Source organism: Candidatus Chlorobium masyuteum, from assembly GCF_011601315.1.
Classification (GTDB): domain Bacteria; phylum Bacteroidota; class Chlorobiia; order Chlorobiales; family Chlorobiaceae; genus Chlorobium; species Chlorobium masyuteum.
Genome location: NZ_JAAORA010000003.1, coordinates 230686 through 286800, shown reverse-complemented (window position 1 = coordinate 286800; position 56115 = coordinate 230686). Strand labels below are relative to the sequence as shown.

Genomic DNA, 56115 nt, shown 5'->3' with positions numbered 1-56115 from the left:
GCAAGGCCGGACTTGATCAGTCGGGCCCGGATCTCCTCAAGATGGCCGATTACATTCAGTTCGCCTTCCGCGCCCGAATCATGCGGCACAGCGTCTTCCGCACGCTCCGGAGCTTCTTCGTTTTCCGGTTCACCTTTATCGGTAGCACCGACCCCTTCTAGTGCATGGGGATAGGGATTCATGAACCCGGAATGTTCTTCGGTTCTGCTCTCTTCTTCTTTTTCCTGCGGTGCCGGTGCGTGTGTGGATTCTTTTTCCTCGCTCATAATTTCATTTATGCGTGAACATGTAGAGATGTTTCGTGCGGATGCATCAAAACATAGCAACAAAGATGCTTGCAGCCAAGAAAATGTTTATTGCCGTTGCTATGACGCTTTTTTTACTCAACTGCTGCTGTTATTGATGCACGGTCAGCCAGATAGAATTTCAGGGTTATCTCATCGTTATGTATCTTCCCTTCATAACAGTGATGCAGCGGTTACAGCCTCTCTTTTTTTGACAGGAATCATTTTATTAGTGGTGGAAGATTCTTTTAATTTCACGAAAGAAAAGTGTTTACGGCTTTTTTTGTAATACAGCAAACCTGTTCAATGTTTTCAGGAGCTTCCAATCGGGGGAGCTTGTCACGATAAATTTCCGGGGATCTGGTGAATATCAAGGATGTCACGGCATCGGTAAACGATGAAATAGAGATTTTTCAGCAGCGTTATAAAACGGTGCTCTATGCCCAGAATACGCTGGTTGACAAGGTAACCCGCTATGTTCTCAAACAGCAGGGCAAGCAGATTCGTCCGGCACTCGTTCTTCTTTCGGCACAGCTCTGCGGCGGGGTAAATGAGTCGAGCTATCGGGCGGCAATTATGGTCGAACTGCTTCATTCGGCCACCCTTATTCATGATGATGTGGTTGATGGTGCCGAAATGCGGCGCGGCCTGGCATCAATCAATGCCCTTTGGAAAAACAAGATATCCGTACTTATCGGTGATTATCTGCTCTCCCGGGGTCTCCTCTACTCTCTTGAGCACAAGGATTATGGTTTTCTGCATATGGTTTCGGAAGCTGTCCGCCGTATGAGTGAGGGGGAGATTCTTCAGATCCAGAAAACCCGCAGTCTGGATATTTCTGAAGAGGATTATCTTAGTGTGATTTCCGACAAGACGGCCTCTCTTATCTCATCAGCCTGTGCTATGGGAGCGATGAGTTCGACTACTGATGAGAGCGCTATTGCTTCGCTGAAAAGTTATGGAGAGTATCTCGGGCTTGCCTTTCAGATCCGGGATGATCTGCTCGACTATACGGGGGATTCCAAAAAAACCGGTAAAGAGATGGGTATCGATATCAAAGACAAGAAAATTACCCTTCCGCTTATTTATGCACTTTCCCACGCTTCCGAGTCAGAACAGAAGAGCATTCGCTCCATTCTGAAAAGTGCCGGTAAACGGGCATCAAGAAGCGGTGAAGTGGTTGCGTTTGTGAAAAATAAGGGCGGTCTTGTTTATGCGGCAGAAGTTGCTGAAGGGTTAGCCGCAAAAGCAGTTTCCTCCATCACCCATTTTCCTGAGAGCACGGCCAAACGCTCTCTGTTGCAGCTTGTGGATTTTGTTATGAAAAGAGATAATTAGTGCGTCCCCTGTGTCGATGAGCAGTCATGATTGAACATGAAGAGAAATAACCGTTTATAGCGAGATGAAGAAAAAAGTCGGGGTAGTCATTTTACTTGTTTTAGGGGTTATCGGGATATTCGACAAACTGATAATGCCCTTTTATGTTTCACAGGGGAGCGTTCGGGTTGTTCCTGATGTTACTGAAATGCCCTATGAGGATGCCGTGCGAAAACTTCGGCATGCAGGGTTTGAGGCAAAGAAAAGCTACTATGTCAAATATCTCAGCGGTATTGATTCCAATGTAGTGATCTCCCAGATGCCGGAAGCCGGCCTTGAAGTTAAGCCGGGACGCAATGTCTATCTGGTACTCAACCGGCGTGACAAGCCGACGTTTCCGATGCCTGATTTTCAGGGGCGTCCCGAATTCGATGCCCGGCAGGCAGCCGCCCGGATGGAGTTGACACTTGAAGGCGTTCAGATGAGTCCCGTAACCAATCCGGAAGATGATGGAAAAGTACTCAGTCAGTCAGTTCCCCCGCAGACTGTGGTGAGTTCCGGCTCTGCTCTCTCTCTTATCATCGGCAGATATCAGGAGTCCTCTGAAGGCCTGAGAAAGGTTGTTGTTCCCGATGTGCTTGGAATGTCTCTGTCGCAGGCAAGCCAGGTTATCACCGAAGCGGGTCTTAATTCAGGAAAGATCATTACCGAATATTCTGCCATTCTGGTACCCAATACCGTCATCAGCCAGAAGCCGGCTGTCGGTTCCTATGTTTCACCCGGTCAGCAGGTTGAGCTGACGGTGGTCACCGCAGAATAGGGGGGCACTCACGACAATTACGTGCGGTGCTAACCGTTGTGTATTCCGGGAGGGTCTGGATGCCGTTTGTTGTGTACAGCCGGAAGAGGAGTATTATTTGTAGTTGGCTTTTTTATACTCATCTCGAAGATCCTTGATGCCGGTTGTCCGGTCATTTCCGTCGCTGATGAAGCCGAAGTACTCAAGGATGATGCGGATCACCAGCCAGATACCGGCGAAGAGAAGGGAGAGGGAGTCGAAAATATTTTTTAGCATAGATGTTATGTGCTCGCAGTATAAAAAAGGCCACTCTTCAGGAATGGCCTTTTTGCTTCAATCATTCAAATTGGTTTTTCTCAGTCCGTAAGCGAATCTTCAGCTTCGAACCAGTCATCGTTATGGGAACCGTGCTGTTTTCCTTTTTGTTCCCATCGATAGTAAGCCGCGAGTCGTACCTGCTCCTCGCGTTGTTCCTGTGAAAGGCCCGCTACTGCTTTTCCGGGTTTTTTTGCAGTGGCAGAAGGCGCCTTTTTTGCTCCTGCGGGTTTTTTAACCGGAGCTTTCTCTGTTCCCTCTTTTTCTACGATTTTTTTTGCCATTGTTTTCGTCTCTTTTATTATATGGTTCACCGTGATCCCATCTTTATTGAATAAAGATAAAAAATATTCCTGTTACCGGGTGGTTTGCAAGAAAATTTTTATCTCCCCATCTCTTTTCTGTGCAAATATCCGGCACGCTTTGCTGTTTATCTGTTCATCAACTGTTTTTCGAGAGCGCTGAAGGAGATGACAAGCAGAATGGTCATGGCCTCGATGATCATGAAGATATCCTTCGGTACCCAGGCATTGACCGTCAGCCCGCCATATTCAAGAGAACTGAAAAAGAGTGCTGTGCAGATTATCCATACAGGGTTAGCTCCTGCAAGAAGTGCTACGGCAATGCCGGTAAATCCGATCCCTCCGGTCATTCCGCTTTCATAGTAATGTTTGTAGCCAAGAATGATATTCGCAGCGCCAAGCCCGGCTACAGCACCTCCTGTGGTCATTGCAATGAGTGTATGCATGCCGGCATTGATTCCTGCATGCCGGGCGGCTTCCGGCTGAAGACCGGCAGCACGCATCTCATAGCCGAACCTTGTTCTGAAAAGGATGATCTGAAAGAGCAGTGCAGCCGCAATGGAGAAGAGCAAAGAGAGGTTTGCCGGTGAGTTGGCAAACCAGCCGGTAAGGCTCTCAATTGATGGAATGCCGGCAGCAGCACGTATCGGTGCGGTATGAACCGTGGAGGGGAGTGCGAAATGCCAGGTCAGCAGGTATCCGGTTATGCCCTGGGCGATAAAATTAAGCATAATGGTTGCGATGACCTCATTGACACCGAACTGCACTTTGAGCACTCCGGCAAGGAGCCCCCAGCAGCCTCCGGCAGCCATTGCCGAAAGGATACAGAGTGCAATGGCAAGAGCGGGAGAGAGTGTTTCCGGGATGAGTGATCCGGTTATAGCCGCAGCAAATGCGCCCATCAGAAGCTGACCTTCAGCACCGATGTTGAACAGGCGTAACTTGAATGGAATCGCGACCGCCAGCCCTGAGAGGATGAGCGTTGTCAATCTGAACACTACCTGCCCGGTGCCGTATGAAGAGCCGATCGTGGAGCGCACCATTTTGCTGAAAATCATGACAGGATCCTGACCGCTCAACGAAATAAAGAGGGTGCTGAAGAGGAGAGCTGAAAGAATGGCGAGAGCGGGAGTGACAAGCTGTCCGGTCTTTTTTTTCATAATCGGAGGTGTATCAGGTGATATGAAGGCCGATCTCTTTGATGAACTCATGCTCATCTGCCCGTTTTAATGCGACTTCATCCCGGCTGAATTCGTGGCGGATCGATCCCTTGAAGAGGCACCCGACCCGAGTTGCAAGTGCAACGATCTCTTCCAGTTCGGATGAGAGCAAGAGGATTGCCACTCCTTGCAGGCGGGCATCTATGATCTTTTTATGGATCATTTCAATAGCTCCGATATCAACGCCGCGTGTAGGGTGGGCAAGTATCAGGAGCGATATTCCTGGTCGATTGAACTCTCTTGCCACAACGACCTTCTGCTGGTTGCCTCCCGAGAGTGCGCTGATGGGCTGGAGCTCCGGGGAGATGCACCGGATATCATACTCCTTTATCATCATCCGGTTGTGGCTTTTTATTGCTGCATCATCAAACCCCGCACCCTTGTGAAAAGAGCGCTCCTGATGGCGTCCGAAGATCAGGTTGGACGAGACAGGGTAGTCAAGAATGATCCCCTCTCCCAGGCGGTTTTCGGGAATATGGGAAACCCCCATGCGGGTTATTTCCCGAGGGGTTTTTCCAATCAGCGAGCATCCCCTGAGCGTTGCTTCGCCGGAGAGTGTGCTGCCTGCCGGAGCAAGACCCCGGAGTGCCTGCAACAGTTCACGCTGACCATTGCCTTCTACTCCGGCGATAGCGTAGATTTCACCGGCCGACAGGTCAAGCGAGAGATGATCAAGCATTTTTTCACCATTCGGGGTGATGAATCCGAGATTTCTCAGCGAGAGCAGGGTTTTACCAGGTTGTGAGGGAGGATTATCGACCTTGAGGAGCACGCTTCGACCCACCATCATTCTTGCCAGTTCCGGTTTTGTTGCCGAGGCAGCCTTGAGGGTGCCGATGAGCTCTCCTTTTCGCATTACGCTTACGGTGTCGGCGACGGCAAGGACTTCATCGAGCTTATGGGTAATGAGCAGTATGGTTTTCCCCTTGTCGCGCATTGAGCGGAGTGTCGTGAAAAACTGTTCTGTTTCCGATGGTGTGAGCACTGCTGTCGGTTCATCGAAGATCATGATGGAGGCATTGCGGAAGAGCAGTTTGAGAATTTCAACCCGCTGCTGTCGGCCGACACTGAGCTGCGCAACCTTTTCGTCAGGGTTTATGCCAAGCCCGAAAGCTTCAGCATCTTTCTCGATTCGCGCTCTGATTCTTTTCAGAGGAATGCGACTGAATAGCCGGCACTCTTCATTGCCGAGCATGATGTTTTCTGCAACCGTCAGTTCCGGTATCAGCATAAAGTGCTGGTGAACCATCCCGATGCCGGCATCAATTGCTTCGCGGGGAGAGGAGAATCTGACTGCTTTTCCCTTGATGGCAATCTCGCCCGATGTGGGACGCAGGATGCCGTAGATGATGTTGGTCAGGGTGCTCTTTCCTGCGCCGTTTTCACCGACGAGGGCGTGAATGGTGCCCTCCTCAACAGCCAGGGAGATGTTTTTGTTTGCGGCAAAGGTGCCGAACTTTTTTGTTACTCCGTTTAACCGGATTGCCACACCCATAGTCTCTGGTGATATTCAGTGGTTATACCCAGCTCAGAACGGTTTTGACGGACTCCTTGCTGTCAAGCGCCCTGCGGTAGGCCAGTTCAAACTGGGAGACCGGAAAAACATCGGTAAAAAACTTTTCGGCCTCGATTCTGCCCCCTTCAAGCACTGCTGCAGCTGACGATATCTGGTTGAATGTGGTTATGCCGGAAGAGATGATAACGGGTTCCTTATGACAGATAAGACGGTAATCGTAGGCCATGACCTCATAATTACCCATCAGGAGTATCTTTCCCTGCTGTTTCAGCAGACGCATCGCTTTTTCAATCAGGAGTACCCTGCCGGTGGTTTCAATAATGAGATCATAGCGGTTATTGAACTCGGTGGTGAAGTCACTGATATCGAGCGCGATATTTTCGGCATGGGAGAGCTGTCCTCTGATACTGAAGGTTTCAACGGCATCAAAATGGTGAAAACCGAGAAAATTCAGATACTCGGAAACCATAAGCCCTACGGATCCAAGCCCGAGCAGAAGTATTCTTGATGAGTGGGCGAGCTCTACTTTTTCAATGGCACTGATGACATAGCCGAGAACGCCGATGAGCAGATCGCGGTGAATGGGCTGGCGGCCGAGCGCAAAAACGTTGCTTCGGGAAGTGGGAATCATTTCCGCATGACAACCGGCGTAGGGCTCAATTCCTCTCCAGCGGTCACCCTTGAAGGCATAGACAAAATCACCGGGTTTAAGGTCGCTTACACCGGGTCCGGTATTAATCACCTGACCGATGGACTCGCTGCCGGGCATGATCGGGTAGGTGAAGACTCTGCTTGTAACCGGCTTATTGGTCAAAAGCAGCCGGTCATATCCCGGTGTTATGGTGCTTGCAATGGTTTTTATCAGAACATCACCGGGCTGATCGGCAAGGTACGGGGCGTTCTGGAGTTTCATTTTGTTGGCTTTCTGCAAGACAATGGCCTGAACTTCTCCCTGCATAGGTAATAACTGAAATGTTGTGTGGTAACTATGGTTTTCCGGGGCAGTCACAGATTCAAAAGGGAGCTGAGGATCCAGGAGATCAGGCTGATCACCACCGATCCGCCAATTGCCCACCAGAAGCTGTCAATGGTAAAGCCGCCGACAATTGAGGCGGAGAGCTGGAGCAGCAGGGCATTGATAACGAGCAGAAAAAGCCCCAGCGTGAGAATGATAAAGGGGATTGAGAAAAAGACCAGCACCGGCCTCAACAGAGCGTTGACAAGGCCGAGAACAAGGGCTACAAGAATCGCCGCCCCGAAGCTTTTGATGTGAATGCCTTCAAGCAGATGCGCGGTAGCGTAGACCGCCAGGGCATTGATCAGCCATTGTATCAGTATGCTCATCATGGTTTATCTCCCTGTTAATGTTCACCGGTCAGTCTGGAGTTCAATGTACAAAAGTAACAAGAGTTGACAATATAGATGCACGAAACAAGGCTGTTATGTAATCATTGTGATTTGCAGGAATAATGCTCACCCTGATGTCATCCCGATTCCCTCCGATGTCATCCCGAATTGAAAGGAGGGATCTCTCTCTTCTTGAAAATCAGATCCCTCTCTTCGTTCGGGATGACACACCCGGAAGAAAATGGTTTTAATTGCCGGGCTGGAGCCCGGCGTTCCCAGTGGTATCAGCGTTCCCGGGGTATCGGTGCTCCCCTCGAGGTTTCAGATGTCGAGTCTGTCGAGCGCCTCATGAAGTGTGGTGCATCCCGAGATGGTGATCGGCAGTTTCCGGAGTGATGGTTTCAGTTCACGGGTGTTTGCTTCGGGCAGCACGATACGTTTAAAGCCGAGGTGAGCGGCCTCCCTGATGCGCCGTTCACTGTCGCTGATTGCCCGAAGCTCGCCTGCAAGACCGATTTCACCGCAGCATACCGTTGCAGGATCAACCGGACGGTTCATGAGCCCGGAGGCAACAGCGGCAGCAATAGCGAGATCTGCCGCCGGTTCAGCGAGCTTGAGTCCTCCGGCAATTTTAACAAAGACATCCTGGCCCCATGTTTCGATGCTCAATCTTTTTTCAAGCACAGCGAGGATAATCGACATCCGCTTCAAATCAAACCCTGTGCTGATGCGCTGGGGCATGGAGTAGTTGCTTTTGGTCACAAGGGCCTGCACCTCAACAAGAAGGGCCCTTGATCCTTCAATAGCGGCAAGGACAGCATTTCCGGGCACATCGGCCCGACGTCCGGAAATAAAGAACTCGGAGGGGTTGCTGACCTCCTCAAGACCGCTCTCATCCATGCGGAAGACGCCGATTTCGTTTGTTGAGCCGAACCGGTTTTTTACCGACCGGACAATCCGGTAACGCTGGTACCCTTCACCTTCAAACTGAAGAACCGTATCAACCATATGCTCAAGCGCTTTCGGCCCGGCAAGCGCACCCTCCTTGGTGATATGGCCGATAATCATGAGGATGACATTCTGCTGTTTTGCTGCCCGGATCAGCATTGCAGCGCACTCCCTGATCTGGGTTATCGTTCCCGCAGAGCTCTGGTATTCACCTGAATAGATGGTCTGGATAGAGTCGATAATGACCAGAGCAGGTTTTTCCCGCTCAATGATCTCAAGAATCCGCTCAAGGTTCACTTCCGGGATGAGCCAGAGGTTATCCGCCCTGATGGAGAGCCTTTCGGCACGTTCACGAATCTGGTTCGGTGACTCTTCGCCGGAGATATAGAGCACTTTTGCCGGGGCAAGGCGCGGGGCGAGCTGCAGCATGAGGGTTGATTTTCCGATGCCCGGTTCACCCCCTACAAGAACAGCGGAGGCCTGCATGAGTCCTCCGCCGAGCACCCGGTCAAGTTCACCGATACCGGTCAGGGTACGACGGAACTCAGAAGCGTTGGCTTCATGGAGGTTTTGCAGCACCGGCAACCCGTTGGAGGAGCTCTCCCGACGGGTTTTCTCTGCCGGTTCAAGGCGGGTCTCCTGGAGGGTTCCCCAGCTCTGGCATTCAAAACATTTCCCCTGATATTTCAGCGAAACGGCGCCGCAGTTTGAGCAGACGTATCTGGTTGCTGTTCTGGCCATGGATTGTCAGAGGTCGTGGATACGCTGGAAGGAGTGGAGCGTATTTTTCAGCAGCATGGCTATGGTCATGGGACCGACTCCTCCGGGAACAGGGGTCATGGCGGAAGCAATGGCAGAAACGCCCTCAAAATCAACATCACCGACCAGACGGTAACCGCTTTTGGTCGCAGGGTCTTCGATGCGGTTGATACCGACGTCTATGACCACTGCGCCCGGTTTAACCATATCAGCTGTGATAAATCCTGCTTTGCCGATAGCTGCGATGAGAATATCAGCCTGAAGGGTGTAGTGGGGAATATTTTTTGTGGCGGAGTGGCAGATCGTGACGGTACAGTTTGTGGCATCAAGCTTCTGCAGCATGAGATTTGCCATAGGTTTTCCGACAATATTGCTCCGACCTACCACGACACAATGTTTGCCTCTGGTTTCGATATTGTAGCGCCCGAGCAGTTCAAGGATTCCATAGGGGGTACAGCTTACAAAACATTTGTCGAGCTCTCCCATGACAAGGCGGCCGAGGTTTTCAGGGTGAAAACCGTCAACATCCTTCTTCGGGTCAATGGCGATCGTAACGGCAAATTCGTCAATCTGTTTCGGCAGAGGCTGCTGAACCAGAATGCCGTGTACCGCCGGATCATGATTCAACTCCTGAATCTTTTCAAGCAGTTCAGCCTGGGTTGTGTCGGAGGGCATTTCAATCACGGTCGAAAACATGCCGATCTCTTTGCATGTTTTGGCTTTATTGCGTACATAAACCTGCGAGGCAGGATCATGGCCGACAATAATGACGGTCAAGCCGGGTACCTTGCCGGTAGCTTTTCTGTAGGTTTCAACTCCGGCTTTCAGTTCCTCTTTCAGGTCGAGAGAGACCTTTTTTCCATCAATAATGAGCATGGTCGTTTGGCTTTGTTGTGTCTGTTCTTTTGTCGGTGAACGCGTTGTTCCGCCTGTGAAAGCATATAGCTATGAAAAATTCAGCGAAGCCGCAAGCAGGAAAAGCAGAGAGTGGCGGGGGATGCGTGCAAAAAGAGGAGGAATTTGCAGTTAAATTACATCCATGTGTATATAATACAATCAATTATAGATAGTTATGTCTCTGGTTTCAATCGGTGATGTTCTTGTTGACAGGGAGCTCTTGCAGGCTTTTTTTTCCTGCGATCTTCATGAGTGTAAAGGAAAATGTTGTGTTGAGGGGGAGCTCGGAGCTCCATTAACTGATGCGGAGGCAGAGGCACTTCTCCACGCACCGGAAGAGCTGTTGAGGATGATTCCGGAAAAAAACCTGAAGTATCTGAGGCGGCATGGTTCGGTTGAGATCTATCAGGGCCGGCCCTACAGCAGAACCATTCAGAACCGGGAGTGCGTCTTCAGCTCCGTTCGTGACGGTATAACATTTTGCGCCATTGAAATCGCATTTCGCGATGGTCTGTGTGATTTTGATAAACCACTCTCCTGCCGATTGTTTCCGATAAGGGTGAGAAAAAAGTTCGGTTTGGATTATCTTGTCTATGAACAGCATGCAATGTGCCGCTCTGCCCGCAAGGCAGGCGGAGAGCTTCGGATTCAACTTATTGATTATGTGTATAAAGCTCTTGAGATACGCTACGGATCTGACTGGGTCAGGAGTTTGAAACTATTCGTCGATACATCTTCCTTAAGGTAATGCCGGAAATCAGGCTTCAACAAAAACAAACCACCCTTCTTTCTGCCCAGCAGATTTTAAGCAGTCAGCTTCTCCAGCTGCCGTTGTTGAACCTTGAAGAGCGGATTTTTGAAGAGTTGCAGGAGAACCCTCTTCTTGAACTTGTTGAAGAACGAAAGGATATTGCCGGTGACCTGCCTGACGTGCCAGACACCCATGATGATGAGGAGATGTTTGACTCCGAGGAGCGGTTCAGAAAAAGTTCACTTAAAGAGCGAAATGATCCTCCGCTGCCGGGTGAAGCCGCCGAAGGCAGGCTGAATTTTACCCATGAGAGTGCGCCAAAGGACCGTTTTTTTCAGGCGGTTCAGCATGACAGTTTTTATGAACAGCTTCTCCGCCAGCTTGCTCTCCATGAAGATGTCGGGCCCAGAGAGGGTAAAATTGCGCTTGAGATTCTCGGCAATCTTGATGGTGATGGCTATTTTACCGATGGTTTTGAGGTTATTATTGAGAGCCTCCAGCTTGAAGGGATAGAGGTTCGTAAAAGCGAACTGGAATTGATGCTTCGCAAAATCCAGTTTCTTGATCCACCCGGTATTGCCGCCAGGGATCTTCGCGAAAGACTTCTTGTTCAGATTGAATTCTTCAGAACCCGGTATGAACCGGCTACCTATGAGATGGCCCGCAGGATCCTCTCCGGCCATTATGATGATTTTCTTCATCGCCGTTATGCAAAACTGCTGAAAAAACTCGATGAGCCCGCTGAACGCGTAGAGTCGGCAATCTCCGCTATTGCCGCTCTTGATCCTCATCCGGGAGTTTTTCATGATGAGGGCGGCCATTATATTACGCCCGATTTTCTGGTGACTTATGAAAATGGAGAGCTGACCGCGGTGCTCAATGACCGGAGTGCGCTCTCTGTCAGGATCACCGACCGCTATCAGGATTTGCTCAAGAACAGGCAGAGCCTGAAAGAGGATAAAAAGTTTATCCGCCAGAATCTCAATCGAGCCAAAGAGTTTACCAGTGCCATTGAGACCCGGCGTCAGACCCTGCTGAAGGTTATTGAAGCGCTCATGCACCGGCAGTATGCTTTTTTTATCTCCGGGCCGGAGCAGCTTGTGCCTCTGGGTATGAAAATAATTGCAGCGGATACCGGGCTTGATATATCGACTATCAGCAGGGCCGTTAACGGCAAGTATGTACAGACCTCGTTTGGCGTTTTTGAGCTGAAGTACTTTTTCAGCGCAGGTCTCTCAACCGATGAGGGAGACGATCTGTCGAACAAGATCATCCGGCAATACATTGCTGAAATGGTCGAGAGTGAAGATCACAATAATCCGATGAGTGATGACGCTATGACGGAGTTGTTGATGAAAAGAGGGGTGCATATTGCGAGAAGAACGGTTGCAAAATACCGTGAACAAATGCAAATTCCAGTGGCCAGATTAAGGAAAAAAATATTTTAATTGATGAAAAACAACGAGAAGCCCATCATCCGTTCAACAACGGTGATCGGCGTATTGAGAGATGGCAAGGCGGCGCTTGGAAGTGATGGTCAGATGACGCTTGGCAACACCGTCATCAAGCACTCGACACGCAAAATCAGGAGGTTGTATCAGGGGAAGCTGATAGCAGGGTTTGCCGGTGCAACGGCTGATGCGGTAACCCTTCTTGACCGGTTTGAGGAGAAGCTTGAGGCCTATAACGGAAAGCTTGATCGTGCTGCCGTGGAGCTTGCCAAAGAGTGGAGAACCGACAAGTATCTCCGCCGTCTTGAGGCTATGCTTGCTATTGTCAGCAGTGACAAGGCGCTTATCATTTCAGGAACGGGTGATGTCATAGAGCCAGAGGACGGCATTGTCGCTATCGGAAGCGGGAGCATGTATGCGCTCTCTGCCGCGCGTGCGCTCATGAAGCACTCATCGCTTTCGGCCAGGGATATCGTTCAGGAAAGTTTGAAGATCGCATCCGATATCTGTATCTATACCAACGATCACATTATTGTGGAAGAGGTATGATTGTCCGGTTGTTTCTCCTGTGTTCCGGATCCCTTGTTGTGTGAAATTCCGGGTGGTAATTACAATTTTTTCTGCATTGAAATGACTATGAACAGTAAGGTGAATGTTTTTGCTCTGCCTGAAGGAAACGGGGGGAGAAAAAGTTCTATTGCGGAGCATAATCTGACCCCGAACCAGATTGTTGCGCTTCTTGACAAATATATTATCGGCCAGAAGGATGCAAAGAAATCGGTGGCCATAGCGCTCCGTAACAGGCTTCGCCGTCAGAATGTGAGTGATGAGCTTCGTGATGAGATCATGCCGAACAACATTATCATGATCGGGCCTACCGGTGTAGGAAAAACCGAGATTGCACGCCGCCTCGCCAAACTTGCCAAAGCGCCGTTCGTCAAGGTTGAGGCGTCGAAGTTTACTGAAGTTGGTTATGTCGGGCGTGACGTCGAGTCGATGATTCGTGATCTTGTTGATCAGAGTGTGGCTATGGTCAGAAGCGAGAAGTCTGAAGAGGTTCGTGAAAAGGCAGCACTGCTTGTTGAAGAGCGTCTGCTCGATATTCTTCTTCCTCCTGTAGCGCAATCACAGGACTCACTTGATGATGACGCTGACACGGAAGGGGAGGCTCTGCTCTCTCTCTCCACGGAAGAGGGTGATCCGTCAGTGGAGGCAAACCGCCGCAGCCGCCGGAAAATGCTGGAGAGGCTGCGCAGCGGCAAACTTGAGGATCGCCAGATCGAGATGGATATCTCCAGTGACTCTTCGGGTGGCGGTATGATGCAGATTTTCGGCCCTCTCGGCCAGATGGAGGAGATCGGCGGCATGATGCAGGACCTTATGAGCGGGCTGCCTCGCAAGCGAAAAAAGAGACGCGTCTCGATAGCCGAAGCCCGTAAACTGCTCGAACAGGAGGAGGTGCAGAAGCTTATTGATATGGAGAGTGTCGTCAAGGAGGCCATCAACAAGGTAGAGCAGTCAGGAATTGTCTTTATCGATGAAATTGATAAAATCGCAGCGCCATCCACCGGTGCAGGCGGCAAGGGGCCGGATGTCAGCAGGGAGGGTGTTCAGCGCGATCTGTTGCCGATTGTCGAGGGTTCAAATGTTGCAACAAAGCATGGTATGGTCAAGACCGACCATGTGCTCTTTATTGCTTCCGGAGCCTTTCATGTAGCCAAGCCTTCCGATCTTATCCCAGAGCTTCAGGGGCGTTTCCCGATCAGGGTGGAGTTGAAAAGCCTCACAGAGGAGGACTTTTTCCTTATTCTTACCCAGCCGAAAAATGCACTTATCAAGCAGTATACCGCTCTTCTTGCCACTGAAGGGGTGGAGTTGAGCTTCAGTGAGGGTGCAATCCGTGAAATTGCCAGAATTGCGGCAAAAGTCAATGAGAGTGTCGAGAATATCGGAGCAAGGCGTCTTCATACCATTCTGACCAATCTTCTTGAGGAGCTGATGTTCAACATTCCGGAAAATGTATCCGATGAAAAGATTGAGATTGATGAAGCAATGGTCAAGGAAAAACTGAACCATGTTGTCGCCGACAGGGACCTCAGTCAATACATACTCTAACCATCGTTTTTTTTAACAGCCGGCTCCTGCCTCTCTGCAGGGGCCTCCAGAAGCCATAACCATGAGCGGGAATTCCATCCTTGTGCTTAACGGTCCGAATCTTTCACGACTCGGCAAACGCGAACCGGAAATTTACGGCCATCAGACACTCGACGATATCAATCGCGGTGTTGCTGAAAGCTTTCCTGACATTCGCTTTGATTTTTTCCAGTCCGAGGAGGAGGGGCAGCTGCTTGAAAAACTCTTTGAGTGCGAGGATCGGGGCGGCTTTATCGGGGTCATACTTAATGCAGGAGCCTTTACACACTACTCAATAGCATTGCGTGATGCTATCAGTGCGGTCGGCCTTCCTGTTGTTGAGGTTCATCTCTCCAATATCTTCGCTCGTGAGGAGTTCCGCCGTTCATCGGTGATTTCGGAAGTTTGCATGGGAGTAATCAGCGGGTTCGGGGCGAACAGCTACCACCTTGGCGTCCGCTCTCTGCTTGGCATTACCCCCAGGAAGAAGAGAATAACCGTAGCGGTAAACGGGGACTGAGCTGCTCTTATGAGGGAGGTGAGACTCCCTCTCTCACTCTTCGGAATATTTTTTCAGCAGCACGCGCATCTCCTCGATTCGCCTCCGGTCACTTGGCATGATCACCGGTTTGTTGAGCGCAGTTTTCATGAGTCTCAGAGCTTCAGCCCTGTTGTTTTGATCAAGCTCGATCAGGGCAAGTTCATGATAGTTGCGGATAATTCTTGAGTCAATGCTGATCGCTTTCCTGAACGCTTTTTCTGCGAGATCATAATTGCCTTTCGGCATCTCGCCGATGAAGGCATTGCCCACCATCCTTTTAAACCAACTGATTTTAGCCGCTTCACGATAATAGGATCCGAGAATCGAGAGCGCCGTCTCATCATTGGGGTTTAATCGCAGGGCACTGTCAATCGCCCTTTTTATCTCTTTTGCCCGGTTCAGTTTTTCATTTGAGCCTGCTTTGTCCGCCATGATTCCCAGTGCAGCGGCATACCAGGAGTGCCCTTTTGCGATGGTGCTGTCGATGGCGATACAGGTTTTTGCATACTCCAGGGCTTTACGGTAGTAGCGCAGCCGTTCATCCTTTTTATTGCGATCGACCGATTCACCAAGGCTTACATGCAGCCTTGCGAGTTTCCAGTAGAGATCGGCATTTCTCGGGTTACGGTGCAGTTCAGCAGTGTAGATTGAATCGGCAGTCGGATAGTTCATGTTCCAGAATGCCTTGTCAGCCAGTTCAACCGGTGATTCGCTGCGTTCTGCTGCTATGGTTGATACCGGCATGAACGAGAAGAGCGCTGAAAGTGCAAGGAGAAGAAGGGGTGAATTCCGGCGGTGGCAGAGTCGTCGAAGTTTCGGGGTATTGGTCATGGTGCTTTATTTAAACCAGATTGCAGCAGGGTATTTATTGTGCAGAATCCTGTCAAGTCCCAGCCAATGGCCTGAAGGAGAGATTATCATAAGGAGTGCATAGAGCATGAATGGCGGAAGGGTAAGGTTGTAATAACCACCGGCAGCAAAATTCACTACCAGAAAGAGTGCAAACGCCGCATTGGCTCTGACGGCAATGCCGAATATGAGCCCGATACCGATGATCAGCTCTCCAACGGTAACAATCCATGCAATCGGAAATGCCAGCGGAATGGCAAACTGCTGAAGGTAGAGTGCCTGGAACGATTCAGCCGGCAGTTCGGCAAGCCTTTTGAGAAAATAGAACTGCATGAGGTCGCTCCAGAGCCATCCTTTCACAAGTTTGTGCCAGAATCCGTAAAGAAAGAAGAGGGCGAAGAGATACCGGCCGGAAAGAAAAAGAATAACCCCCGCAGTTTTAAGCGGATAGTGTTTGAAATAATCCCTTTTCCACTCAAACCTCTTCATGAGCAGATGCTATGAGTTTCGTTGATCCTTGCTGTTGACTGTGCTGAATATAAATATATTTTACTTTAACGGGTACGAAAGGAGAAGGGGACTTTTTTTTCGTAAACCGCTACATGAGGTTCTGCGGATCGACATCAACAATAAAAGAGAGTGCCGCACTGCGAAAGCGGGAGATGATATGGTCACTCATCTCTCTGACGAACGCCGCCGAGAGTTTTGCCTCGAACAGCTTTACCAGTACGTGGTATCGAAATCGTCCTTTTATTTTCGCGATTCCAGCGGGGGCTGGTCCGAGAACGGTACCGCTCTCGATCGGGAGATGGGCTGTCAGGGTTTCCTTGCAATAAAGTGCAGCCGATTGCGCCTCCTTTTCATCGGTTGCACTGCACTCGAATTTTATGAGTCGTGACAGCGGGGGGTAGCGGAGTGCCGCTCTTGTTGCACTCTCCTGTTCGAAAAACTTTTCATAACTGCCCTGCAGGAGGGCGGTGAATACGTCACTCTCCTTGTTGTAGACCTGGAGATAGACCTCTCCGGGCGTGGTGGAGCGGCCGGCCCGACCGGCAACCTGTGTGAGCAGTGAGAATGTCCGTTCAGATGCTCTGAAATCCGGAATATTAAGTCCGATATCAGCCATAAGCACTCCGACGAGCGTTACGGCGGGGAAGTCGAGTCCCTTGGCAACCATTTGTGTCCCGAGCAGGATGCGGGCTTTTTGATCATGAAACTCTTTGAGTATCCGTCCATGAGAGCCTTTTCTTGTTGTTGTATCAACATCCATTCTGAGGATTTTTTCTTCCGGGAAGAGCTTTTTCAGCTCCTCCTCAATGCGCTCGGTTCCGCTGCTTTTGAAAAACAGGTCGGTTGACTGGCACTTTTCGCATGACGCCCTGAATTTTACGCGATGACCGCAGTAGTGGCAGCGGAGATGATTCTCGGCTGCATGGTAGACCATCGGGATGTTGCAAAACCGGCAAAGGGGGGTGTGACCGCAGGAGAGGCAGAAGATGCTGCCTGCAAACCCCCTCCTGTTCTGCAGAAGGATAACCTGCTCGTTTTTTTCGAGGCGAAGCTCTATCTGGCGGAAGAGCAGCTCTGATATTGATGATGAGGCTTTCGGACTCTCTTTCATCCAGACAAGCTTGATGAGAGGCATTGCTGCGCCATCAACACGCTCCCTGAGATTGATCAGGCTGTATTTGCCGTTTCGGGCATTATGGTATGATTCAAAAGAGGGGGTTGCCGAACCGAGTACACAGATTGCTTTGCTGAAGAGGGCTCTCATGATTGCCGTATCCCTGGCTTGATAACGGGGGGTTCGATCCTGTTTGTAGGCACCGTCATGCTCTTCATCTACAATGATGGCTCCGAGGTTTTTAAGTGGAGCAAAAATGGTTGAACGCGCCCCGAGTGCTATTTTGGTTTTTCCCTGCCTGAGGTTGTGCCATGCGTCATATTTTTCCTGATTACTCATCCCGCTGTGCAGTATCGTGATATCATCATGGAAGTGCTGATGGAATCGTCCGGCGGTCTGTGGCGTGAGCGATATTTCCGGCACAAGAACAATGGCGGTTTTGCCTGCGGCAAGGACACTTTTCAGGAACTCGATATAGACAAGGGTTTTTCCGCTTCCTGTCACACCATGCAGAAGGAAGGTGGCATACCGTTTATTGTTCAGGGCAGATTGCAGCGCTTCAAGTGCATGTTTTTGTTCGGCTGTCGGATTTTTGACTGATTGAGGCTCTTCAGCAAATCCGCTCGAAAAATTACTTTTCACCTCAATCTGAACCTTTTCAACCAATCCTTTTTTTACCAGAGCATTGAGAATCTCCCTTGAGCTGCCTATTGTCTCTGCCGGTACACAGGGGTCGGTAATCGATGAGAGCGCAAGGAACGCCTCAAGCTGTTTCGGCGCTCCAGGAAGGCTCTCTTCAGCGCCTTCCGGTATGGTTTCGCTCAGGCGGTAAGCTGTTTGCCGTTTCGGTTGTGTGGAGGTGAACTTTTTGGTGAGTCTCAGATGTCCGCCGCGTTCAAGCTCCGAGAGGGTCCGGTAGAGCTGTTTTTTGCCGAGCCGCCGCTGAAGCTGAAGAATAGTCAACCGTTTTTCCCTGATCATCAGTTGCATGATTGAGCGCCGCAACGTTGTGTTGATGACCCGCCTGTTTTCAGCCTGAAGGGAAAAGTCGGTGAGTTCCACCATGTCATGAATCGTGGTCCGCACAGCAGCCGGCAGCGCGGCACTGATGGTGTCAATTCTGCGGGAGAGGTAGTAATCAGCCATCCACCCGGTCAGTTTCAGGAGATCTTCACCAAGGAGCGGTTCGCCATCATAGAGCAGATCGATGATCTCTGTTTCGGAGGGTTCAGCCGGATTATCTTCGGCAAGCTCGATGATGTAACCGATTGAGATGGACTCTGCTCCTTTTTTTCGGGCAAGAAGCACCATGCATCCGGCCTGGATCTCCTGCTCCATTGAGGCGGGTACCATTACGGTAAATGGTTCTCCCCTGAACAGTTTTTCTGCGACGATCAGTGCTTGCATGGCGGTTAATGAAAAAAGTCAGTGCCGGGCACTGACTTTTTTTTTATCGGAATACTCTTTCGGGAATGCTCAGCCATTGATCGCTTCGAGAATCCTGTCGCGAATCTCTTCCACTTTTCCGGTTCCCTTGATCCTGTTATATTTCGGCCCCTTTGCGGTGCAGTTCTGTGAAGAGAGGTTCAGATAGTAATTGATCAGCGGCGAGGTCAGTTCATGATAAATTTCAAGGCGTTTTTTAACCGTCTCTTCCTCATCATCCGCCCTCTGCACCAGTGGATCTCCGGTTTCATCATCAATTCCATCTGTTTTCGGCGGATTGAACTGTATGTGGTAGGTTCTTCCTGAAGCCGGATGTACGCGGCGTCCGCTCATCCTTTCGATAATATCACGGTCTTCAACATTGATTTCGACGACATGGTCGATTTTGATCCCGTCACTTCTCAGTGCTTCTGCCTGTGCGATGGTACGGGGAAAGCCGTCAAAAAGGCAGCCATTGGCACAGTCAGCCTCTTTCAGCCGGTCTTTGACCAGTCCGATAATGATCTCATCGGAAACAAGCTGTCCTGCATCCATGATTTTTTTTGCCTGGATACCGAGAGGTGTTCCCGCTTTTACCGCAGCGCGCAGCATATCCCCGGTTGAAATCTGTGGTATACCCAGAGATTTGGAGATAAAGTTTGACTGCGTGCCTTTTCCCGCACCTGGTGCTCCGAGTAGAATTATTATCATCAAACCGTGTTTATATGTTTTTTTTGGTAGTAATGATCGTCACTTTTGGCCGAGAGGCTACTGCCTTGCTTGCTGATGCCGGGGTTTCAGATTGAGCTGAAGAAGAGCCGTTCTCTGCTGCACTGCCTGCCGAATGAGAGGTGTCACCATTTTTTTCGGCTGGCTTGTTAAGCTGTATGGTTTGAACCGGTGCTCTTTTCTTGAATTCGATAGCGGTTGCTTTAGGGCTCCCTTCCGGCTTTTTTTGATGCTGAAGGCGGGCGTTATCAAATATCTGCTGGAATGATGCTGATGGTCCGTTTACATCGACCGAGCGATAGTGATAGTCCTCATCCTTTATCTGCTGATTGCGGAACTCAAAATCAAGTGCTCCAAGCATCATTCGGATAATCCTGCGGCTCTCGCCCAGATCACCTCTCGATTCAATGCGGGTTTCTGCTTTTGCATTGACCGTGGTTATCGGCCGGCCATTGATATCGGTCTCCTCAAACAGACCGAATGTTACATCGATTTTCATGCCGAAAAGAAGCACGGAGGTCACTTCCCCCCGGATGGTGGTCGTGCCGCCGACAGCTGTTTTTTCACTTTTCAGTTCCCAGCCAACCCAGTGATCAATTTTGCCGGAAATAAAATCTCTGACTTCGTCAACAGGTTTGTCGTATCGTCTGACTTTCAGTTCATGAAATACCGGCTTTTCCGACGTGTGTGTTGCATTGCTGGTTAAGCCGTGATACGTTTTGTTGAACTCATTCTGGAAAGGAATTAAATCGATCAAATCCATGGTATTTAAGGCGATTATAGATTATTGCGATTCTGCCATGCCGGTTGTTGCCAGTTGACCGCATGCCGCATTAATTGTCGTACCGTAGCTTTTTCTGACCGTGACATGCAGGCCTGAATCAATGAGGTATTGCTGGAACACCTCTCTGGAGGAGCTGTTTACAGGCTTGAACCTGATATTAATGATAGAATTGTAATCAATCAAATTTATTTTGCATAAAAAGCCGTGAGCAAACCGTGCCAGCAGCTTTGCGTCTTCAAGCGAGTCGTTGATCCCTTTCAGCAGCATATAGACAATCGTGACGGGCATGGCGGTTGCCGAGCTATAGCCGGCAAGTGCTTTACCGAGCTCATTAAGCGGATAGAGCTTTGCTGCGACCGGCATGAGTGACTCCCGTTTCTGCTGTTCGGCAGCATGAAGGGAGACGGCGAGCTTGGTTTTCAATCCTGAAGCGGCCAGTTTCCGTATTTGCGGAATAACACCCACGGTTGAAATGGTTATTTTTTTCTGGGATAGCGTGAAGCTGTAGTTTTTTGTTGTCAGGGTTTCTATCGATTCCAGAATATTGTCGTAGTTCATGAGCGGCTCTCCCATACCCATAAAAACAATATTGGTGATTTTTTTGTCGGGATTTTTCCCGGAAACTATGGCATTGAGAGCATAAACCTGTCCGGCAATCTCTCCGGGTGTAAGATTTCGATGCAGTCCCATTTTTGCTGTTGCACAGAATGTGCACTGAAACGCACACCCTGCCTGCGAGGAGAGGCAAGCGGTCAATCTGTTTTCGGCAGGAATGAGGACGGTTTCAATCAATTCATGATCCGGCAGTTTCAGCAGGATTTTTTCTGTGAGGTTATCCCCGCTCTCTTCGGTACTCTCAAGGTGATCTACAAGCTGAAGATGGCTGATAGAGAAGGTTTCTGCAAGCTTTTGGCGAAGTGTCCGGCTGAGTGTTGTCATCTCCTCAAAACGCTTTGCCTGATGACTGAAAAGCCACTGATGAATCTGTGCTGCCCTGAATGAGGGTTCATCAAGCGATGCAATGGCATGCTGAAGCTCCGGGAAGCTCAGATCAATAATGTTGGGAAGAGCGGTGGTCATGGTCTCCGTTTCATGTTAAGGCAGAGGGTGTAAACGCTTACGGTTACGCTGTATGGATTTCACAGAACGCATGCCTGTGATGCTTCATGCGGAATATATGCTCTTTTGCTTAAACCAGTGCTGATATTGTTATATCTTTACGGTGGATCGCAGACCGCCTTCGGCTGCCCCTTAATCGGGGAGTAACTGCCCTGCAGTAACCCGGAAATATATCTTGTGGTGTGGCTATATATGCAAGGTTCATGTACCTAAAGAAGGAGGGTGAAATGTACGGAAGAGTCTTGAGGGTTGTGATTATGGTGCTCTGCTCTGTTGTTCTGACAACAGGCGGCAGCCGTGCATCCCAGGCAACTGAAAAGAAGAAAAGCTCCGGCACAGAGGCCGTAAACCCCGGAGAGAAGAAGAGCGACTTCGATGCTCATGACCCGACGGTGCGCTACCATTTCAAGGATAATGACATGGACTGGACCTTCGGCTTCCTGCTCGGCAACACGAGCAACCATGGCATGGAGATCGGCGAGGCCTACTACACCGCAAGTCAGATCAAGGACGGGGAGGCGGCCAGTTGGCAGGCGGAGTGGATCAGGATGGCTGACCGGCTTGCGGCAAGAGCGGAAAAGAGCCTGAACAAAGGCCACAAGGTCAGTGCAGCCCGGCAGATGCAGCGGGCTTCCTATTACTACCGTGCGGGCATCATCTCCATGCTGCCCGATGATCCCCGCCTCAACGAGGTTGCCGGCCGCAGCCGCACGCTGCTCCGCAAGGCCGGTGAGTTGATGGATCCGCCATTGGAGTATTTCGAAGTGCCCTTCGAGGGGGTGGTTTTGCCCGGCTATTTCCGCAAGGCTGACAAGAGCGGGAAACCTCGTCCGACGCTCTTCATGGTCGGCGGAGGGGAGACGTTTGCCGAAGATCTATGGTTCCACATTGCCCCCCAGACCTTTGAGCGGGGATACAACTTCGTCGCTGTAGATCTCCCGGGCCAGGGGTTGCTCCCCTGGAAAGGCAAGTATTTCCGGCCAGCCATGAACATTCCCATCTCAGCAGTCATTGACTATGTGCTCAAGCGCACGGAGGTTGATCCCTTGCGGTTTGCGGCCTATGGTATCAGTGGCGGCGGCGGTTTTGTGCCTCAGACTGCCATGCATGATTCCCGTATCAAGGCTGTAGCAGTCACGGCGGCAGTGGTTGATGCCGAAAGGCTGTTCAGCACCATGCCGGTGGCTACCACGACTCCCGGGGTGCTGGAGGGTTTTGCCAGCTTCCATCGTAATGTGGTCAAACTGGTGGCTTTTCGCTGGGGTGTGAAGATGGACAATATTCCCGGTCTGGTTGCGGCCAACAAGGGCTTTACTTTTGATCCGGCAAAGGTTACGGTTCCCACCCTCTTGCTGGTAGGGGCGGGCGAGTATGCCAGCAAGGAGGTCCAGCGCCAGCAGCTGGAATGCATGGCTAAATTGCCCAATTCCAATTCAAAGCTGATTGTTACAGGTTTTGAGGACGGTGCTTCCAGCCACTGCATTGGCGAGAACCGCAGTCTGATGGGGGAGATCCTGTTCGACTGGCTGGATGAGGTTTTCAAGGATACGGGGAGGTAAAATACCGTATCTGCTTGCTTGAAGAGACTACCCTGTGTGGCACAGTGCTTTTCAAATCCGGATATGAGGAGGAGATTCAGGAAGGATAGGAAGTATGGCTTTTCGTAAACTGCTGGCAGTTCTGCTGCTGCACACCGCGTTGCCGCTTCCGGTGAGCGCCGGCGGAATAATCCGTAATGTTATTCAGCTGCATAGCGGACCGATATGCGGAAGAGCAGACGGCGACGTGCGTATCTTCCTGGGGATTCCCTATGCGGCGCCCCCGGTTGGTCCCTTGAGATGGAAGCCTCCGGAGGAGGTTGCTTCGTGGACGCAGGTGAGAAACTGTAAGGGGTTCGGCCCCTCCTGCCCGCAGCCAAATCAGAAGGACAATGGCTCATTCAGCGAGGACTGCCTCTACCTGAATATCTGGACCACGGCAAAAAAACCTGATGAGAAACTGCCGGTTATGGTCTGGATTCATGGCGGAGCCTTTAATTTTGGTTCCGCATCACTGCCGGAGTATAACGGCAGGAATCTTGCCCGAAAAGGGGTGGTGGTCGTGACCATCAATTACCGTCTCGGGCCGCTGGGGTTTCTTGTCCATCCGATGCTCTCAAAGGAATCCCCCCATGGCACCTCGGGCAACTATGGCTTGCTCGACCAGATCGCTGCCCTGAAATGGATACATCGCAATATCGCTGCATTCGGAGGGGATCCAGGGAGGGTAACCCTTTTCGGCCAATCCGCCGGATCCCGATCGGTTTCGCTGCTGTTGATCACTCCGTTGTCAGCAGGGCTTTTTCATCGGGCTATAGCTGAAAGCGGCGGGCCGATTATCGGTTCTGAGTATCTCTCTCCGGCCTTTAACGGTGACATGGCTAATGTGTCGAAAATGGGCCGGCAACTGGCCTCAAAACTTGGCTGCGACAGTGCTCGGGATGTAGTGGCAGCCATGCGCACCAGGTCAGCAGAGGAGATAGTGAAGGCAGCCGATTGCACGACAAGCATATTTGCCGATGGGCTTTTTTTTGCACCGGTATTTGATGGCCGGGTGCTTCCCGAAGATCCGCTGGCAGCATACCGGGGAGGAAAGCAGCATGATGTGCCGCTTATCACCGGCAGTACGCTCAATGAAGGCAATATTTATCTCGCCGATGAAAAAGATTTATCAGTTGAGCGATATGGATCATTCCTGCAATCAAGGTTTGGCGATAATTCCGCGAAAGCCTTTGAGCTCTTCCCTGCGCCAACAGCCGGAGATGTTGCCCCGGCTATTGATAAAATCCTGACGGTAGCAGCAAATTCACAACCGGCAAGGCTCATGGTACGATCCATGGAACAAAAAAAATCCAGGGCATATCTCTACCAGTTCACCCGCCTTCCCGACACGGTGCTTGCGCGAAAACTGGGAGTGCATCATGGTGTTGAACTGGCTTATGTCTTCGGAAATATGGCCGAATCCGGGGGTTACAATCAGACGGACAGGAGGCTTTCCGAAAAGATGATGGCTTACTGGGTCAACTTTGCTGCAACCGGTAATCCCAATGGTCCGGGCCTTCTCGATTGGCCGGCCTACACCACCATAACTGACATCAATCTGGAGTTTTCGGATACCCTGCACATCAACAGAGAGCTGTTCAGGAAAGAGGCTGATTTCATCGATCGGATAAGCAGCATGCGAAGAGCTGCGGCAAAAGAGTGAAAAGAGGGAAGAGGGTTGAACGCAAGGGCGTGATAGAGTGGAAACGGCTGCTCGCAGTGGAGAAAAAATATTTATCGGTCAAAAATTATTCTCCCTGTTTCTTTGTTTATCTTTTATCTTTAAAAACATTTCTCGACTATAGCGTAAGGCTTGAAGGAGGGGTTTCCTGAGAAATACACGCTTTTTTTTGGGTGTCGGGATTGTTTTTGATGATTGTTATTGGGCTTGACGTGTTGTTATTAAATGTTTTATGTGGCTTTATAAGGAAAGGGCATAGATTGAGTTTTGTTTTTGATAAAGTTACTGCAAACGAATGATATTACCCGAGTATGGAAGGACGCTTAACGCCGAGGAATGGTCTCCGGTAATTGATGAGCTGATTGAAGGTCAGCATATTGTTCTGACAACGCATGAGAATTCAGATGGTGATGGCCTCGGAAGCGAGGTGGCTCTTGCGCTTGTGCTCAAGCTGCTTGGCAAGGAGGTCTCGATTGTGAATCCGACAGAGGTCCCCCCGAACTACAGGTTTCTTACCCATCTCTACCCGATAAGCCTCTTTGACGACAGGGATGAGGATGCTATACAGGCGTTGTCGCTTTGTGATGTTGTTGTACTTCTTGATGCAAATCTTCGTGACAGGATGGGTTCGCTCTGGCCGCATGTTAGTTTTTCCAAAGAGCTCGGAAGCCTGAAAATTGTCTGTGTCGATCATCATCTTGAACCTGATGATTTTACCGATGTCATGGTGTGTGAAAACTATGCATCCTCGACCGGTGAACTTATCTATGACCTGATCTACGCATTTCAGAAGAGGCTGGGCCGTGAACTGTTCACACCCCAAATTGCCGAAGCGCTCTACGTTTCGGTTATGACGGATACCGGATCATTCAGGTTTCCGAAAACATCCCCCTATGTCTATCGGCTTGCCGGTGACCTTGTCAGCAAAGGGGCAGATGCTTCGGATATCTACGACAAGATCTATAACTCACTTACCTGCCAGGCACTCAAGCTGCTCGGAGCTGCATTGAGCGCGATCACGCTGCTTGATGATGGAGTGATTTCGTGGCTTTTTATCTCTCAGGATATGTTAAAAGCGACCGGGAGTAAGCTTTTTGATACCGATCTCATCATCCAGTATCTGCTGAGTGTACCAACCGTGCAAATTGCCGTGCTTATGGTTGAGATGCAGGATGGCAGAACAAAAGCGAGTTTTCGCTCACGCGGTAATATTTACGTCAACCAGCTGGCAAAAAAATATGGAGGAGGGGGGCATATGAATGCTGCCGGATGTCTCTTCCAGTTTTCGTCCGACAGGGCCCAGAAGGTACTTCTTGAAGATTTGAGGGCATTTCTTAAAACAGCATCCTGTCAGGTTGAAGGTGTTAACAACGAACAAGCCGGATTATGAAAATATCAGTAACAAAAATTGAGATTGATCGTATTGCCGTCGATCTTCTTGCCTTGCCGATCAGTAAGGGAGATCTGAAAAAAGAGGCTCAGAAGCTGCTTGCCGGACTTGAACTGGATCATAAGGTATTAAAGGATTTTAAAGCCGAAGCAGGAGAGGTTGTTCTGCTCTATGGCGGGTCAGGAAAATGCAAGGCATCTCGAATTGCCCTGTTTGGTATTGGTGATGCAAAGAGTCTTGATGACTGGCGCAAGGGGGCCATTTCCATTGCATCCAGAGCTGTTGAGCTGAAGATTGCAAAGCTTGCTGTTGATTTTTCAGCCATCGAGCGCATTGCCGGTGAAACAGGAGAGAGTGTTTCGACTCTTGCTGAAACGTTTGTTACCGGATCGTTTGCCGGTTTGTACCGCTTTGAGCGTCTGAAAAGCGGCAAGCTGGATAAAAAGAGAGCGGCAGAAAAGACAAAAGAGCTTGCCGAACTTGTTTTAAGGGCTGGAGCTTCGGTATTGGATGCCGCAGAGCGCGGTGTTGAGGCGGGAAGTATTGTCGGTTCTTGCCAGAAGATGGCCAGGGATCTGGTTAATCTGCCGGGAAATTATCTGCAGGCTGAAGATATTTCGAAAGCGGCAGAGGAGTCCGCCAAAAAATATGGCTACCAGGTAACGGTCTTTCATAAAAAAGAGATAGAGGCTCTTGGTATGGGAGGTCTGCTTGCGGTCAACAAGGGGAGTTTTTTTCCTCCGACCTTCACCATTCTTGACTACAAGCCGAAAGGGAAAGCGAAGGCAGTTATAGCCCTTGTTGGAAAAGGAGTTACTTTTGATTCAGGTGGCATCTCCATCAAGCCATCCGAAAATATGGGAGAGATGAAGTCGGATATGGCCGGAGCAGCAAGCGTATTGGGTGCAGTTGAGGCTGCCGCACGTCTTGCCCTGCCCCTGCACATTATCGGGTTGATTCCAGCTACCGACAATATGCCTGACGGGAAAGCCCAGAATCCGGGCGATGTTATTACTACCTATTCGGGTATTACCGTTGAGGTTGGCAATACCGATGCCGAGGGTCGTCTGATTCTGGCTGATGCCCTCACCTATGCCAGTGAAAAGTACAAGCCGGATGTCATTATTGATCTTGCAACCCTGACAGGCGCCTGTATTGTTGCCCTTGGTTATTCCGTAGCAGGACTCTTCAGTAACAATGACAAGCTTGCTGATGAGATTTATAACGCAGGTCAGAAGGCAGGTGAAAAGGTGTGGCGCATGCCGCTTTGGGATCTCTACGATGAGCAGATCAAGTCCGACGTAGCCGATGTCAGTAACACCGGAGGTCGCGGTGCCGGTTCAGTCACGGCAGCAAAATTCCTTGAAAAATTCATTGATGAGCATAAAAACTGGGCCCATATTGATATTGCCGGTCCGTCATTCACTCCGAAAGGGGGAGGCAAGGTTAATGGAGGAACCGGGTTTGGTGTGAGCCTGCTTGTTGAGCTGCTGAAGAAATGGTCCTGAAAATTCCGGAAATACACAAGAGAGAAGAGAGCGGCAGTGTAACAAGATGAACCTATCATGAAGGCGGTCCCGCAACATCCAGTAGTGATTATTCCAGGAGTACTTTTCTGGGATTCGCTTTATGATATCATGAAAGAGGCTCTTTGCGGTTATCTTCCGGAAGAGAAAATCACCATAGTACCCGTATCGCTCATTGACTGGATAGGATTTCCTCCATCGCCGGAAAAATCAACCAACAGGGTCATGAGCGCTCTTGACCGGACGATACGCGAGATTGAACAGAAATTTCCCGGTGAACCCATTACGCTCGTTGCTCATAGCGGTGGGGGGAGTGTTGCGATGGTCTATCTGCTTGAAAAGCCCTTTCAGGGTGAACGGTATAATCCGGGAAAGCAAATCAAGAAGCTGATAACGCTTGGAACACCGTTTCATACCAGTGAGTATTATGCAAAGATAAAAACGGATTTTATCTTCAGCCATCTGCAGGCTGATTTTTTTGATCGGGTTTCTGTTGTTTCTGTCGTCAGCGATAAGTATCATGGCAATTCAGAGGGAAGTTTTGTGGAGAAAATGTGTTATCAGTTTTATAAAAACGTTCTGGATGACGGCAATGTTGCCGGTGACGGCATTGTTCCTGCAAAAAGCTGTTTTCTTGAGGGTGCTGTCAATGTAACTATTGCAGATGCCGAGCATCTTCCAACACCGCATACCAGGTGGTATGGCACAAAAGAAGGGGTTGAACAATGGATTCAATGGCTGTAAGAGCGAGTCGCTTAAGGGTGGCCGGGGTTTTATGTTTCGCTTTTCTGGTGATTCTCTCGTCGTGCAGCCCGGAAAAACCGAAGCAGGATCCCCAGCAGGAGCATCTTGAATCAATGATGGCTATTCTTGCCCAGGTGCAGAAAAATCTCGGCAGGATTCAGCAGAAAGAGGCTGTCGTTGAAAGACTCTCATCTGATATCGAAAGCAGTGACAAACAGAGTGTCGAGCAGATTGGCAAGGATATCTCAGCCGGAATCCGTTTTATCGATTCCACCCTGGCAGCAAGTAAAAACCTGATCCGCAAACTTGAAGAGGAGAACCGAACCTCATCCTATCGGGTTGATTCGCTTGACAAGCTGGTTTCGGAGCTTAAAATCGCCATAAATACCAAGGATGGAGAGCTTATCACCCTGAAAGGCCAGGTTCAGAAGCTCAACAGACAGGTATCTTCACTTATGGCCACGGTTGATGTGCTTGATGAGTATATCCAGGATCAGGACTCGCAGCTCTATACGGCTTATTACATCTCGGGAACCTTTAATGATCTCGTTTCGAAAGGTGTTCTTCTTCGCATTAATCCGCTTGAAAAACTCTTCGGCAATGAGTACCGTCTTGCCACCGACTTTAATGTCAATCTTTTTAAAAAGGTTGAGATAACCGAAACCCGTGATCTCTTTTTTGACAGGCCCCTGAAACGCATCAAAATCGTAACTCCTCACACGGTTGGCTCTTACGAGCTGGTTGGAGGCAAAACGTCCTCACTGCTTCTTATCCGTGATGAAAATGCTTTCTGGCAGAAATCCCGTTGCCTTGTAATAGTTCTTGAATAATAAGTAACTCCGGTTTGCCATCCGGAACGTTGAGCCGTGGCGAACCATGAAATCATGCTGTAATGAAAATAACCATATTCGGATCAGGCTATGTCGGTCTTGTGACCGGAGCCTGTTTTGCTGAAGTCGGAAATGATGTTCTCTGTGTTGATATTGACCGGAAGAAGATTGACGCTCTCAATGAGGGTCACATTCCCATTTATGAACCCGGTCTTGAGGAAATTGTTATTGAGAACAGCCGTGCCGGCCGACTGAAGTTCACGTCCGACATCCGGGAGGGCGTTGAGTTCGGATTATACCAGTTTATCGCGGTAGGGACGCCTCCTGATGAGGACGGATCGGCAGATTTGCGTCATGTGCTCAGTGTTGCCGAAAGTATCGGAACCTATATGCAGGAGTACCGGATCGTCATCAACAAATCGACAGTTCCCGTCGGTACTGCCGACCTTGTGCGGGAAAAAATCAGTTCGGTTCTTGCCGAACGGAGTTCGGGAGTTGACTTTGACGTGGTTTCAAATCCCGAGTTTCTCAAGGAGGGAGATGCGGTCAACGATTTCATGAAACCGGAAAGGATTATCGTCGGAGTTGATGACCCCCGCACCAAAGAGCTGCTTCGTTTTCTCTACTCTCCGTTCAACCGCAGCCATGAGCGGTTTATCGCCATGGATATCCGTTCGGCCGAGCTCACCAAGTATGCGGCCAACGCCATGCTTGCCACAAAGATCAGTTTCATGAATGAAATAGCCAACATTGCAGAGCGGGTCGGGGCTGATGTCGAGGCGGTCAGGCGGGGTATCGGTTCCGATTCAAGGATCGGATTTTCGTTTATCTATCCCGGTGTCGGCTATGGCGGCTCCTGTTTTCCCAAGGATGTCCAGGCGCTGGAAAGAACCGCACATAAATACGGTTATCATTCACGGATACTCCAGGCAGTTGAAGCCGTCAATGAAGACCAGAAAAGTACCATAGTCCGGAAGATCCGCCTCCATTTCGGAGAGGAGATCGGAGGCCGTGTTTTTGCGTTATGGGGGCTTTCATTCAAGCCCAATACCGATGATATGCGTGCGGCCCCGAGCCGCAGGGTTATTGAAGAGCTTCTGCAGGCGGGCGCATCGGTAAGGGTTTACGATCCGGTTGCCATGCACGAGGCTCAAAGAATCTACGGAGAGCGGGAGGGGATCTATTATGCAGCAAACCCTGAAGATGCGGTAAAAGGGTCTGATGCTCTTGTGGTGCTTACGGAATGGCTTCTGTTCCGGAGCCCCGATTTTGAGATGGTCAAACGAGATCTCAAAACACCGGTGGTTTTTGACGGCCGAAATATCTACAATCCTGAATTCATGGAGCTCTCCGGATTTACCTACTATTCTGTCGGCCGCCCGCCCCGTGGTGTCTGAGTGACAGTTATCGAAACCTGAAATGATGATCAAGGGGGCCTCTGCCGCTGCCAAGATGGTAACCGGCTCCCGACTTCAGGGCTTCAGTCGTATATGCTTTTGCCTTTTCTACAGCACGTTCCATAACTTCCCCCCTGGCCATGAATGCTGCAATGGCTGATGAGAGTGTGCAGCCGGTGCCGTGTGTGTTGAGGGTCTCGATTTTTTTAGAGCTGAACCAGAAAAACCGGCCATTGCTGAAGAGGCAGTCACGGCATTCGTCTCCTTCAGTGTGACCTCCCTTGATGAGTACCGAAGCCGCTCCGGCTTCATGCAGCATTACAGCAGCCGCCTCGATAGCTTCATCGGTTGCAGGTGGCTGTTTCAAGCCGGTCAGAATTGCACTCTCCGGCAGGTTTGGTGTTATTAAGGCTGCAAGAGGGAAGAGCTCTGCTTTCATTACCTCGATAGCCTCCTCCGGCAGAAGAGTGGTGCCACAGGAAGAGCCGAGAACAGTGTCAAGAATGACAGGCGGAGTGTTTTCAAGCTCTCTGAGTAATCCGGAAACAGCTCTGATGATGTCGCTGCTGCCAAGCATCCCGATTTTTACGGCATCGATCCTGATATCGTCAGCAATGGCCCTGAACTGCTCACGAACGGATTGTTCCGGGAGAAGGCAGATTCCCCTTACCCCGCGGGTATTTTGTGCTGTAACGGCGGTTATGACCGAAAGAGCGTAACAGTCAAGGGCATCAACTGTTTTACTATCCGCCTGGATTCCAGCCCCTCCGCTTCCATCCGAGCCTGCAATGGTGAGAACGGTAACATAATTTTTACCCATCAATGCCTCCCTGTTGTAGTGAACAGACAAGCTCTTGTACTTCACTGACGGGATCAACTGCCCTGCTGACGGCGGAAATGACAGCGATACCTGCCGCACCATGCCCTATGACCAGTGATGCATTCCTCTTGCTGATACCGCCGATAGCTATAATCGGCAGGGAGACGAGGGCGGAGACCCTCCGGAGTGTTTCCGGGCCGACAGGATCAAACCCTTTTACTTTTGATGGTGTCGGGTAGATATGGCCGAAACCGATATAATCCGCTCCATCACGTTCAGCCTGAATAGCCTCTTCAGGTGAAGATGCCGAAATGCCAATGATGCGGGAATTGCCGAGCAGTTTACGGGCGGCAGAAGCCGGCAGGTCCTGCTGACCGAGGTGAACACCGTCAGCCTTGCATGCAAGGGCAATATCAATGCGGTCATTGATAATACAGAGTGCCCCGTACTCTCTGCACCGTCTGGTGATTTCAACTCCCCAGGAAAAAAGCTGACTGCCGGAAGCTGTTTTATGTCTCAGTTGTATCATGGCAGCTCCACCCTGCAGAGCCTTTTCCACCAGTGAGAGCGGACACACAGCCTCATCGGTAATGACACAGAGAAAGGGAGAGGAGGGCATCATTGATAAAGGGTGTTATAGAATTGTTCAAAGGTAGCGACAAACCCGCTGCCCGGTTCAAAGATGGAGATTCCTGCAGCACCATAGGCCCCCTGCTTTATACAGGATGGAATGTTTTGTGGTGTAATGCCTCCTACAGCAAAGACCGGAAGTGAGGTCGAACGGCATAAAGTGCCGAGTTTTTCCACCCCCTGTGGCGGGCCGTATTTCCTTTTTGAGGGCGTATCGAATACCGGACCGAAAAGCAGGTAATCAGCGCCGTGCTCTTCAGCGATCCGTGCAGACAACGGCGAGTGTACGCTGCATCCGATGATCAATTCCGGTGCAACTGCGCGAAGTTTATCTGGCGGGCAGCTGTTTTCGGGCAGATGTACGCCGTGAAGAGCGGCAGCAAGAGCAATATCGGCACGTTCATTGATCAGGATCCTGATATCTTTTTCACGTGCGATTTCAGCCGCCATGAGCGATAGCTGAAACAACTGTTTTGCATCAAGATGTTTTTCCCTGATCTGAATCATGCAAGGCATCAAGCGGGGGAGGAGTTGAAGCTGTTTGAGCAGGGGTGTGCCAATAACAGGGGCTTCCTTGCCACTGCTTATCAAAAGAAGGCGCGGCAGGGGAGTGTTATGGGGAGTATTATGCGCCATATATTCAAAATCCTTTGATATTTCAGTGACTATAAATAATTTTAATGGTAATAGCAACTGCCTTTCCTGGGGAGATTCCGATTTCTATCGGGACCGTTTTATGGTCATTTATACATGGCATATAGCGCAATGCATCGTGAGAAAAGGGTTTTATTACCGATAATCGAGAGTAACCAACAATTTCCCAATGAGCAGCATCGAAGAAAAAATCATTAAAGCAGGCTTTTCTCTGCCTCAGCCGCCCGCAGCGGCGGGTCTCTATTCCCCTGCAATCAGGAGCGGTAATCTTGTCTTTACCTCCGGTCAACTCCCTCTTGAAAACGGAAAACTGATAGAACCGGGTGGTAAAGGAAAGGTAAATGAGCAGGGCAGGGAAGATGCTTTCAATGCAGCCAGAACCGCTCTTCTCAATGCACTTGCCGCCATCAAATCGGTAACAGGCACCCTTGATTGCATAGAACGGATTGTCAAGCTTACGCTCTATGTTGCCAGTGACTCCGGTTTTTCCAGTCAGCATCTTGTTGCCAATGGAGCCTCTTCTCTTCTTCTTGAAATCTTCGAAGAGAGGGGAGTTCATGCGAGAAGTGCCGTCGGAGTAGCAGAATTACCTCTTGATGCAAGCCTTGAAATTGAACTTGTTGTTCAGTGTGATTTCGCTTCAGCATGATAGAGTAAAAAGAAAATATAACCCGCAGAAAAAATTCATACCATTCAGTATAAAGCTTGTATGGCGTATTATAATGATCGCCATTAAGTCTCTTTACACATTCTGTATATGTGTTCCTTATGCTTATACCATCTGACAGGTACAGGCTAAAGATACACATAAATGCAAAACCGTTAAATAGCTTAAGTAAAAGATTAAAAAACCTTAAAAAATGATCAAATACGGTTTTTTAATTTAAAGTTAATGATAAATTAAAACACTTAAAATTAATTTTATTAAAAATAATTTATATGATTGTAATAAAACAGTTTAAGCGAATTCAATTAATGTAAGATTCAATAAATTATGTTGATGCTAAATTGTTTAGTGAAATCTTTTTCTTTTTGTTTATAATCTGTCTTATGAAAATAATTTATGATGCTATGATCGACTGTGACCGTGATGTTAATTTTTGGTATGAATGTGTAAGTTATTTTTGTTGTCTGCTGTTTTTATCAGAGCAGGTGCAGGTGTTTATTGGTGCTCTTGATACTGTGGTATTCTTGTATTAATTTTATTAATACGTTTTTGTGTGTTGTTGTTATTGGTTTACAGTATGATGCAATCTGTTTGTATTATGCGTTTTTCTTTTCGAGGTTCAGCTGATGGTATAAGCTTTGAGTATGGATTGGCGGAGCTCTGTTGCTTATTGTTTTTTTGTGATTTTGATCTGTGATAGGTAAACTGTGATTGATGGAGCTTGTAGGCGTTCTCATATCCTGTAATAAACCCCCACTTCATGTCCCGCATACTTACTGTTGTATTGATGCTTCTTGTGCTCGGATTTGGAGTTTTTCTCGGGTCCAGACTCAATGGCAGAGGCGACGTGCAGGGTGAACAGCAGAAAAAAATGCTCGAAGCCTACAGTCTGATGAAAGCGATGTATGTTGATGATGTAGCTGGCGATAGTCTTGCGGGAGCAGGTATACAGGGTATGGCGGAGTATCTGGACCCCCATACGGTCTATCTGGAGCCGGAAAAGGTCACCTATTCCCAGGCCGAATTTGATGGTAATTTTGATGGCATCGGTATTGAATTTGATATTTCAAGCGATACGCTTCTTGTTGTCACACCGCTTTCCGGTGGACCAAGCGCTGCAGTCGGGATTTTGCCGGGAGACCGTATCCTTGCCATTGACTCTCTCCCCGCGCTTGGTATTACGGAAAAACAGGTATTGAGGAAGCTTCGGGGCAGGCAGGGAACACAGGTGAAATTGAGGGTTTTCAGACCTCTTAGTGGAAAGATTGTCGATTTTACGGTTACACGGAGTCGAATATCGACATCGAGTATTGATGCAGCCTTTATGCTTGATCACCGGGTAGGTTATATTCGATTGAGCCGTTTTATTGCAACCACAGCCGATGAGTTCCGCACGGTGCTTCTCCGGTTTAAAAAGCAGGGCATGAAGCGCCTTGTTATTGATCTGAGAGGTAATCCTGGTGGTTTTCTTGAACAGGCAGTTGCCGTGGCTGATGAGTTCCTGCCAAAGGGAGCGTTGATTGTCTATACCAAGAGCCGTAACGGCGGAGTCGAAAATGAGCGATTTATTGCGCGCTCCGGTGACAGTTACGAGACGGGTGAAGTTATTGTACTGGTAGACAAAGGGAGTGCATCAGCTTCTGAAATTCTTGCCGGTGCTCTCCAGGATAACCGGCGGGCAGTTGTGGTGGGAGAACAGACCTTCGGAAAGGGACTGGTACAGCGGCAGCTTCAGTTTGCAGATGGTTCGGCAATTCGACTTACCGTTTCACGATATTATACCCCATCCGGCCGACAGATACAGCGGGTTTATCATAAAGGCGGTACGGGTCGAGAGAGTTATTTTCAGGATGCACTCACAACCATTCGACCTGAGAAACTCTTTACAAATCCTGACAGTTTACTCTATTTGAAAAACAGTGAGGTTTCGGTTTACAGAACCTCCTCACTATACGGATTGCTCTCGTCGCTCAACGGGAAAGTTCCCGATGAGAAAACTCAGCTTGTTGCGCTGAAAAATGCCGGCGGGATTATTCCTGATTTCTGGGTTACCGGAAAAAGTTACTCTGATTTTTACCAGGAGCTTTTTCGTTCGGGTTCTTTTGATGATATCGCCCTGAAAATTATTGATGATCCCCGGAGCCAGGTTCAGCAATACCGGGGTTCTATGGAGAGTTTTCTTGCGAAATATTCCGAAGAGCGTGTGTTTGAGGCTCTGGTTATAAAAACCTGCAAGAGTAAAAAAATCCGGTTTGACCGGGCAGTTTTTCTTCGTGATCGCCTTAAGCTGGCTCAGGCCGTAAAATCAAGGATAGCTCATCAGCTCTTTGGTGCTGTTGGTCAGATAACATTTGTTGTGCAGAGTGCAGATCCGGTTGTCAGGATAGCAGCATCTGTGCCAATGCGACAGCCCTGAGTGTTTTGACGGTATTGATCAATCGGCTTCTCCTTTACTTAATAATCAAAACATTACACGTATGTCGTTAATTGAAAAAATCCAGAGCGAAACCTGTACGTTGCGCCTGAAAAATGACTGGTTGAAGATATTTACCTGTCCTGTTCCCTCCTCTGATTTCCTCTCTTTTGTAGGCATCGCTACTATCGATGCTCCACAGCATGCCGTACTGAGTCTTCTGTTTGATATTGAAGCAGCCACCGAGTGGGTATGGAAAACCAAAGAGATGCGCCTTCTGCAGGAACTTTCAGCAGATAATGGAGAGAAAGATAACGGACGGGTTGTCTATCAGCTTGTCAGTGCTCCCTGGCCGGTTTCCGATCGTGAAATCATAACCCGCTCCCAGGGGTATATGGATCCTGACACTTCCGAGGTTTTTATCAAGCTTGAGTGTTTGCCGGACTTTCTGCCGAAAAACGATAAATATGTTCGTGTCCCCCATCTTGAAGGTGCATGGAACATTATTCCGCTCTCAGCAAACCAGTGCAGGGTGGTTTTCCGTCTCCACATTGAACCGGGCGGCGAGATCCCCTCATGGCTGGCCAATATTGCCGTTATTGATACGCCCTACCACACCATGAACAATATGCGTGATATGGTAAAGAAGGATAAGTACAGGATTTCTGTAGAGGCGCCCTTCATAAAATCCGCGAAGGATGTCATCCAGAATTACCAGCAGTTTATCGCTGAGTGAGTGTTCCCCTCATTCTCTTGCAGTCCTCAATAACAAGTCATCAGGCGGTATGGATGTAACATCAATCCTTGAGAAAAACTGGGACTTCCGTGTCGAGCATAAGGGAGTCCGAATCTACTCTTCCAGGGTTAACGGTTCCGATATCCACAGCTTCAAGGGTGAGACCGAGCTGCCGGTTTCATTCAAAAAGCTGATCAGCCTTTTTCATGACATGGCAAGCTATAGCCGCTGGGTTCACAAGCTTGCCGAGATGGAGGTACTTGAGAAAAACGGGATTGACTATGTTGTGCGTCAGGTTATCAGCACCCCCTGGCCGCTGCAGAAGAGGGAGATGATCATGCGTACCGGACTGGCTTCAGCCGGCGAGAATTCCATAGCCGTTACCATGACCGGTGAGCCCGATTATCTTCCTGTTAATTCGAACTATCACCGTGTTCGCCATGCATCCGGATTGTGGGTATTTACCCCGAACGGTCATGGAAAGGTTCACCTCACCTTTGTGATGCATGTTGATCCGGGCTCGGATGTCCCTGCTGCCGTTGGAAATGCGGGAATGTTTGATGTTCCCTTCTACTCCCTGAATAATTTGAGGGCGCTTGCAATGGACAGCTCATACAACCCACCATATCCTCAGGAAATAGAGCAGCATATTGCTATTGTCGATGATGCTCCTGATATGCCCTGAGCAGTTTTTCCGGTTTAACCGGTACGGCTCCCACCTCCTGACATACCGTTCCTGCAGCCAGATTGGCTATGGTGGCATTCGTTATGATGTCAATACCGGAAGCGGCTCCGAGAGCGAGCATTCCGATAACGGTATCTCCGGCTCCTGATACATCAGCCACCTCCATTGAGGTTGCCCCGATATGGGTGAAGGAACCGTTGTAGAGTGTCATACCCTTTTCACTCCTTGTCACAACAATAGTTTCAGCCTGTACTTTCTCCTGGAGCCGGAGGCAGGCCTCTTCTACCTCCCGGTCATTGTTCTGCACGGCAATTCCGAGCGAAGCTGCCATTTCGGAGAGGTTTGGCTTGAAAATCGTGCACCCCCTGTAGGCAAAGAAGTTCAGAAGTTTCGGATCGACAAGCAGGGGAATATTCTGCTTCTTTGCGGTCGTAATGATGCTTTTGATGAGTCGTTCGCTGAGAAGACCTTTATTGTAGTCTTCAAGAACGATGGCATCAAGAGTGCCGATAACGGTCTTTAGAGAGTCGAGAACCGCCTCTTCTGTGTCGGAATCGATCTCTTTTCGGCTTTCTCTGTCCACTCTTGTAATATGGTGGTTTTGAGAGAGAATGCGGGTCTTGCAGGTTGTAGGCCTTGACGGGTCGCAAATCAGTCCGTCGGCGGCAAGTCCTCGGTCGCGGAACAGTTCGAGCAGTATCTCCCGGTTGCTGTCGGCACCGGTTACTCCGAAGAGCATGGTCTCTGCTCCGAGTGAGAGGGTATTAAGGGCAACATTTGCCGCCCCGCCCAGCCGGTGATCCTCATGGGTTACATCGACTACGGGCACAGGATATTCCGGGGAGATGCGGGAGACATGGCCGAAAATATACTTGTCGAGCATAATGTCGCCGATAACGGCTATCCGTTTGTTGCGGAAGGTATGTAAAAGGGATTCCATGAAGTTTTCGGTCATAACCTGTTATTTCCTGATATGTTCGGATGCCGGTGCATAAAAAAAAGGGAATAATAACCTGATCAGCTATGAAGATATGATTGTTTCATTTTATTTTTTGCGATATTTTGTTATAATTAAAGCTAAGCATTTTTAAGCTTTATATGAAAAAAGCAGGAACCGATGTTTGACAGTCTAAGCGATAAACTTGAGGCCACCTTCAAAAAACTTGCAGGTCAGGCCACCATTAACGAGATCAATATCGGTCTCGCGATGCGCGATATCAAGCGCGCACTTCTCGGCGCTGATGTCAACTACAAGGTAGCGAAGAAATTAATTGAGGATATACGGGAGAAATCCCTTGGCGAGCAGGTCATCAAAAGCGTCTCTCCTGCGCAGATGATTGTAAAAATCGTCTATGATGAGCTCACTGAACTCATGGGAGGGGAGCAGAAGCCTCTGAACCTTTCACCCAAGAAACTTCCGGCAGTGATTATGGTTGCCGGTCTTCAGGGTTCCGGAAAAACCACGTTTTGTGCTAAACTCGCGCTTCGACTGAAAAAGAACGGTAAAAACCCGATGCTGGTAGCCGCTGACGTCTATCGTCCTGCGGCCATTGATCAGCTTAAGGCTCTCGCTCTTCAGGTAGAGGTTCCGGTATTTGCCATTGAAGAGCAGGATGCATTGAAGGCAGCACTTCAGGGCCTTGAAGCTGCGCGATCAGGGGCCAGGGATGTTGTGATTATCGATACAGCCGGCCGCCTTCAGATTGATGACCTTATGATGGCAGAGGCTGAGTCATTGAAGCGTGCTCTCAAGCCTGATGAACTGCTTTTTGTTGTTGACTCGATGATGGGTCAGGAAGCGGTTAATACAGCCAAGGCATTCAACGACCGCCTTGATTTTGATGGTGTTGTACTGACCAAACTTGATGGCGATGCAAGGGGCGGAGCTGCGCTTTCCATCCGTCAGGTTGTTGAAAAGCCGATTAAATTTATCAGTATCGGTGAAAAGGTTGATGATCTTGATGTGTTTTACCCTGATCGTATGGCCCAGAGGATTCTGGGTATGGGTGATATCGTCAGTTTTGTTGAAAAGGCGCAGGAGTCTCTGGATCTTGAGAAGACGCTTGAGATGCAGAAAAAACTCATGAAAAATGAGTTTGATCTCAACGACTTTTTCGATCAGCTCCAGCAGCTTAAAAAAATGGGATCAATACAGGGGTTGATTGAGATGGTGCCGGGTTTGAACAAGATGGTTCCAAAGCAGGATCTTGAAAATCTGGATTTCAAGCCTATCGAAGCCATGATTAACTCCATGACCAGACAGGAGAAGTCAAATCCTGATATCATCAACGGCAGTCGTCGTCAGCGCATCGCTCTCGGCAGCGGCACGAGAGTCCAGGAAGTGAACCTTCTGCTCAAGCAGTTCGGTGAAATGAAAAAGATGATGCGTTCGGTATCCAGACTGTCACAGTCGGGCAGAAAGATCACTTCGCAGAATCTTGCACTTGACAAGTTTTTAAAAAGATAGATTGCATTTACTGTTAACAGTTACCATTAACTAAAATACTTGAGCCTTGGTAAAGATCAGACTTAAAAGAGCAGGAAGAAAAAAATTACCGGTATACCAGATTGTCGCATCTGATGCGCGCTCACCGAGAGATGGCAAATTTCTTGAAGTAATCGGGACCTATCAGCCGACAGCCAAACCGCATGCCGTAACACTCAAGAAAGATCGTGTCGAATACTGGATGGGCGTTGGTGCTCAACCGACTGCAACGGTCCGCAGCCTTATCCGTACTACCGGATTGCTGCATGAACTGAGGCTGAAAAGCAGAGGTCGCAGCGAAGCTGAAATAACCGTTGAGATGGAACAGTGGCAGGCAAGCAAGGTCGAGAGAAGCAAAAAACGCCTTGTTGTCAAGTCACGCCGCCGTCAGGCCAAAAAAGAGGCCGAAGCAAAAGCCGCTGCAGGCAGCGAAGCCTGATTTGACGCTCACGGAACGGTAGCATGGAACTCTATCTTGCAGGTGTCATCCTCAAGCCGAAAGGGTTGGCGGGTGAGGTGAAGGTGGAACCGGTTACCGATTTCCCTGAAAGCTTTCTCTCCCGCAAGGAGTATTACGCTGGCAGATCCGCTGACGCCGTTAATCGGTTGACCGTTCATAAAGCCTCTCTTGGAGGGGGATTTGCGTGGGTGTTCTTTGACGGAATTGACACAAGGGAGAAAGCCGAAGCACTGGCAGGAGTGCATCTCTATGTTGATGAGGATCAGCTTCTGCCGCAGCCGGGTAACCGGGCATATATTCATGAGCTGATAGGGCTCAAAGTTCTTGATCGTAATCGAAACGAGGTTGGTACCGTAACCGATATTCTTGCGATGCCTGCCCATGAGGTTTATGAAGTACAGGTTGGTAAAAGAAAGATTCTGATACCGGCCATTGAAGAGTTCGTTGAAGAGATCAGTATTCGTGATAAGTTTATGGTTGTACCGAGATTCGACGAATTTCTGTGATTGTCTTGTTGGTCTCTGAAACGTTTGATGAACTGTTCCAAGACGTTGGATGCAATGAGGATTGATGTGATTTCCGTCATTCCGGGGTTTTTCGATTCAGTGCTTGACAATGGATTGTTAAGTATTGCCCGGAAAAAACAGTATGCGGATATACACATTCATAACCTGCATGATTACGGACTGGGCAGGTATCGGCAGGTTGATGATTCTCCCTTCGGAGGGGGTGCGGGAATGGTTCTTCGTCCTGAACCGGTATTTTCCTGTATAGAGGCACTGCAGGCCGAAAGAGTGTATGATGAGGTGATTTTTCTGACACCCGACGGGAAGCTGTTTGAGCAGTCTCTGGCAAACAGGCTCTCAGGAATGCAAAATCTGATTATTCTTTGCGGCCACTACAAGGCGGTAGATGAACGGATACGCCAGAAGCTTATCACCATGGAGATTTCGATTGGCGATGTTGTTCTTTCAGGGGGTGAGATACCCGCGCTGCTGCTTATGGACGCTGTGCTCAGGGTAATACCGGGAGTTCTTGGCGACAGTGAATCGGCTTTGACCGACTCCTTTCAGAATGGGCTTCTTGACTGTGTCTATTACACCCGACCGGCTGAATTCAGGGGGATGAAGGTTCCCGATATACTGATGTCCGGTCATCACAGCAAAATAGAGCAGTGGAGAGGTGAAAATGCTCTTGAGAGAACCAGAACACGCAGGCCCGATCTTTTAGGCCATGAATGATTTTAGGAATTGAAGAAAAAAATAACGTAAATAGTTGTCGAAAATGGATCAGTTAATTCAGTTAGTTGAAGCCACCCAGGCCGTTACCGATTTTCCGCATATTCAGCCGGGTGATACCGTCAGAATACAGTTGAAGGTTATTGAAGGCGAAAAGGAGAGGCTTCAGGCTTTTGAGGGTGTTGTGATAAGCGATCGCGGAGCCGGTGGTTCCAAAACCATCACGGTTCGCAAGATCTCTCATGGAGTTGGAGTTGAAAGGATCATTCCTGTCAACTCACCCAATATTGAGAGCGTGACCGTACTCAAGCACGGTAAGGCAAGAAGAGCAAAACTTTTCTATCTGCGCAAGCGTACAGGCAAAGCTGCACTCAAAGTAAAAGAGCGCAAGGTTGTAGAGAAAGCCTGATTTTCTTTTCGACAATCCGGCAGCGCAACCGATGCTGCCGGATTTTTCTCTTACACACTCCTGAACGGGGGTATAACCGTGATGCAGGTCGGCAATGCGCAGTGACCTCAACGCTATGCTTGCCCCTGATTCCTCTTCAGCGCAATTTATTTACATCCAGATGATGCAGATTGGCGACTATCGTCTTTACTCCCTCGATGTAGAGGACTTTGCTCTTGACGGCGGTGCCATGTTCGGTGTTGTGCCGAAAGTCATGTGGGAAAAGTTTGCTCCTGCCGATCATCTCAACCGCATAACACTCAAGGCAAGAGTCCTTCTTATTTCAGGTAAGGGCCGCCATATTCTTGTTGATACCGGCATGGGAACTGCCTGGCCGGACAAACTCCGGTCGATTTATGCCCTCTCGGATTGCCGGCTTCAGGCTGAGCTGAAGGCTGTTGGTCTGGAAATTGCAAGCATTACGGATGTCATTTATACCCATTTGCACTTCGATCATGTCGGTGGAGCTTTCCGGCAGGGTGCCGACAAGCTTGAGCCGCTCTTTCCTGATGCCCGCCACTATGTTCAGAGAGAGAATTACCTTTCAGCGCTTAAGCCCAACCCGAAGGAGAGAGTCAGTTACTCCTCTGCTTTCATCGAGGCGTTTGGACGGCTCTCCAGGCTGGAGCTGGTTGACGGACCCAGGGAGCTTTTTTCCGGCATCGAGCTCTTTTCAAGCAATGGTCATACAAAAGGCCAGCAGCTGGTAAGGGTGAGAGGTGCTGAAGGGAGTCTCGTGCACACTGCCGACCTCATCCCTTCCTCGGCACATCTGCCCTCTTCATGGGTTATGGGATACGATATCGAACCGCTTACCGTTATCGAAGAGAAAACCGCACTGCTCCATCAGCTCGTTGAAGAGCGAGCGATGCTTTTCTTCGGCCATGATCCCTCTCATCAGGCGGCAACGCTCAGACGCGATGATAAAGGAGTCGTTGTCGTCGACAAGTTTATTGACCTCTAACAGAACAGTCCGTTCCTGCTTTGATCGTATTGCATCAGCAACAGATAGAAGGTTTTCGCGAGAAGATATTTGATTTCTACCGCAACAACCGCCGCTCATTTCCCTGGCGGGAGACCACAGATCGCTATGCCGTCATGGTTAGCGAAATCATGCTTCAGCAGACGCAGGCCGACCGGGTTGCTGAAAAATTCAGGGTCTGGATGGAGCGTTTTCCCGATACGGAAACCCTTGCTCTCTCCTCACTCAGGGATGTGCTTGCTCTCTGGAGCGGCCTTGGCTACAACTCCCGGGGCCAGAGGCTTCAGCTCTCTGCCAGGTTGATCATGGAGCGTTTCGACGGTATTGTCCCTTCCACACCGGATCAGCTTAAATCCCTGCCCGGTATCGGGGAGTATACCTCTCGCTCCATTCCGGTTTTTGCCGATAATCTTGATGTTGCGGCTGTTGATACCAACATCCGAAGAATCATCATCCACGAGTTTACCCTTCCTGAAGATACCCCGAAAGCTGCGATACAGGTTGCTGCAGAGCAGCTCCTGCCGCATGGACGCAGCCGTGAATGGCATAATGCCCTCATGGATTACGGTTCTCTGGCGCTGACCAGCCGCAGATCCGGAATCCGTCCGGTTAGCCGGCAGTCAAAGTTTCAGGGTTCAAAGCGATGGTATCGGGGGTGCCTCATCAGGGAGCTCGTCCAGCGTGACGGGATCTATCTTGAAGAGATTGAGGAGAAATACCGTTCCTGCCCCTGGGATATGAGTGAAATCATCGCTGACCTCGTGCGCGAAGGGCTGGTGGAAGAGCAGGGTGGAACCATGCTGAAAATCCGGGAGAAGTGAATTGTCGGTGGAGGAGAGGGTGAAGCTCATCTTTCGAAAGAGCCTCTTATCTCTTCTATAAGTCCTGTAGGTACTATGGGTACTATAGGACTTATAGAAGAATCAGGAAGAAACAGTGGAGGAGTCCTGCACTTCACGATTTCACTTACTCGGTGTTGTAAACAGCGTTAAGGGCATTGTAGACCTTGTCGATTTCAGCCGCGAACTTTGTTGTAATCGCTTTACGCTTGAGTTTCAGGGTCGGAGTCATATGACCGTTCTCAACCGTGAAGGCATCATCAATCAGAAGGAACTTGCGAACTTTTTCATGGGTGGCAAGCTGACGTGAAATGGTACGCATCAGCTTGTCATAAATCTGTATGACACTCTTGTTCTCAATCAACTCCCTGTTTGTAGAGGCCTGAATTCCCTCGCTGGAAGCGTATTCCATGAGCTTTTCAAAATCAGGCACGATCAGCGCAATCAGAAACGGCCTTTTTTCACCGATGACGATGACCTGATCAACAAACGGGCTTTCGGAAATAAGATTTTCAATGGGGAGGGGAGCGATATTCTTGCCGCCGGAGGTGACAATGATATGTTTTTTGCGGTCAGTGATTTTCAGATAGCCATCCTTGTCGATCTCACCGATATCGCCGGTACAGAACCAGCCATCCCTGATAACCTCCCGAGTGGCCTCTTCGTCTTTCCAGTATCCCTTCATGATGTTCGGGCCCTTGAGCAGAATCTCGCCATCTTCGGCAATCTTTACCGTGACATTGTTTACGGCAGGCCCGACTGTCCCGTACTTGATTTTTTCGGGGCGGTTGACATGGGTTACCGGTGAGGTCTCAGTCAGGCCGAATCCTTCAAGAATGGAGATCTCAAGAGCCTGGAAAAACTCACCGATTTTCTGCGGCAGGGCGGCTCCACCGGAGACAAAATAGCGCAGGCGTCCACCGAATTTGTGCTTTATTTTCTCGTAGACCAGCTTTTCGGCAAGGGTGTGCTGCAGGGAAAGAAGAGCGGTTGCCTTCCCTTTTTCATTGAGCTGCCGGTGATACTTCTCTCCCGTTTGAACTGCCCAATAGAATATTTTCTGCTTTATGGCGCTTTGTGATGAGATTTGCTTGATGATACTCATTTTTATGCGGTCAAAAAGCCGCGGAACAGTAAAGATGATCGTTGGCCGGGCTTCAGACATGTTCATTGATATGGTTTCAATGCTCTCAGCCAGATAGATGCTCGCTCCGCAGGAGAAGAGCAGATAGTATCCTCCGGTGCGCTCATAGGCATGCGAGAGCGGCAGGAAGGAGAGACCGCAGTCGGATTCATCAAGCCGGATGATTGAAGAGCAGGATTTGACATTTTCACAGAGGTTCCGATGGGTGAGCATAACCCCTTTTGGCAGTCCTGTTGTACCTGAAGTATAAATGATGGTTGCAACATCATCAGGCTCCACAGGGGCAGCTTCAAGAAACCAGGGCTTCTCTTCAAGTACCCGTTTACCCTCCTCTTTTGCCTGGTTAAGGTCAATGACATCTTCAACGTTCTCTTCCAGGCGGTTCATGACTATCACGAGGCATAATTCCGGCAGGTTCTGCCAGATAGAGATGATTTTGCCAAGCTGGAGCATGTTGGATACAACGACTGCCCTGGCACTGCAGTTGTTGAGAATATATTCGATCTGGTTTGGCGGAAGGGAAGGGTAGAGAGGCACATCAATGGCACCGATATTCAGGATAGCCATATCGGCAAGGTACCAGCCGGGCCGGTTTTCCGACAGAATGGCGACACGGTCTTTTGGTGAAATGCCGTTGTTTTTCAGGAATGCTGAGAAGTGGTGGACATCCTCTTCAAACTCCCGATACGAGATGGGCTCATAGACCCCATTCACCTTTCTTGCTATCGGAAATTTTGACTCCTGACCCCTGTAATGGGTAAATACAGAGGTAAAGAGTTCCGGCAATGTCTGGAAGTCAGGATTGATAAGTCCCATCTTTTAGAGCGTTTTACGTATGGAAGAAGACCTTTAAGGGTAAACAGCCTGTTGTTCTGAACAGCTGTATCGAGTCAGAGCCGGTAGTGGCCCGCCTCCCGGTTGTTGAGGCTGAATTGTTGTCTACCTCATGATTGAATAAATATTTAACAATCAATTACTATCTTTGCAAATAGTGAAATGAGTTTCAACTCTTTTTTTAGCACAGTTTCCAGGTTTTTCATGCAGAATCAAAAAAAATCCGGTTCTTCCTGGACTGGTTATGCCGGTCTTTGTCTCGGTATTTTACTGATTGCCTATCTTTTCAGTCAGGTTGATCTCCAGGGAGCTGTTGAGCGTATTTCACTTATCGGTTTTTCATCACTCTTTATTCTTCTGCCCTATCTCGGGCTTCATGTGCTGGAATCCATTGCCTGGTTCATGCTCTTTCCCGGGAGCACCGTACCAATATCGTTTTTCAAACTCCTGAAAATACAGCTGATTGCTGAAACGGTTTCCATGACGCTTCCAGCCGGAGTGGCAGTCGGTGAGCCCCTTCGTCCGTATCTCTGTTTCCGGTTTATGGGCATTCCGGTTCCATCCGGAGTTGCCAGTGTTGCCGTTCGCAAACTTATGCTTGGTGTTGCCCAGGGGATCTATACTGTTTTCTGCGCTGTAGCAGGCTTTTCATTTCTTCAGGGTGTTTCCTTCAACATGCTTGGTTTCGGCGGACTTGGCTCTATCATGATCGGTACAGGTATAGGCGTATTTTTGATATTTCTTGCACTCCTGTTGCTGCTGCTTAACGGCAAGGCGGCTCAAACACTGCTTGCGCTGTTGATGCGGATACCGTTTAAAAGAGTTAAAACGTGGCTCTTCTCAAAAGAGTCAGGATTTCTTGATACCGATGTTGAGCTGAAGAGTTTTACCGGGCCTTTTGCAAAGAGGCTTATCCCGATTATGCTTATCTATGTGCTTGCCTGGTTTATGCTTGCCATTGAGAGCTATATTATATTGAGTCTTCTTGGAGTCAAGATCTCATTTTTTCAGGTGCTGGCAATAGATGCTTCACTTACCATGCTGCGTGTACTCTTTTTTTTCGTACCTTCGGGGCTCGGAGTACAGGATCTCGGTTATATCGCGTTTTTTCAGGCGCTTGGAATCCATGATTATCTGGCCTATGGCGGAGCGTTTGTGTTGCTGAGACGTTTCAAGGAACTCCTTTGGTATGCATTCGGTTACGGGATGATGTTTTATTCAGGGGTTCATCTGCATGATGCTGAACAGGTCAGTAAAATAAAGGCATGAGGAAAAAAGTACTATTTATATGCGGCTCCATGAATCAGACCACCCAGATGCATCAGATTGCCGGGTGGATGAAGGATTATGACCAGTATTTCTCACCGTTTTTCAGTGATGGTCTGCTCGGCACAGCCAGCGATATGGGGCTTCTTGAGTTTACCATCATGGGCCGCAAGCGTTCTGACCGTACCCTTGAATATCTGCGTTCTCACGATCTTCAGCTTGATATCGGCGGATATCAGCATGCCTATGATCTGGTTCTGACCTGTACCGATCTTATTGTCCCGAAACATATCCGACGCCGCAAAATTGTGCTTGTCCAGGAGGGTATGACCGAACCGGAAACCACTCTCTACCATCTTGCCAGAAACTTTCAATGGATACCCCGTTGGGTTGCCGGAACGGCGACAACCGGATTGTCTGATGCCTATGAAAAGTTCTGTGTTGCCAGTGAAGGGTATCGTGAACTCTTTATACGTAAAGGGGTAAACCCGGCTAAAATTGTGGTTACAAGCATACCGAATTTCGATAATTGTGCCCAGTACCTGCAGAATGATTTTAAGCATCACGATTATGTCCTTGTCTGTACCTCCGACAATCGTGAAACTTTTATATACGAGAACCGCCCGAAAAATATCCGGAAGTATCTTGAGATGGCTGAGGGCAGCCAGCTTTTATTCAAGTTGCATCCCAATGAACATGTTGAACGAGCCATGCGGGAGATAGCCCTTCATGCCCCTGAGAGCCTCGTTTTCAGTGAAGGCCGGACGGAGGAGATGATAGCCAATTCACGAATGATGATTGCACAGTTTTCATCAACGATCTTTGTCGGTTCTGCCCTGAACAAGGTTGTTCATTGCGGTCTTGATCCCGACGAGTTGAAACGGCTTACACCGCTGCAGAACAGATCTGCGGCAAAACTGATTGCTGAAGTCTGCCGCACGGTGCTGGATGGATGAACAGGTTTCAGAAAGAAGAGATGAAAAAAGGCGCCAAAATTTTTTAATGTAACTATGCATACCGTAGCCATCATTCCTGCAAGAGGCGGTTCGAAAGGTCTCAAAAACAAGAATATCTACCCGGTTGCAGGCAAACCCCTGCTTGCCTGGACTATTCTGCAGGCACTCTCATCGAAGCGTATTGACAGAGTCTTTGTTTCAACGGACAACCCGGAGATTGCTGCTGTTGCAAGAGCGTACGGAGCAGAGGTGATTGAACGGCCACAGGAACTTTCGGGTGACAAGGCGAGCAGTGAGTCGGCTGTTCTGCACGCTGTCGGGGTTATTGAGGCTGATTATGGCCTCTCAATCAACACCATCGTCTTTCTGCAGGCAACCTCACCCCTTCGAAATTCCGGAGACATTGACCGGGCGGTGGAGCTTTACGAGCGTGATGGCGCAGACTCCCTGATTTCGGTAACCAGAGCCGATGACCTCACCATCTGGGAATCAAGGGAGGGGAAGTGGAGCAGCCTTAACTTTGATCATCGTAATCGAGGTATGCGACAGGATCGTCCTGCGCAGTTTATAGAGAATGGATCGATCTATATCTTCACTCCCGAAACACTCAAAACCTTCAACAACCGGATCGGTGCCCGGCTCAGTGCCTATGAAATGGAGTTCTGGCAGACCTGGGAGATTGATACTGTCGAGGAAATAGATTTAATTGAGTTTTACCTATACAAAAAAAACCTGGCAGGCCAGGTGGCAGCCCTGAACAACCCATAGACTCCTGTTGTTATGAATTTCTTTTTATCCACCGATCTGGTCATCGGGGTGAACGAAGCCTTGAACCTCAATGAGCATCTGGCAGCGCTTGCGGTGCAGAAGCCCGGTATTATCTACGATGCCAATCTTGCCGGGAATCTCTATTTTCAGGATGTCCTGAAGAACCTCACCACAGGGTACAAAAACTCGGTACTCTACTGCAACGAATTCGGAGGGGAGCCGACCTATGCCCATCTTGAAAATGTAGCAGAGTTTTTCCGCGGCAATGTTCCTGATGGTATTATTGCCATAGGCGGAGGCAGTACGCTTGATCTGGGTAAAGGGGTGGCTCTCCTCCTGACCAATCAGGTTCCGGCACTTTCGCTCAAGGGATTCCCGAAAGGGGTCAACGACCCCCTGCCGCTGGTAACGGTTCCCTCTCTGCTTGGAAGCGGTGCAGAGGTCAGCTTTAATGCCGTCTTTATTGATGAGGCGGAGGGACGCAAGCTCGGCATAAACAGCAGGAAGAATTTTCCTAAAAAAGCGGTTATTGATCCCAGTCTCTCCATGACCGCTCCGATGGAGAGTGTTATTGCCTCAGCCATGGACAGCCTGGTTCACTGTGTTGACAGTTTCGGTTCAGTCAAGCATACCGCCCTGAGCAGGATTTTTTCTGTTGAAGGTTTCCAGCGAACCTTTTATGCCCTCCAGCAGGGCCAGCTCGACCGGGCTGAATCGCGCCTTGACCTTGCCATCGGAAGTGTTTGCGGAACCGTTGCCCTCATGAACTCGGGAGATGGTCCGACCAACGGTTTTGCCTACTATCTCGGAGTCAAGAACAAGGTTCCTCACGGGCTTGCCGGCGCGATCTTCCTCAAGGAGGTTATGCGTTACAACCATAATAACGGCTATGAGAAGTATGCACTGCTCAACCCCATGCGCAGCTCACCCTCACCCTCTGAGGCAACCGCAGAGCTGCTTGAAGAGATGGATGAGCTCTACCGGCAGCTCAGTATTCCGACACTTGTCCCTTACGGTTACGGGAAGGGTAATGCCGCTGAGTTTGCACACCATGCATCCGAAGCCCTTAAAGGCTCCTTCTCGGGCAATCCGGTTGAGTTTACCGAAGAGTCGGCAAGATCTGTAGTTTTTCAATTAACCTAAAGGAGTGGAATAGAGTATGGCTGGTGCAGAACTAATCGGTCGGGAGGAGCTGGCCGAAATTCAGGAACTTTTCAGCAGGGAAAAGGTCAATCTTTACCGTTACGGTGGAGGCAATTATAAGGCCCGGGAGTTTGAGGAGAAATTTGCCGCTTGGATGGGGGTAAAGTATGCCCACGCGGTATCCTCCGGAACGGCGGCAATACACTGTGCGCTTGCAGGTGCCGGAATTGCTCCCGGCGATGAGGTTATCACAACCGCCTGGACCTTTATTGCTCCAATAGAAGCAATCAGTGCACTCGGAGCTGTGCCGGTGCCGGTTGAGCTTGATGAGACCTATCATCTTGATCCGCTTGAGGTCGAGAAGGCCATCACTCCGGAAACAAAAGCTGTTGTTGCCATTCCCATGTGGGCGTCACCGAAAATGGATGAAATTTCGGCAATCTGCCGCAAGCACAACCTTATTCTGATTGAGGATGCGGCCCAGGCGCTTGGAGCGTCATACAAGGGGCGCAAACTCGGCACCATAGGCAGCGTAGCCTCCTTCTCATTTGATGCAGGCAAAACGCTCCATACCGGAGAGGGCGGCATCATTGTCACCAATGACAAGGAGATCTACGACCGTGCAGCAGAGTTTTCCGACCATGGCCACATGCATCTTCCCGGTCTGCCGAGAGGCAAGGATCCGAGACGCTCCAAAGGGCTCAATTTGCGTCTCAGCGAGGTAACTGCGGCTATCGGTCTGGCACAGCTTGCCAAAATCGATATGATTCTCTCGAAATCGCGGGAGAACAAGCAGAAAATCAAGGATGGAATCCGCCATCTTCAGAACATCACGCTTCGTCCGTTCAGTGATGAAGCAGGATCACAGGGCGATACCCTTATTTTCAGGGTGAGGGACCGCGAGGCTGCCCTGCAGCTTGAAGCTCATCTTCTGGAGCATGGTTTCGGTACAAAGATTCTTCCGGAAGCACTTGACTGGCATTTTGCCGGTGTCTGGGGTCACCTGCTTGGAGAGTATGACCGCTATCGTGACGCTGATCTTGAAACACTCTGGCCGAAAACCGGCACCATGCTGCGCAGCAGTATCTGCCTCAACATCCCGGTGCTGATTGATGAACCGACCATTGAAAAACTGGTCCAGGCCATTATTTCAGGAGCAGAGAAGATCGGATAACAGAGAGGGGAAAAGTCCAGAAACAAAAAAGCCTGCGATGAGCAGGCTTTTTTGTTTCTGGAGGCGAAGAGCGGATTCGAACCGCTGTACAAGGTTTTGCAGACCTCTGCCTGACCACTCGGCCACTTCGCCGTTACAGGAATGACAAAGGTAAGAAAAACTTCTTGTTTTGCAAACTGATACCCGGTTATTTACAGGCCTCACCTTTGCTTTGAGTCTTTCTCCGCACACATGACCGAGAAGCCCGATACATACCGGAAACTCTTCAGCCCGGCATGATGTTTATTCTTTAAGATAAGCTTTGTAATGTAAAGTTATGCCTGAGTACTGATACACGGTGTCGGGCAGTGATCGGATAAATAAAACAGGAGTGTTATTATGACTATCATGAAAACAGTGATGTTAATAGTTGCGGGTATCATAACGCTTGCCGGTTGCTCGGCTTCCTACAAGGGTGATATCAAAAGCTCCAACAATCCTGAATCCGTAAATAACCGAACCTCTCTAGTTAGTTATACCGGATCAACCCCATCAGGAAGTGCTCTTTACAAATAAGTTTCCGGCTCCTGGTTCTCCTCTCGAAAAAGCCCCGCAAAACAGATCGGGGCTTTTTATTTGTGCGAGATCCCCTCTATTTTTCCCTCCATGCAGGTTTTCACGACTCTTCAGCACTATATTTTCATGAAGAAGAGGGAATTTTAATCACAACTACCCATACGGGCTTTACCAGCCGGTACATCAAAAGTGCTCATGACATCCATTTTCATTGTTTCAATCCTCCTTCTGCTGCTTCTTTTGCTGCTTTTTGTGGCCTACAGGGTTGTTCGCGATGCGCCATTGAAAGCCGAGCTGCAACGTCTTCGCCTTGTTGAAGAGGATGCCGCCCGAAGCGCGAACCAGTTTGCAATGAAATCCTCCGAGCTTGAGGCAGCAAACATCCGGTTTGCCCGGCTTGAATCTGATCTTGACAATGAACGGCGAAGTGCCGCTGAAAAAACGGCTCTAATGCAGGAGTCGGAAGCACGCCTGAAAAGTGAGTTTGAAAATCTTTCGAACAGGATATTCGAGGAGCGGGGAAGGGCTTTCGGACAGGAGAACCGTGAGCGCCTTGAGACGCTTTTGCAACCGCTACGCGAGCAGCTTGACGCTTTTCGCAAGCGGGTTGATGAGGTGCACGCTTCCGATACGGAACTGTCGGGACGCCTGATTGAACAGGTCCGTCAGCTCCAGGAACTGAGCGGTCGGGTGAGCGATGAGGCCAATACATTGGCAAAGGCTATCAAAGGGGACTCAAAAATGCAGGGAGACTGGGGGGAGTTGATTATCGAAAGGATTTTTGAAGCTTCCGGTCTTGAAAAAGGGCGTGAGTATATGGCGCAGGAGAGCCTTCGACAGGAGAATGGCCAGTTGAAACGACCCGATTTTCTGGTTATGCTTCCCGGCAATAAAGCGGTGATTGTCGATTCCAAGGTCTCCCTTACGGCATACGAGCGATACTGCACGCTTGATGACGAGCCGCAACAGGCTCAGGCCCTCAGGGAGCATACACAATCGGTGCTTCGTCATATCACCGAACTTCAGTCAAAGGAGTACAGCGCTCTTGGCGGTAACCGGACACTTGATTTTGTTATCATGTGTATTCCCCTCGAACCCGCATGGCAGGCTGTGATGAAGGCCGACCCGGAGCTGATGTATGGTCTTGCCGGAAAGAACGTCGTGTTGTGCGGTCCGGCCACACTGATGATAACGCTCAAGCTCATTGCCCAGATCTGGCGTCGGGAAAACGAGAACCGTAACGCCGAGCTTATTGCTGAAAAAGCGGGTAGAATCTACGATCAGGTGCTGCTTGTGCTTGAGGCAGTAATGGATGGACGCAAAAAGCTATCAGCTCTCTCGGACTCCTTTGACCTTGCTCTCAAACGACTGAAAGAGGGGAGGGGTAATCTTGTCGGAAGGGTGGAGGAGATCAGGAAGCTTGGTGCAAAGGTTACTCGCCAGATACCTTCAGAACTTGCGGTCGGTGCTGAAACTGAAAGAGAAAACCGTGATGAAGATAACCGCTGACGGTGCCTTATGGCCTTGAGTCGTCATAAGCCTGGATATCACGGGCAATAATCGGTCCCATGCTGTTCATGGCTGTTTTAAGATCATAGTCCATCTGCAGGCCAAACCAGAACTGCGGCGGGGTTCCGAAATAGCGGGCAAGCCGCAGCGAGGTCTCTGCGGTGATGCTTCGTTTTCCTGCGATGATTTCGTTAATGCGCCATACAGGAATATGGATATCCTCGGCTATCCGGCCTTCAGTCAGATTCATGGGAGTAATGTACTCCTCAAACAGAACCGTTCCGGGATGAAGCGGCAACATTATTTTGTCATTCATGGCTGAAAATTCCTCATGGTAAACCTGCATTGGACATCATGGAAGCGTAGAGGCAGATTACCATTATTTTATCGATTTCGCTGTTTTTATTCTTCTCTTTCTGCTTTTTGCCTCTCCTCTTTTCGCATAAACTCCAGGCACGGCAAGATCATGACAGCGTAACCGCTCAATGGTCATTCCTTTCTGCGGTAGCAACTACCTGTCGCGATGAACGGATCGGGAAGAGACCATTACTGTTTGAAAGTAGTGAAGTGAAAAAGCCGCAACTGCTTCCTTACAGTATTCTTACAGCCGTTGTGCATTGAATGGAACTTTTTTAGCTTGTGCTTTACGGCAAACAGCGCTTTGCCGGGAGTGTGGTATTCGACAGCCTTCGTCTCCTTAGATTGAACTATAGACGCCCTTATGCCGAGTCCCTCAACATCTTCTGCCATAAGTATATTCAGCGCGAGCGGTGTCAGTACGATTGATCCGCTGCTTAATGAAGATCATGTAAAATGGCGTGCCGGTTCCAGCGGTGTTGTATCGCTCTCCTACAGCTTTCCCTGGATCGATGGAGCAACAGCCTATTGGCAGAGTGATTACTCCAATACGAATGAACCGGATGCATCATCGCATTTCGCTCTGACAGCAACCCAGATTGCTGCCGCGAGCAGTGTGTTTCAGTCATGGGCAGTTGTTGCCAATCTCTCCTTCACACAGGTTGCTGATACCGCAGCAAGTGTCGGTGACTTTCGTCTGGCATTTTCCTCCGCCGTAAGCGGATCCTGGGGATGGTGCTATTATCCTGATGACTACTGGGCCTCGGCCGCCGATGTATGGATCAATCCCGCTTATGCCACCGGCAGTTCGTGGACGAACAGCTCCTTCAACTACTACTCACTGATTCATGAAATCGGTCATGGACTCGGTCTGAAGCATCCGGGAAACTACTCCGGAACCAACTCTGCCGGGCCCTATCTTCCTGAAAGTCTCGATTACAGGATCTATTCGGTTATGTCCTATAACGACTGGCATAAATGGTATGTGGATGCCAGTCAAACCATCGCCGTACTTCCTGAAACCCCTATGGTCTATGATATTGCCGCTATCCAGTATCTTTACGGGGCAAACAACAGCTACCAGACCGGTAACAATACCTACACCTTCGATCCCGCGGTACCCTTTTACAAAACCATCTGGGATGCCGGAGGGACCGACACCATTGATATTTCGAACTTCACGACCGATTGCACGGTTGATCTGAGAGCGGGGAGCTACTCCTCCCTTCACTACGTCAACAGGGGAAATTCGTTGAACTATGACGGTTCAAATAACCTTGGCATCGCTTTCGGAGTCACGCTTGAAAATGTCAAGGGAGGGAGCGGCAGTGACACCATTACCGGTAACAGTGCGGCCAACACCATAACGGGAGGTGGAGGCAACGATACCATCAATGGCGGTGATGGATCGGATACAGCGATCTTCAGCGGTAACAGCAGTGACTATACCATCACCTATGATGCCTCAAGCGGAGTGTACACCATTACGGACAAGAGAGCCGGAGGTGACGGCTCGGATCATCTGAGCGGCGTTGAACATTTCCAGTTTGCCAATACGACGCAGATCAATACCAACATTCCGACGATTACCCTTTTCAGCCCCAATGACGGGGCGGTGGATGTCGGTGTTACGGATGATATTGTCATCACCTTCAATGAAGCGATACAGAAGGGAACCGGCAGTGCTGCCATTCATATCAATTCAGCGACAGGGACTCTTTTTGAGGCGGCCTATGATATTTCGACAAGTTCAAATCTCACTGTTTCCGGGAGCCGCCTTACGATAAACCCGACCTCGTCGTTTGCATCCGGCACGCACTACTATGTTACGCTGGATGGCGGAGTGGTCAGGGACAGTGACGGAAACAGCTCCGAGGGCATTCAGACCTATGACTTTACTACTGCAAATCCCTATGTTGAGAGTGCGACTGAAAGTTCCGGTTCCGGATCGGGTGGAGCCGCTGTCGTCGCAGGGGTTGCCTCAATCGGTATTCTTGCCTGGGTCATACTTTAACGACAACCCCACTAAAGCAATGAAACAGTCGGTACAGTCACTCAAGCTTTTCGGACTCTATATGAATCTGCTTGGCGCAGCCCTTATCGTGGTGCCGAATCTCCTGCTCTCACTCTTCGGGATAGCGCCGACCTCAGAGGTCTGGGTCCGTGTCGCGGGCGTTCTTGTTTTCAATCTCGGTATCTACTACCGGTTTGCCCTGAAAAATCCTGACAAAGCCTTTATTCAGGCCTCGATTTATGCCCGGATATTTGTCATGGCTGCATTTATTGCCTTTATTCTCTTCGGGTTCGCCAGTCCCGTTTTTCTGCTGTTTGGTGCTGTAGATGCAGCCGGAGCGCTCTGGACCTGGATAGCCGTGAGAAGAGAAGAGAGAGAAGAAAGTGGACTCAGTGGGCAGAGAAATGGTTGACAGAAGTGGACGTAGTGGAGAGGATTGAAACGATTTTGAATGCTGAATTATATGCTTCGTCGTTGCAGTCACTGAGCGCCTTATTGTCCTTGATGTGAACTTCTTTTGCTCCTTTACCTGATTTTCTAACCGCGCTTTAATGCTCTTATGACCATTCGCTTTATCCATACGGCTGACCTTCATCTTGGCAAAACCTATCGAACCGCATCCGCCGGGTCTCTGCGGTATGAAGATTTTTTTGTCATGCTTGATTCCATTGTGAAGAATGCCATTGATGAAGCTGTTGATTTTGTTCTGATTGCGGGTGACCTTTTCCACACCGGTCAGATACTCCCGCGCACCTTCGCACGCACCATCGAGAGCCTTCAGCCCCTGAAGGATGCCTTGATACCCTGTATTGCAGTTGAAGGAAACCATGACTGGATCCATCGCCGTGAGAGCATCTCCTGGATGGAGGCTCTCTCGGAGATGGGCTATATCCGCCTTCTGCGACCGTCCCGGACTGAATCGGGCGGTTACCGGTTTGAACCCTTCAAGAGTGAAGAGGGGAGCGGAGGTCATATCGAAATAAAGGGGTTACATATCTACGGGCTCGGTTATATCGGTACACAGGCAGGCAGCCATGTTGAGCGTATCTGTGAGTCAATTGCCACAACCGGCAATATCCT

The 56115-nt window shown here is 49.5% G+C and carries 56 protein-coding genes and 1 tRNA gene (2 of these 57 cut by a window edge); 35 read left to right on the top strand and 22 right to left on the bottom strand.

Features of this window, described 5'->3' with window-relative positions; all coding sequences use genetic code 11:
* Positions 1-266, bottom strand: the beginning of a protein-coding gene (gene tatC, locus G9409_RS07945; protein ID WP_166808253.1) for a twin-arginine translocase subunit TatC. The gene continues 664 nt to the left of window position 1, outside the view; the window shows 266 of its 930 coding nt (coding positions 1-266); its start codon is at positions 264-266; its stop codon lies off the left edge, out of view.
* Positions 267-276: 10 nt separating this feature from the next.
* On the opposite strand from tatC, the gene G9409_RS07940 reads away from it, so the two are divergent.
* The 3 genes from G9409_RS07940 to G9409_RS07930 all read left to right on the top strand — a co-directional run bounded on the left by G9409_RS07940 (position 277) and on the right by G9409_RS07930 (position 2421).
* Entirely contained in the window at positions 277-573 is a 297-nt protein-coding gene (locus tag G9409_RS07940) for a hypothetical protein (protein WP_166808252.1), read from the top strand.
* Between the two features lie 74 nt (positions 574-647).
* The gene (locus G9409_RS07935) at positions 648-1622 is read left to right on the top strand and encodes a polyprenyl synthetase family protein (protein WP_166808251.1); all 975 of its coding nucleotides are present in this window, start codon (positions 648-650) and stop codon (positions 1620-1622) included.
* A gap of 64 nt (positions 1623-1686) precedes the next feature.
* A complete protein-coding gene (locus G9409_RS07930; protein WP_166808250.1) occupies positions 1687-2421 on the top strand; it encodes a PASTA domain-containing protein in 735 nt (244 codons plus the stop codon).
* A 93-nt stretch (positions 2422-2514) separates the two neighbouring features.
* On the opposite strand, the gene G9409_RS07925 is transcribed toward G9409_RS07930, so the two are convergent.
* The 8 genes from G9409_RS07925 to folD form a co-directional block, all read right to left on the bottom strand.
* Entirely contained in the window at positions 2515-2676 is a 162-nt protein-coding gene (locus G9409_RS07925) for a hypothetical protein (protein WP_144277108.1), read from the bottom strand.
* Between the two features lie 80 nt (positions 2677-2756).
* On the bottom strand, positions 2757-2999 hold the full coding sequence (locus G9409_RS07920) for a DUF2934 domain-containing protein (protein ID WP_208019684.1): 243 nt from the start codon (positions 2997-2999) through the stop codon (positions 2757-2759).
* A 146-nt stretch (positions 3000-3145) separates the two neighbouring features.
* On the bottom strand, positions 3146-4177 hold the full coding sequence (locus tag G9409_RS07915) for an ABC transporter permease (RefSeq protein ID WP_166808248.1): 1032 nt from the start codon (positions 4175-4177) through the stop codon (positions 3146-3148).
* A gap of 13 nt (positions 4178-4190) precedes the next feature.
* A complete protein-coding gene (locus G9409_RS07910) occupies positions 4191-5732 on the bottom strand; it encodes an ABC transporter ATP-binding protein (RefSeq protein ID WP_166808247.1) in 1542 nt (513 codons plus the stop codon).
* Between the two features lie 22 nt (positions 5733-5754).
* On the bottom strand, positions 5755-6711 hold the full coding sequence (locus tag G9409_RS07905; protein WP_166808246.1) for an alcohol dehydrogenase catalytic domain-containing protein: 957 nt from the start codon (positions 6709-6711) through the stop codon (positions 5755-5757).
* Positions 6712-6758: 47 nt separating this feature from the next.
* Positions 6759-7100, bottom strand: coding sequence for a phage holin family protein (locus G9409_RS07900; RefSeq protein WP_166808245.1), 342 nt, complete (start codon positions 7098-7100; stop codon positions 6759-6761).
* 321 nt (positions 7101-7421) lie between these two features.
* Positions 7422-8789: a DNA repair protein RadA gene (gene radA / locus G9409_RS07895; RefSeq protein ID WP_166808244.1), complete on the bottom strand. Its 1368-nt coding sequence runs from the start codon at positions 8787-8789 to the stop codon at positions 7422-7424.
* Between the two features lie 6 nt (positions 8790-8795).
* On the bottom strand, positions 8796-9683 hold the full coding sequence (gene folD / locus G9409_RS07890; RefSeq protein ID WP_166808243.1) for a bifunctional methylenetetrahydrofolate dehydrogenase/methenyltetrahydrofolate cyclohydrolase FolD: 888 nt from the start codon (positions 9681-9683) through the stop codon (positions 8796-8798).
* Between the two features lie 196 nt (positions 9684-9879).
* On the opposite strand from folD, the gene G9409_RS07885 reads away from it, so the two are divergent.
* From G9409_RS07885 to aroQ, 5 genes are all read left to right on the top strand, one after another.
* Positions 9880-10452, top strand: a complete 573-nt coding sequence (locus G9409_RS07885; protein ID WP_166808242.1) for a DUF3109 family protein — start codon at positions 9880-9882, stop codon at positions 10450-10452.
* Complete coding sequence (gene rpoN / locus G9409_RS07880) at positions 10452-11903, top strand: RNA polymerase factor sigma-54 (protein ID WP_166808241.1); 1452 nt, start codon at positions 10452-10454, stop codon at positions 11901-11903. The genes G9409_RS07885 and rpoN overlap by 1 nt, the downstream gene beginning before the upstream one ends.
* Positions 11904-11906: 3 nt before the next feature.
* Entirely contained in the window at positions 11907-12455 is a 549-nt protein-coding gene (gene hslV / locus G9409_RS07875; protein WP_006365862.1) for an ATP-dependent protease subunit HslV, read from the top strand.
* Positions 12456-12542: 87 nt separating this feature from the next.
* Positions 12543-14021: an ATP-dependent protease ATPase subunit HslU gene (hslU, locus tag G9409_RS07870; protein WP_407926793.1), complete on the top strand. Its 1479-nt coding sequence runs from the start codon at positions 12543-12545 to the stop codon at positions 14019-14021.
* 61 nt (positions 14022-14082) lie between these two features.
* A complete protein-coding gene (gene aroQ, locus G9409_RS07865; RefSeq protein ID WP_166808240.1) occupies positions 14083-14559 on the top strand; it encodes a type II 3-dehydroquinate dehydratase in 477 nt (158 codons plus the stop codon).
* Positions 14560-14592: 33 nt separating this feature from the next.
* Here aroQ and G9409_RS07860 read toward each other — a convergent pair whose 3' ends face one another.
* The 6 genes from G9409_RS07860 to rlmN form a co-directional block, all read right to left on the bottom strand.
* Positions 14593-15411: a tetratricopeptide repeat protein gene (locus G9409_RS07860; protein ID WP_166808239.1), complete on the bottom strand. Its 819-nt coding sequence runs from the start codon at positions 15409-15411 to the stop codon at positions 14593-14595.
* A 6-nt stretch (positions 15412-15417) separates the two neighbouring features.
* Positions 15418-15918, bottom strand: a complete 501-nt coding sequence (locus G9409_RS07855; protein WP_166808238.1) for a DoxX family membrane protein — start codon at positions 15916-15918, stop codon at positions 15418-15420.
* A gap of 109 nt (positions 15919-16027) precedes the next feature.
* Positions 16028-18460, bottom strand: a complete 2433-nt coding sequence (gene priA / locus G9409_RS07850) for a replication restart helicase PriA (protein WP_166808237.1) — start codon at positions 18458-18460, stop codon at positions 16028-16030.
* 69 nt (positions 18461-18529) lie between these two features.
* The gene (gene adk, locus G9409_RS07845; protein ID WP_166808236.1) at positions 18530-19189 is read right to left on the bottom strand and encodes an adenylate kinase; all 660 of its coding nucleotides are present in this window, start codon (positions 19187-19189) and stop codon (positions 18530-18532) included.
* A gap of 10 nt (positions 19190-19199) precedes the next feature.
* Positions 19200-19970, bottom strand: coding sequence for a hypothetical protein (locus G9409_RS07840; protein ID WP_166808235.1), 771 nt, complete (start codon positions 19968-19970; stop codon positions 19200-19202).
* 21 nt (positions 19971-19991) lie between these two features.
* Positions 19992-21071: a 23S rRNA (adenine(2503)-C(2))-methyltransferase RlmN gene (rlmN, locus tag G9409_RS07835; protein ID WP_166808234.1), complete on the bottom strand. Its 1080-nt coding sequence runs from the start codon at positions 21069-21071 to the stop codon at positions 19992-19994.
* A 266-nt stretch (positions 21072-21337) separates the two neighbouring features.
* Here rlmN and G9409_RS07830 point away from each other — a divergent pair, with 266 nt between their 5' ends.
* From G9409_RS07830 to G9409_RS07800, 7 genes are all read left to right on the top strand, one after another.
* The gene (locus tag G9409_RS07830) at positions 21338-22669 is read left to right on the top strand and encodes an alpha/beta hydrolase family protein (RefSeq protein WP_166808233.1); all 1332 of its coding nucleotides are present in this window, start codon (positions 21338-21340) and stop codon (positions 22667-22669) included.
* Positions 22670-22763: 94 nt separating this feature from the next.
* Positions 22764-24353, top strand: coding sequence for a carboxylesterase/lipase family protein (locus G9409_RS07825; protein ID WP_166808232.1), 1590 nt, complete (start codon positions 22764-22766; stop codon positions 24351-24353).
* A 313-nt stretch (positions 24354-24666) separates the two neighbouring features.
* Complete coding sequence (locus tag G9409_RS07820; protein WP_166808231.1) at positions 24667-25761, top strand: DHH family phosphoesterase; 1095 nt, start codon at positions 24667-24669, stop codon at positions 25759-25761.
* Entirely contained in the window at positions 25758-27269 is a 1512-nt protein-coding gene (locus G9409_RS07815; RefSeq protein ID WP_166808230.1) for a leucyl aminopeptidase, read from the top strand. Before G9409_RS07820 ends, G9409_RS07815 begins: the two co-directional genes overlap by 4 nt.
* Positions 27270-27326: 57 nt before the next feature.
* Positions 27327-28031 carry an esterase/lipase family protein gene (locus G9409_RS07810; RefSeq protein ID WP_166808229.1) on the top strand — a complete coding sequence of 235 codons (705 nt, stop codon included), beginning with the start codon at positions 27327-27329 and terminating at the stop codon, positions 28029-28031.
* Positions 28013-28861 carry a biogenesis of lysosome-related organelles complex 1 subunit 2 gene (locus G9409_RS07805; protein WP_166808228.1) on the top strand — a complete coding sequence of 283 codons (849 nt, stop codon included), beginning with the start codon at positions 28013-28015 and terminating at the stop codon, positions 28859-28861. The genes G9409_RS07810 and G9409_RS07805 overlap by 19 nt, the downstream gene beginning before the upstream one ends.
* Before the next feature lie 62 nt (positions 28862-28923).
* Complete coding sequence (locus G9409_RS07800; RefSeq protein WP_166808227.1) at positions 28924-30258, top strand: UDP-glucose dehydrogenase family protein; 1335 nt, start codon at positions 28924-28926, stop codon at positions 30256-30258.
* Positions 30259-30265: 7 nt separating this feature from the next.
* Here G9409_RS07800 and thiD read toward each other — a convergent pair whose 3' ends face one another.
* From thiD to G9409_RS07785, 3 genes are read right to left on the bottom strand one after another with little or no spacing between them, the layout of a single operon-like run.
* Positions 30266-31078 carry a bifunctional hydroxymethylpyrimidine kinase/phosphomethylpyrimidine kinase gene (thiD, locus tag G9409_RS07795; RefSeq protein WP_166808226.1) on the bottom strand — a complete coding sequence of 271 codons (813 nt, stop codon included), beginning with the start codon at positions 31076-31078 and terminating at the stop codon, positions 30266-30268.
* Positions 31071-31700: a thiamine phosphate synthase gene (gene thiE, locus G9409_RS07790; RefSeq protein WP_166808225.1), complete on the bottom strand. Its 630-nt coding sequence runs from the start codon at positions 31698-31700 to the stop codon at positions 31071-31073. Before thiE ends, thiD begins: the two co-directional genes overlap by 8 nt.
* A complete protein-coding gene (locus G9409_RS07785) occupies positions 31697-32344 on the bottom strand; it encodes a thiamine phosphate synthase (RefSeq protein ID WP_166808224.1) in 648 nt (215 codons plus the stop codon). Before G9409_RS07785 ends, thiE begins: the two co-directional genes overlap by 4 nt.
* 187 nt (positions 32345-32531) lie before the next feature.
* Between G9409_RS07785 and G9409_RS07780 the strand changes: the two genes are divergently transcribed.
* The 4 genes from G9409_RS07780 to G9409_RS07765 all read left to right on the top strand — a co-directional run bounded on the left by G9409_RS07780 (position 32532) and on the right by G9409_RS07765 (position 36863).
* Complete coding sequence (locus G9409_RS07780; protein ID WP_166808223.1) at positions 32532-33011, top strand: RidA family protein; 480 nt, start codon at positions 32532-32534, stop codon at positions 33009-33011.
* Positions 33012-33789: 778 nt separating this feature from the next.
* Positions 33790-35445, top strand: coding sequence for a S41 family peptidase (locus G9409_RS07775; RefSeq protein WP_166808222.1), 1656 nt, complete (start codon positions 33790-33792; stop codon positions 35443-35445).
* A 61-nt stretch (positions 35446-35506) separates the two neighbouring features.
* A complete protein-coding gene (locus G9409_RS07770; protein WP_166808221.1) occupies positions 35507-36178 on the top strand; it encodes an START domain-containing protein in 672 nt (223 codons plus the stop codon).
* 49 nt (positions 36179-36227) lie between these two features.
* A complete protein-coding gene (locus G9409_RS07765; RefSeq protein ID WP_166808220.1) occupies positions 36228-36863 on the top strand; it encodes an START domain-containing protein in 636 nt (211 codons plus the stop codon).
* On the opposite strand, the gene rfaE1 is transcribed toward G9409_RS07765, so the two are convergent.
* Positions 36832-37818 carry a D-glycero-beta-D-manno-heptose-7-phosphate kinase gene (gene rfaE1 / locus G9409_RS07760; protein WP_166808219.1) on the bottom strand — a complete coding sequence of 329 codons (987 nt, stop codon included), beginning with the start codon at positions 37816-37818 and terminating at the stop codon, positions 36832-36834. The genes G9409_RS07765 and rfaE1 overlap by 32 nt on opposite strands.
* Positions 37819-37980: 162 nt before the next feature.
* Between rfaE1 and ffh the strand changes: the two genes are divergently transcribed.
* The 7 genes from ffh to G9409_RS07725 all read left to right on the top strand — a co-directional run bounded on the left by ffh (position 37981) and on the right by G9409_RS07725 (position 43297).
* Positions 37981-39330 carry a signal recognition particle protein gene (gene ffh, locus G9409_RS07755; RefSeq protein ID WP_166808218.1) on the top strand — a complete coding sequence of 450 codons (1350 nt, stop codon included), beginning with the start codon at positions 37981-37983 and terminating at the stop codon, positions 39328-39330.
* Between the two features lie 46 nt (positions 39331-39376).
* Positions 39377-39787, top strand: a complete 411-nt coding sequence (gene rpsP, locus G9409_RS07750; RefSeq protein ID WP_006365887.1) for a 30S ribosomal protein S16 — start codon at positions 39377-39379, stop codon at positions 39785-39787.
* A gap of 23 nt (positions 39788-39810) precedes the next feature.
* Complete coding sequence (gene rimM / locus G9409_RS07745) at positions 39811-40314, top strand: ribosome maturation factor RimM (RefSeq protein WP_166808217.1); 504 nt, start codon at positions 39811-39813, stop codon at positions 40312-40314.
* A 54-nt stretch (positions 40315-40368) separates the two neighbouring features.
* The gene (gene trmD, locus G9409_RS07740; RefSeq protein ID WP_166808277.1) at positions 40369-41049 is read left to right on the top strand and encodes a tRNA (guanosine(37)-N1)-methyltransferase TrmD; all 681 of its coding nucleotides are present in this window, start codon (positions 40369-40371) and stop codon (positions 41047-41049) included.
* Positions 41050-41092: 43 nt separating this feature from the next.
* Positions 41093-41455, top strand: coding sequence for a 50S ribosomal protein L19 (rplS, locus tag G9409_RS07735; protein WP_006365890.1), 363 nt, complete (start codon positions 41093-41095; stop codon positions 41453-41455).
* Between the two features lie 94 nt (positions 41456-41549).
* The gene (locus G9409_RS07730) at positions 41550-42458 is read left to right on the top strand and encodes an MBL fold metallo-hydrolase (RefSeq protein ID WP_166808216.1); all 909 of its coding nucleotides are present in this window, start codon (positions 41550-41552) and stop codon (positions 42456-42458) included.
* Between the two features lie 20 nt (positions 42459-42478).
* Entirely contained in the window at positions 42479-43297 is an 819-nt protein-coding gene (locus G9409_RS07725) for an HhH-GPD family protein (RefSeq protein ID WP_166808215.1), read from the top strand.
* A gap of 145 nt (positions 43298-43442) precedes the next feature.
* Here the strand turns inward: G9409_RS07725 and G9409_RS07720 are convergent, their stop codons facing one another.
* Entirely contained in the window at positions 43443-45275 is a 1833-nt protein-coding gene (locus G9409_RS07720; RefSeq protein ID WP_166808214.1) for an AMP-dependent synthetase/ligase, read from the bottom strand.
* A 222-nt stretch (positions 45276-45497) separates the two neighbouring features.
* On the opposite strand from G9409_RS07720, the gene G9409_RS07715 reads away from it, so the two are divergent.
* From G9409_RS07715 to G9409_RS07695, 5 genes are read left to right on the top strand one after another with little or no spacing between them, the layout of a single operon-like run.
* Positions 45498-46562, top strand: a complete 1065-nt coding sequence (locus G9409_RS07715; RefSeq protein WP_166808213.1) for a lysylphosphatidylglycerol synthase domain-containing protein — start codon at positions 45498-45500, stop codon at positions 46560-46562.
* A complete protein-coding gene (locus G9409_RS07710; RefSeq protein WP_166808212.1) occupies positions 46559-47515 on the top strand; it encodes a UDP-N-acetyl glucosamine 2-epimerase in 957 nt (318 codons plus the stop codon). The genes G9409_RS07715 and G9409_RS07710 overlap by 4 nt, the downstream gene beginning before the upstream one ends.
* Positions 47516-47569: 54 nt before the next feature.
* Positions 47570-48283: an acylneuraminate cytidylyltransferase family protein gene (locus G9409_RS07705; protein WP_166808211.1), complete on the top strand. Its 714-nt coding sequence runs from the start codon at positions 47570-47572 to the stop codon at positions 48281-48283.
* A gap of 12 nt (positions 48284-48295) precedes the next feature.
* A complete protein-coding gene (locus G9409_RS07700) occupies positions 48296-49426 on the top strand; it encodes an iron-containing alcohol dehydrogenase (RefSeq protein WP_166808210.1) in 1131 nt (376 codons plus the stop codon).
* A 16-nt stretch (positions 49427-49442) separates the two neighbouring features.
* Positions 49443-50600, top strand: a complete 1158-nt coding sequence (locus G9409_RS07695) for a DegT/DnrJ/EryC1/StrS aminotransferase family protein (RefSeq protein ID WP_166808209.1) — start codon at positions 49443-49445, stop codon at positions 50598-50600.
* A gap of 58 nt (positions 50601-50658) precedes the next feature.
* Here the strand turns inward: G9409_RS07695 and G9409_RS07690 are convergent.
* A tRNA-Cys gene (locus tag G9409_RS07690) sits at positions 50659-50732 on the bottom strand.
* A gap of 618 nt (positions 50733-51350) precedes the next feature.
* Here G9409_RS07690 and G9409_RS07685 point away from each other — a divergent pair.
* On the top strand, positions 51351-52664 hold the full coding sequence (locus G9409_RS07685; protein WP_166808208.1) for a DNA recombination protein RmuC: 1314 nt from the start codon (positions 51351-51353) through the stop codon (positions 52662-52664).
* Between the two features lie 7 nt (positions 52665-52671).
* Here G9409_RS07685 and G9409_RS07680 read toward each other — a convergent pair whose 3' ends face one another.
* Positions 52672-52980 (bottom strand): HigA family addiction module antitoxin, encoded by a 309-nt coding sequence (locus tag G9409_RS07680; RefSeq protein ID WP_006365904.1) that lies wholly within the window; start codon positions 52978-52980, stop codon positions 52672-52674.
* Between the two features lie 405 nt (positions 52981-53385).
* On the opposite strand from G9409_RS07680, the gene G9409_RS07675 reads away from it, so the two are divergent.
* The 3 genes from G9409_RS07675 to G9409_RS07665 all read left to right on the top strand — a co-directional run.
* A complete protein-coding gene (locus tag G9409_RS07675; protein WP_166808207.1) occupies positions 53386-55035 on the top strand; it encodes an Ig-like domain-containing protein in 1650 nt (549 codons plus the stop codon).
* A gap of 19 nt (positions 55036-55054) precedes the next feature.
* Complete coding sequence (locus G9409_RS07670) at positions 55055-55447, top strand: hypothetical protein (protein WP_166808206.1); 393 nt, start codon at positions 55055-55057, stop codon at positions 55445-55447.
* 147 nt (positions 55448-55594) lie between these two features.
* Positions 55595-56115, top strand: the 5' portion of a protein-coding gene (locus tag G9409_RS07665) for a metallophosphoesterase family protein (RefSeq protein ID WP_166808205.1). 739 nt of this gene lie beyond the right edge of the window; only the first 521 of its 1260 coding nucleotides appear in the window; its start codon is at positions 55595-55597; its stop codon lies off the right edge, out of view.

What these genes read in the sequence shown, in the direction of transcription:
- G9409_RS07940 (WP_166808252.1), top strand. Translation starts at nt 277, where the DNA reads ATGCGTGAACATGTAGAGATGTTTCGTGCGGATGCATCAAAACATAGC.
- G9409_RS07930 (WP_166808250.1), top strand. Translation starts at nt 1,687, where the DNA reads ATGAAGAAAAAAGTCGGGGTAGTCATTTTACTTGTTTTAGGGGTTATC.
- G9409_RS07925 (WP_144277108.1), bottom strand. Translation starts at nt 2,676, where the DNA reads ATGCTAAAAAATATTTTCGACTCCCTCTCCCTTCTCTTCGCCGGTATC.
- G9409_RS07920 (WP_208019684.1), bottom strand. Translation starts at nt 2,999, where the DNA reads ATGGCAAAAAAAATCGTAGAAAAAGAGGGAACAGAGAAAGCTCCGGTT.
- G9409_RS07915 (WP_166808248.1), bottom strand. Translation starts at nt 4,177, where the DNA reads ATGAAAAAAAAGACCGGACAGCTTGTCACTCCCGCTCTCGCCATTCTT.
- G9409_RS07910 (WP_166808247.1), bottom strand. Translation starts at nt 5,732, where the DNA reads ATGGGTGTGGCAATCCGGTTAAACGGAGTAACAAAAAAGTTCGGCACC.
- G9409_RS07905 (WP_166808246.1), bottom strand. Translation starts at nt 6,711, where the DNA reads ATGCAGGGAGAAGTTCAGGCCATTGTCTTGCAGAAAGCCAACAAAATG.
- G9409_RS07900 (WP_166808245.1), bottom strand. Translation starts at nt 7,100, where the DNA reads ATGATGAGCATACTGATACAATGGCTGATCAATGCCCTGGCGGTCTAC.
- radA (WP_166808244.1), bottom strand. Translation starts at nt 8,789, where the DNA reads ATGGCCAGAACAGCAACCAGATACGTCTGCTCAAACTGCGGCGCCGTT.
- folD (WP_166808243.1), bottom strand. Translation starts at nt 9,683, where the DNA reads ATGCTCATTATTGATGGAAAAAAGGTCTCTCTCGACCTGAAAGAGGAA.
- G9409_RS07885 (WP_166808242.1), top strand. Translation starts at nt 9,880, where the DNA reads ATGTCTCTGGTTTCAATCGGTGATGTTCTTGTTGACAGGGAGCTCTTG.
- rpoN (WP_166808241.1), top strand. Translation starts at nt 10,452, where the DNA reads ATGCCGGAAATCAGGCTTCAACAAAAACAAACCACCCTTCTTTCTGCC.
- hslV (WP_006365862.1), top strand. Translation starts at nt 11,907, where the DNA reads ATGAAAAACAACGAGAAGCCCATCATCCGTTCAACAACGGTGATCGGC.
- hslU (WP_407926793.1), top strand. Translation starts at nt 12,543, where the DNA reads ATGAACAGTAAGGTGAATGTTTTTGCTCTGCCTGAAGGAAACGGGGGG.
- aroQ (WP_166808240.1), top strand. Translation starts at nt 14,083, where the DNA reads ATGAGCGGGAATTCCATCCTTGTGCTTAACGGTCCGAATCTTTCACGA.
- G9409_RS07860 (WP_166808239.1), bottom strand. Translation starts at nt 15,411, where the DNA reads ATGACCAATACCCCGAAACTTCGACGACTCTGCCACCGCCGGAATTCA.
- G9409_RS07855 (WP_166808238.1), bottom strand. Translation starts at nt 15,918, where the DNA reads ATGAAGAGGTTTGAGTGGAAAAGGGATTATTTCAAACACTATCCGCTT.
- priA (WP_166808237.1), bottom strand. Translation starts at nt 18,460, where the DNA reads ATGCAAGCACTGATCGTCGCAGAAAAACTGTTCAGGGGAGAACCATTT.
- adk (WP_166808236.1), bottom strand. Translation starts at nt 19,189, where the DNA reads ATGATAATAATTCTACTCGGAGCACCAGGTGCGGGAAAAGGCACGCAG.
- G9409_RS07840 (WP_166808235.1), bottom strand. Translation starts at nt 19,970, where the DNA reads ATGGATTTGATCGATTTAATTCCTTTCCAGAATGAGTTCAACAAAACG.
- rlmN (WP_166808234.1), bottom strand. Translation starts at nt 21,071, where the DNA reads ATGACCACCGCTCTTCCCAACATTATTGATCTGAGCTTCCCGGAGCTT.
- G9409_RS07830 (WP_166808233.1), top strand. Translation starts at nt 21,338, where the DNA reads ATGTACGGAAGAGTCTTGAGGGTTGTGATTATGGTGCTCTGCTCTGTT.
- G9409_RS07825 (WP_166808232.1), top strand. Translation starts at nt 22,764, where the DNA reads ATGGCTTTTCGTAAACTGCTGGCAGTTCTGCTGCTGCACACCGCGTTG.
- G9409_RS07820 (WP_166808231.1), top strand. Translation starts at nt 24,667, where the DNA reads ATGATATTACCCGAGTATGGAAGGACGCTTAACGCCGAGGAATGGTCT.
- G9409_RS07815 (WP_166808230.1), top strand. Translation starts at nt 25,758, where the DNA reads ATGAAAATATCAGTAACAAAAATTGAGATTGATCGTATTGCCGTCGAT.
- G9409_RS07810 (WP_166808229.1), top strand. Translation starts at nt 27,327, where the DNA reads ATGAAGGCGGTCCCGCAACATCCAGTAGTGATTATTCCAGGAGTACTT.
- G9409_RS07805 (WP_166808228.1), top strand. Translation starts at nt 28,013, where the DNA reads ATGGATTCAATGGCTGTAAGAGCGAGTCGCTTAAGGGTGGCCGGGGTT.
- G9409_RS07800 (WP_166808227.1), top strand. Translation starts at nt 28,924, where the DNA reads ATGAAAATAACCATATTCGGATCAGGCTATGTCGGTCTTGTGACCGGA.
- thiD (WP_166808226.1), bottom strand. Translation starts at nt 31,078, where the DNA reads ATGGGTAAAAATTATGTTACCGTTCTCACCATTGCAGGCTCGGATGGA.
- thiE (WP_166808225.1), bottom strand. Translation starts at nt 31,700, where the DNA reads ATGATGCCCTCCTCTCCCTTTCTCTGTGTCATTACCGATGAGGCTGTG.
- G9409_RS07785 (WP_166808224.1), bottom strand. Translation starts at nt 32,344, where the DNA reads ATGGCGCATAATACTCCCCATAACACTCCCCTGCCGCGCCTTCTTTTG.
- G9409_RS07780 (WP_166808223.1), top strand. Translation starts at nt 32,532, where the DNA reads ATGAGCAGCATCGAAGAAAAAATCATTAAAGCAGGCTTTTCTCTGCCT.
- G9409_RS07775 (WP_166808222.1), top strand. Translation starts at nt 33,790, where the DNA reads ATGTCCCGCATACTTACTGTTGTATTGATGCTTCTTGTGCTCGGATTT.
- G9409_RS07770 (WP_166808221.1), top strand. Translation starts at nt 35,507, where the DNA reads ATGTCGTTAATTGAAAAAATCCAGAGCGAAACCTGTACGTTGCGCCTG.
- G9409_RS07765 (WP_166808220.1), top strand. Translation starts at nt 36,228, where the DNA reads ATGGATGTAACATCAATCCTTGAGAAAAACTGGGACTTCCGTGTCGAG.
- rfaE1 (WP_166808219.1), bottom strand. Translation starts at nt 37,818, where the DNA reads ATGACCGAAAACTTCATGGAATCCCTTTTACATACCTTCCGCAACAAA.
- ffh (WP_166808218.1), top strand. Translation starts at nt 37,981, where the DNA reads ATGTTTGACAGTCTAAGCGATAAACTTGAGGCCACCTTCAAAAAACTT.
- rimM (WP_166808217.1), top strand. Translation starts at nt 39,811, where the DNA reads ATGGAACTCTATCTTGCAGGTGTCATCCTCAAGCCGAAAGGGTTGGCG.
- trmD (WP_166808277.1), top strand. Translation starts at nt 40,369, where the DNA reads ATGAGGATTGATGTGATTTCCGTCATTCCGGGGTTTTTCGATTCAGTG.
- rplS (WP_006365890.1), top strand. Translation starts at nt 41,093, where the DNA reads ATGGATCAGTTAATTCAGTTAGTTGAAGCCACCCAGGCCGTTACCGAT.
- G9409_RS07730 (WP_166808216.1), top strand. Translation starts at nt 41,550, where the DNA reads ATGCGCAGTGACCTCAACGCTATGCTTGCCCCTGATTCCTCTTCAGCG.
- G9409_RS07720 (WP_166808214.1), bottom strand. Translation starts at nt 45,275, where the DNA reads ATGGGACTTATCAATCCTGACTTCCAGACATTGCCGGAACTCTTTACC.
- G9409_RS07715 (WP_166808213.1), top strand. Translation starts at nt 45,498, where the DNA reads ATGCAGAATCAAAAAAAATCCGGTTCTTCCTGGACTGGTTATGCCGGT.
- G9409_RS07710 (WP_166808212.1), top strand. Translation starts at nt 46,559, where the DNA reads ATGAGGAAAAAAGTACTATTTATATGCGGCTCCATGAATCAGACCACC.
- G9409_RS07705 (WP_166808211.1), top strand. Translation starts at nt 47,570, where the DNA reads ATGCATACCGTAGCCATCATTCCTGCAAGAGGCGGTTCGAAAGGTCTC.
- G9409_RS07700 (WP_166808210.1), top strand. Translation starts at nt 48,296, where the DNA reads ATGAATTTCTTTTTATCCACCGATCTGGTCATCGGGGTGAACGAAGCC.
- G9409_RS07695 (WP_166808209.1), top strand. Translation starts at nt 49,443, where the DNA reads ATGGCTGGTGCAGAACTAATCGGTCGGGAGGAGCTGGCCGAAATTCAG.
- G9409_RS07685 (WP_166808208.1), top strand. Translation starts at nt 51,351, where the DNA reads ATGACATCCATTTTCATTGTTTCAATCCTCCTTCTGCTGCTTCTTTTG.
- G9409_RS07680 (WP_006365904.1), bottom strand. Translation starts at nt 52,980, where the DNA reads ATGAATGACAAAATAATGTTGCCGCTTCATCCCGGAACGGTTCTGTTT.
- G9409_RS07675 (WP_166808207.1), top strand. Translation starts at nt 53,386, where the DNA reads ATGCCGAGTCCCTCAACATCTTCTGCCATAAGTATATTCAGCGCGAGC.
- G9409_RS07670 (WP_166808206.1), top strand. Translation starts at nt 55,055, where the DNA reads ATGAAACAGTCGGTACAGTCACTCAAGCTTTTCGGACTCTATATGAAT.